The following is a 54850-nucleotide window of genomic DNA, read 5'->3' as shown; positions in this document are numbered from 1 at the left end:
CCGCGTCCTCCTCCAGAAGAAGAAGGCCGACCAGATCTGGAAGGCCCTGGAGAACGACAAGCCGATCCCGAAGAGCGCGACGAAGGGCACGGCGACGGGTGAGGCCAAGGGTGTCGTGAGCGGCCAGTAAGGGGCGCGGGGAACAAACGACGGCAGCCCCCGGTTTTGGGGGATGGCCCCAGTCCTGGCAGACTGGTACGTCGGCTCCGGTTCACGCTCCCGCACCCCGCGGCAGCGACCCGGCGCCCTCCCGAAACCTAGGAGACACCTTGAAGCGCGACATCCACCCCGCGTACGTCGAGACGCAGGTCAGCTGCACCTGCGGCGCGTCGTTCACCACCCGCAGCACCATCGAGTCCGGCACCATCCGCGCCGATGTCTGCTCCGAGTGCCACCCGTTCTACACGGGCAAGCAGAAGATCCTCGACACCGGTGGCCGCGTGGCCCGCTTCGAGGCCCGCTTCGGCAAGGCCGCCGGCTCCAAGAAGTAGCGAGCCCCATTTCGCCGGTCCGCGGACGCGCCCCCTCACCGGGCGCTCCGGGACCGGCGTTTTTGGTCGCCCGCCCCTTCACCCCCGCCAGTACACAGGAGCCCAAGATGTTCGAGGCCGTCGAGGAACTCGTCGCCGAGCACGCCGACCTGGAGAAGAAGCTCGCCGACCCGTCGGTCCACTCCGACCAGGCCAACGCGCGCAAGCTGAACAAGCGTTACGCCGAGCTCACCCCGATCGTCGCCACGTACCGCTCCTGGACGCAGACGGGCGACGACATCGAGACCGCGCGCGAGTTCGCCGCCGACGACCCCGACTTCGTGGCCGAGGTCAAGGAGCTGGAACAGCAGCGCGAGGAGCTGACCGAGAAGCTGCGCCTCCTCCTCGTCCCGCGCGACCCCAGTGACGACAAGGACGTCATCCTCGAGATCAAGGCGGGCGCCGGCGGTGACGAGTCGGCCCTGTTCGCCGGCGACCTGCTGCGCATGTACCTGCGGTACGCCGAGCGCGTCGGCTGGAAGACCGAGATCATCGACGCCACCGAGTCCGAGCTGGGCGGCTACAAGGACGTCCAGGTGGCCGTGAAGACCAAGGGCGGCCAGGGCGCGACGGAGCCCGGACAGGGTGTGTGGGCCCGCCTGAAGTACGAGGGCGGCGTGCACCGCGTGCAGCGTGTGCCGGCCACCGAGTCCCAGGGCCGCATCCACACCTCCGCCGCCGGTGTCCTCGTCACCCCCGAGGCCGAGGAGGTCGACGTCGAGATCAATCCGAACGACCTCCGCATCGACGTCTACCGCTCCTCCGGGCCGGGCGGACAGTCCGTCAACACCACCGACTCCGCCGTGCGCATCACGCACATCCCGACCGGAGTCGTCGCCTCCTGCCAGAACGAGAAGAGCCAGTTGCAGAACAAGGAGCAGGCACTGCGTATCCTGCGCTCGAGGCTGCTTGCCGCGGCGCAGGAGGAGGCGGAGAGGGAGGCCGCCGACGCCCGCCGCAGCCAGGTCCGTACCGTCGACCGCTCCGAGAAGATCCGCACGTACAACTTCCCGGAGAACCGCATCTCGGACCACCGCGTCGGCTTCAAGGCGTACAACCTGGACCAGGTCCTGGACGGCGACCTCGACGCGGTGATCCAGGCCTGCGTCGACGCGGACTCGGCGGCGAAGCTCGCGGCCGCGTAGGACACACAGGAGTACCGAGTACCGGAGGACTTGCGTGCAGCAGTCATTTGGGGGGCGACCCCCAAGCCCCCGCAGCGTGCTGCTCGCGGAGGTGGCCCAGGCCACCCAGCGGCTCGCCGACGCCGGCGTGCCCTCGCCGCGCACCGACGCGGAGGAACTCGCCGCGTTCGTGCACGGCGTCAAGCGCGGCGAGCTGCACTCCGTCAAGGACTCCGACTTCGACGCCCGCTACTGGGAGGCCATCGCCCGCCGCGAGGCCCGCGAGCCGCTCCAGCACATCACCGGGCGCTCCTACTTCCGGTACCTGGAACTCCAGGTCGGTCCCGGGGTGTTCGTGCCGCGACCCGAGACGGAGTCCGTGGTCGGCTGGGCCATAGACGCCGTACGGGCCATGGACGTCGTCGAGCCGTGCATCGTCGACCTGTGCACCGGCTCCGGCGCCATCGCGCTCGCCCTCGCCCAGGAGGTGCCGCGCTCGCGCGTGTACGCCGTGGAGCTGTCCGAGGACGCCCTCAGGTGGACCCGCAAGAACGTGGAGGGGTCCAGGGTCGAACTGCGCCAGGGAGACGCCCTGACGGCCTTCCCGGACCTCGACGGACAGGTCGACCTGGTCATCTCCAACCCGCCGTACATCCCGCTCACCGAGTGGGAGTACGTCGCACCCGAGGCGCGGGACTACGACCCCGACCTGGCCCTGTTCTCCGGCGAGGACGGCCTCGACCTCATCCGAGGCCTGGAACGCACCGCGCACCGGCTGCTGCGCCCCGGCGGTGTCGTGGTCGTGGAGCACGCCGACACCCAGGGCGGCCAGGTGCCGTGGATCTTCGCCGAGGACCGGGGCTGGACCGACGCCGCCGACCACCCGGACCTGAACAACCGCCCGCGTTTCGCCACGGCCCGCAAGGCGCTGCCGTGAGCGCACCCCGGTCTTCGCAGACTTCATCCCAGCAGCACGTGTACGAGGAGGCCAGCTAAAGATGGCACGGCGATACGACACCAACGACGCGACCGACCGTGTGACCGGTCTGCGTGAGGCAGCGTCCGCCGTCCGCCGTGGCGAGCTCGTGGTGCTGCCGACGGACACGGTGTACGGCATCGGCGCCGACGCGTTCTCCTCGGAGGCGGTCGCCGACCTGCTGGAGGCCAAGGGCCGGGGCCGCAACATGCCCACCCCGGTTCTCATCGGCTCCCCGAACACGCTGCACGGGCTCGTCACGGACTTCTCGGAGCTGGCCTGGGAGCTGGTCGACGCCTTCTGGCCGGGCGCGCTGACGCTCGTCGCCAAGCACCAGCCGTCCCTCCAGTGGGACCTGGGCGACACCCGTGGCACGGTCGCCGTGCGCATGCCGCTGCACCCGGTCGCCATCGAGCTGCTGACGGAGGTGGGCCCGATGGCCGTCTCCTCCGCCAACCTGACCGGCCACCCGGCGCCGGAGGACTGCGACGCCGCGCAGGAGATGCTCGGCGACTCCGTCTCCGTCTACCTCGACGGCGGCCCCACGCCCGGCAACGTCCCGTCGTCGATCGTCGACGTGACCCGTGAGGTGCCGCTGCTGCTGCGCGCCGGCGCGCTCTCCGCGGAAGAGCTGCGAAAGGTCGTACCCGACCTCGAGGTGGCGAATTGACGGCCCCTGGAGCGGGGCGTGGCATAGGCAACGGGGAAAGCGCGGCGGAGATCACGACGACCTTCGTGGGACTTCCGCGCGACAGCTTCCGCATCCTCCACGTCAGCACCGGCAACGTATGCCGCTCGCCCATCACCGAGCGGCTGACCCGCCACTTCGTGCGGGAGCGGCTCGGGATCCTGGGCGGCGGGCTGATCGTGGAGAGCGCGGGCACCTGGGGTCACGAGGGCGCGCCCATGGAGACCCACGCGGAGACCGTCCTCGCCGACTTCGGCGCGGACGCCTCCGGCTTCACCGGGCGCGAACTCCTCGACGAGCACGTGATCCGCGCCGACCTGGTGCTGACCGCCACCCGGGACCACCGGGCGCAGGTCATCTCCATGGGGCACTCGGCGGGCCTGCGGACCTTCACGCTCAAGGAGTTCACCCGCCTGGTGAAGGCCATCGACCCGGCGACCCTGCCGCCCCTGGAGGAGGGCGTGGTCATCCGCGCGCGTGCCCTGGTGCGTGCCGCGGCGGCTCTACGCGGGTGGCTGCTGGCACCGAACGCCGAGGCCGACGAGGTGTACGACCCGTACGGGGCGCCCCTGACGTTCTTCCGGTCCATCGGGGACGAGATACACCAGGCACTCGATCCGGTCGTCACGGCCCTCACGGGCGTCCCCGCAAAGACGTAACGGCCGAGCGCACCGGGGGCCCCGGGCCTACATTGGACGTACGTCACCGTCGACGCCGCCCGGAGCCCACCATGACGGTCACCCCTGCCATCGAGGCCGACCTCCTGCGCCGCCAGGACCCCGAACTCGCCGACATCCTGCTCGGCGAGCGGGAGCGGCAGGCGACCACGCTCCAGCTGATCGCCGCCGAGAACTTCAGCTCACCGGCCGTCCTGGCCGCCCTCGGCTCGCCGCTCGCCAACAAGTACGCCGAGGGCTACCCCGGAGCGCGGCACCACGGCGGCTGCGAGATCGCCGACGTCGCCGAACGCGTCGCCGTGGACCGGGCCAGGGCGCTGTTCGGCGCCGAGCACGCCAACGTCCAGTCCCACTCCGGTTCTTCGGCCGTCCTGGCCGCCTACGCCGCCCTGCTGCGGCCCGGCGACACCGTCCTCGCCCTCGGCCTGCCGTACGGCGGCCATCTCACGCACGGCTCACCGGCCAACTTCTCCGGCCGCTGGTTCGACTTCGTCGGATACGGCGTGGAGGCCGAGTCCGGGCTGATCGACCACGACCAGGTGCGCACCCTGGCGCGCACGCGCCGGCCCAAGGCGATCGTGTGCGGCTCGATCGCCTACCCCCGGCACATCGACTACGCCTTCTTCCGCGAGGTCGCCGACGAGGTGGGCGCGTACCTCGTCGCGGACGCCGCGCATCCCATCGGGCTCGTCGCCGGGGGAGCGGCGCCGAACCCGGTGCCGTACGCGGACATCGTCTGTGCGACGACTCACAAGGTGCTGCGGGGCCCGCGCGGCGGCATGATCCTGTGCCGCGCGGAGCTGGCCGAGCGGGTCGACCGGGCCGTGTTCCCTTTCACACAGGGCGGCGCGCAGATGCACACCATCGCCGCCAAGGCGGTCGCGTTCGGGGAGGCGGCAACACCGGCGTTCGCCGTGTACGCCCATCAGGTGGTCGCCAATGCGAGGGTTCTCGCGGCGCGGCTTGCGGCCGAGGGCCTGATCGTCACCACGGGCGGTACGGACACCCACCTGATCACCGCCGACCCGGCACCGCTCGGCGTCGACGGCCGCACGGCCCGGGGCCGTCTCGCCGCGGCCGGCCTGGTCATGGACTGCTGCGCGCTGCCGCACGGCGACGCCCGGGGACTCAGGCTGGGCACGGCCGCCGTCACCACGCAGGGCATGGGCGAGGCGGAGATGGCGCGGATCGCCAAGCTGCTCGCGGGGGTGCTCAGGGGCGTGACCGAGCCCGCGAGGGCCCGTGAAGATGTGCGGGAGCTGGCCGGTGGATTTCCGCCGTATCCCCGCTGAGTCGGGGTAAGCGCACCAGGGTGCACAGCTACTCGTGCAACCATCGTCGCTACCCGGAAGTCCCCACACATATGCGCGCATGGCTAGGGTGTGGGGCTGAGATGGCCAGCGAGACCTGTGGGGAAGCCTGTGCGTGAATACCTGCTGACGCTCTGCATCACGGCCGCGGTGACGTATCTGCTGACAGGGCCGGTACGGAAGTTCGCGATCGTGGCCGGAGCGATGCCGGAGATCCGGGCACGTGACGTGCACCGGGAACCCACTCCGCGACTCGGCGGGATCGCGATGTTCTTCGGCCTGTGCGCGGGCCTGCTGGTCGCCGACCACCTGACCAACCTCAGCCAGGTCTTCGAGACGTCGAACGAACCCCGGGCGCTGCTGTCCGGGGCGGCGGTGATCTGGCTGATCGGTGTGCTGGACGACAAGTTCGAGATCGACGCCCTGATCAAGCTGGGCGGCCAGATGATCGCCGCGGGCGTGATGGTCGTGCAGGGTCTGACGATCCTGTGGCTGCCGATCCCGGGCGTCGGTTCGGTCGCGCTGACCCAGTGGCAGAGCACCCTGCTGACGGTCGCGCTGGTCGTCATCACCATCAACGCGGTGAACTTCGTCGACGGCCTGGACGGTCTCGCGGCCGGCATGGTCTGCATCGCGGCCACCGCGTTCTTCCTGTACGCCTACCGGATCTGGTACTCGTACGGCATCGAGGCCGCCGCCCCCGCCACTCTCTTCTCGGCGATCCTGATGGGCATGTGCCTGGGCTTCCTGCCGCACAACATGCACCCGGCGCGGATCTTCATGGGCGACTCGGGCTCGATGCTGATCGGCCTGGTCCTGGCCGCCGGCGCGATCTCCGTCACGGGGCAGGTCGACCCGGACGCGCTCAACCTGTACGTCGGGTCGGAGAAGGAGGCCGTGCACCAGACGGTCCCCGTCTACATCCCGCTGCTGCTGCCGCTGACGATCATCGCGGTCCCGGCCGCCGACCTGATCCTGGCGATCGTGCGCCGCACCTGGCGCGGCCAGTCGCCGTTCGCCGCCGACCGCGGCCACCTGCACCACCGTCTGCTGGAGATCGGCCACTCGCACAGCCGGGCGGTGCTGATCATGTACTTCTGGTCGGCGCTGATCGCGTTCGGGGCGCTCGCCTACTCGGTCAACTCGGCGTCCATGTGGATCGTGCTCGGCATCGTGTTCCTCAGTGCCTTCGGCCTGGCCCTGCTCCTGCTGCCGCGCTTCACGCCGCGCGCCCCGCGCTGGATGGAGCGGTTCGTGCCGCCGCGCTACCGGCGCCGCGGGGTCCCGGCCGTGGCGCCCGAGGCCTCGACGCCGGCGCCCGCCGCGGAGCAGCCGGCTTCACTCGCGCAAGGGAACCGCGCCCCGGTCGTGTCCGGCGTCTCAGGAGTCAACGGGGCGACCGCCATCGGAGCCCGCTCGGGTCCGGCGGACCGGCGTAAGGCCGGGACAAGGTAAGAATCTGACTAGAGCATTGCCAAGTCGTGGGGTTGCGATGGGGGAGCGAAGTGCCCCAATACCAGACAAGTCGGCGCTGTTCTCGCACAGACGCGCAGCTTCACTCTCATGTGTGACAGCTCGCACACCTCCAGGTAAAGACTGCATCAAATAGTTTGTGATACGGTTCACGAGAACCCCCGGATAGAGCCGAAGGACCGCAGTGCGACGGTCCGTTGGCGTGAGGTCTCCACTCAGCCCGGGACTACGCTCGTCCATGACGACACCCCTGCCCCCTGCGAAAGCGGAGTTGCCGCCATGCCGTCCAATGACGCCCGGATTCTGGCCCAGGCCGCCGTGCCCACGGCTGCCGTCGGTGCTGTTGCCGCCGTCATCAGTGGTGTGGTTGCCGGCGGCAAGGGAGCGATCGGGGCGGTCGTCGCGACGCTCGTGGTGATCCTGTTCATGGGAGTCGGTCTCTACGTCCTGCAGCGCACTGCCAAATCGCTTCCGCACCTTTTCCAGGCGATGGGCCTGATGCTCTACATGGCTCAGATGCTGTTGCTGGTCGCCTTCCTGGCGGCGTTCAGGGACACGACCCTGTTCAGCCCGAAAGCCTTCGGGTTGACGCTGCTCGCAGGCACCCTGGCATGGATCGGTGCGCAGACGCGTGCCCACATGAAGGCCAAGATCCTTTACGTCGAACCCGATTCGGCGACGGGCGCGAAGCCCGAAAAATCGGGGCACTCGTCGTGAGCGGTAGGCCCGGGATAAAGAGGCATGAGATCTCCTGCTATCGTCCGGTGCCGACTGCGGCATCGCGGGCGCGGGCATCTGAGATGAGGCCTGCTCTGTCGCGAGGCGAGATGCCCCACAGTCGCCCCCACATCCGTAACACCAGTCCCGTGCCGAACCGCGGCCCTGCGCCGCGCCGACACCACGAGGTTGCCGTATCTATGCGCCACGCTGAAGGAGCCCGCGGTGAGTGCTGACCCGACGCAGGTGCTCGCCTTCGAGACCGACTGCCACATCTTCGAAGGGTGTGGTTTCCCGGCTCCCGGCCTGCATTCCTTTACTTTCAAGCCTCTCTTCACCGTCGGCGGTTTCGAGTTCACGAAGCCGATGTTGCTCGCCCTGATCGGCACGATCGCGATCGTGATGTTCTTCTGGGCCGCCTTCGCCAAGCCCAAGCTGGTGCCGGGAAAGCTGCAGATGATCGGCGAGGCGGGGTACGACTTCGTGCGGCGCGGCATCGTCTACGAGACGCTGGGCAAGCGTGACGGCGAGAAGTACGTCCCGCTCATGGTCTCGCTCTTCTTCTTCATCTGGATCATGAACCTGTGGTCCATCGTCCCGGTGGCACAGTTCCCGGTGACGTCGCTCATCGCCTTCCCCGCCGGCCTGGCCGCCATCGTCTACATCCTCTGGATGTACCTGACGTTCAAGAAGCACGGCTTCGTCGGTGGACTGAAGAACATCTCCGGGTACGACAAGTCGCTGGGTGCCGTTCTGCCCGTGATCGTCATCATCGACTTCTTCTCGAACGTGCTCATCCGGCCGTTCACTCACGCGGTGCGGCTCTTCGCCAACATGTTCGCCGGTCACCTGCTGTTGCTGACCTTCACCATCGGCACCTGGTACCTGCTGAACGGTATCGGCATCGTCTACGCCGGCGCCTCGTTCGTGATGACCATTCTGCTCACCGCGTTCGAGCTGTTCATCCAGGCTGTCCAGGCGTACGTGTTCGTGCTCCTCGCCTGCAGCTACATCCAGGGCGCTCTCGCCGAGCACCACTGAGCCACTCGCCCCTGCCCTAACCAACTGTCCGGTGGCCAACCCCCACCGGTATGTGCAAAGAGAAGGAAGAATCAGCATGGCTGCCACTGAGACCCTCGCGGCTGTTACCGGCAACCTCGGTTCGATCGGCTACGGCCTCGCTGCGATCGGCCCCGGTATCGGCGTCGGCATCATCTTCGGTAACGGCACCCAGGCCCTGGCCCGCCAGCCCGAGGCCGCCGGTCTGATCCGCGCCAACCAGATCATGGGCTTCGCCTTCTGCGAGGCTCTGGCGCTGATCGGTATCGTCATGGGCTTCCTCTTCCGTAGCTGAATCGCGTTCGTAACACCCCTGAGACGGAAGGCATTGATGTGTACGCCCTGGCACAGCTTGCGGCAGAGGAACAAAATCCTCTGATCCCAGTGATCCCTGAGCTCGTCATCGGCCTGATCGCCTTCGTCATCGTCTTCGGCTTCCTCGCCAAGAAGCTCATCCCGAACATCAACAAGGTTCTGGAAGAGCGCCGCGAGGCCATCGAGGGCGGTATCGAGAAGGCCGAGGCCACCCAGATCGAGGCTCAGAGCGTCCTTGAGCAGTACAAGGCACAGCTCGCCGAGGCCCGGCACGAGGCCGCGCGTCTGCGCCAGGAGGCGCAGGAGCAGGGTGCCGCGCTCATCGCCGAGATGCGGGCCGAGGGCCAGCGGCAGCGCGAGGAGATCGTCGCCGCCGGTCACGCCCAGATCGAGGCCGACCGCAAGGCCGCGTCGTCCGCGCTGCGCCAGGACGTCGGCAAGCTCGCCACCGACCTGGCCGGCAAGCTCGTCGGTGAGTCCCTCGAGGACCACGCCCGCCAGAGCCGCGTGATCGACCGGTTCCTCGACGACCTCGAGGAGAAGGCCGAGGCCGGCCGATGAACGGAGCGAGCCGCGAGGCCCTGGCAGCCGCACGAGAGCGTCTCGACGCGCTGACGGACTCCACGTCCGTGGACGCCGGCTCGCTCGCCGACGAGCTGGCCGCCGTCACCGCGCTGCTCGACCGCGAGGTGTCGCTGCGTCGGGTTCTCACCGACCCGGCGCAGGCCGGCGAGGCCAAGGCCGAACTGGCCCAGCGTCTGCTCGGCACCCAGGTCAGCGGTCCGGCCGCCGACCTGGTCGCCGGAATGGTGCGCTCCCGCTGGTCGCAGTCGCGCGACCTCGTGGACGCGCTGGAGACGCTGGCCAACACCGCCGACCTCACCGCCGCGCAGAAGGTGGGCAAGCTCGACGACGTCGAGGACGAGCTGTTCCGGTTCGGGCGGATCGTCTCCGGCAGCACCGAGCTGCGCGCCGCGCTGACCGACCGCAAGGCCACCACCTCGGCCAAGAGCGAGCTGCTTCGCGGCCTGCTCGGCGGCCGGGCACAGGCGGCCACCGAGCGTCTGGTGACGCGCCTTGTGACCGCGCCGCGGGGACGTAGCCTGGAGGCGGGACTGGAGTCCCTGTCCAAGCTCGCCGCCGAGCGCCGGGACCGCATGGTCGCCGTCGTCACCTCGGCGGTACCGCTGAGCGACGTGCAGAAGCAGCGCCTGGGCGCCGCCCTCGCGAAGCTCTACGGCCGCAAGATGCACCTCAACCTGGACGTGGACCCCGAGGTCCTCGGCGGGATCCGGGTGCAGGTCGGCGACGAGGTCATCAACGGCGCTCTGGTGGACCGCATCGAGGACGCCAGCCGCCGGCTCGCCGGCTGAGCAGCAACTCAATAGGCACAACGTACTTACGACGGCCCTGGTTGGGCCGTGCAGAAGAATCCTGGGGGTCGCCCCCAGACCCCCAAAGTGAAACTTCGGGCCCAACAAGGAGAGCAGGGAACCCAGATGGCGGAGCTCACGATCCGGCCGGAGGAGATCCGGGACGCGCTGGAGAACTTCGTCCAGGCGTACAAGCCGGACGCGGCCTCGCGCGAGGAGGTCGGTACGGTCACCTTCGCCGGCGACGGTATCGCGAAGGTCGAGGGTCTGCCCTCGGTCATGGCCAACGAGCTGCTGAAGTTCGAGGACGGCAGCCTCGGTCTCGCCCTCAACCTCGAGGAGCGCGAGATCGGCTGTGTCGTCCTCGGCGAGTTCAGCGGTATCGAGGAGGGTCAGCCGGTCTCCCGTACCGGCGAGGTCCTGTCCGTCGCGGTCGGCGAGGGCTACCTCGGCCGCGTGGTGGACCCCCTCGGCAACCCGATCGACGGCCTCGGCGAGATCGAGACCGACAGCCGTCGCGCCCTGGAGCTGCAGGCTCCGGGCGTCATGGTCCGTAAGTCGGTGCACGAGCCGATGGAGACGGGCTACAAGGCCGTCGACACCATGACCCCGATCGGCCGTGGCCAGCGTCAGCTGATCATCGGTGACCGCCAGACCGGCAAGACCGCCCTGGCCGTCGACACGATCATCAACCAGCGCGACAACTGGCGCACCGGCGACCCGGACAAGCAGGTCCGCTGCATCTACGTCGCCATCGGCCAGAAGGGCTCCACCATCGCCGGCGTGCGCGGCGCTCTGGAGGAGGCCGGCGCGCTGGAGTACACGACCATCGTCGCCGCCCCGGCGTCCGACCCGGCCGGCTTCAAGTACCTGGCGCCGTACACCGGTTCGGCCATCGGTCAGCACTGGATGTACCAGGGCAAGCACGTCCTGATCATCTTCGACGACCTGTCGAAGCAGGCCGACGCCTACCGCGCCGTGTCGCTGCTGCTGCGCCGCCCGCCGGGCCGTGAGGCCTACCCGGGTGACGTCTTCTACCTGCACTCCCGTCTGCTGGAGCGCTGCGCCAAGCTCTCCGACGAGATGGGTGCCGGCTCGATGACCGGTCTGCCGATCGTCGAGACCAAGGCCAACGACGTCTCGGCGTTCATCCCGACCAACGTCATCTCCATCACCGACGGCCAGTGCTTCCTGGAGTCGGACCTGTTCAACGCCGGTCAGCGCCCCGCGCTGAACGTCGGTATCTCCGTCTCCCGCGTCGGTGGTTCCGCCCAGCACAAGGCGATCCGCCAGGTGTCCGGCCGCCTCCGTGTGGACCTCGCCCAGTTCCGTGAGCTGGAGGCGTTCGCCGCCTTCGGTTCCGACCTGGACGCCGCGTCCAAGGCGCAGCTGGAGCGTGGTCAGCGCATGGTCGAGCTGCTGAAGCAGCCGCAGTACCAGCCGATGGCCACCGAGGACCAGGTCGTCTCCATCTGGGCCGGCACCACCGGCAAGATGGACGAGGTTCCGGTCGCCGACATCCGCCGCTTCGAGAAGGAGCTGCTGGAGTACCTGCACCGCAAGGAGCAGGGTCTGCTGACCTCCATCCGCGAGGGCGGGAAGATGTCGGACGACACTCTCCAGGCCATGGCCGACGCCATCGCGGAGTTCAAGAAGCAGTTCGAGACCTCCGACGGCAAGCTGCTCGGCGAGGACACCCCGGCTGCCGGTAAGTGACGACGGAAGGGACCTGACTCATGGGAGCCCAGCTCCGGGTCTACAAGCGTCGCATCCGATCCGTCTCCGCGACCAAGAAGATCACGAAGGCGATGGAGATGATCGCCGCCTCGCGCGTCGTCAAGGCGCAGCGCAAGGTGGCGGCGTCCACGCCGTACGCGACCGAGCTCACCCGGGCGGTCGCGGCGGTCGCCACCGGATCGAACACCAAGCACCCGCTGACGACGGAGGCGGAGAACCCGACCCGTGCCGCGGTCCTGCTCCTCACGAGCGACCGCGGTCTGGCCGGCGCCTTCAACTCCAACGCCATCAAGGCCGCCGAGAAGCTCACGGCGCAACTGGAGGCCGAGGGCAAGGAGGTCGTCAGCTACATCGTCGGCCGCCGTGGTGTCGCCCACTACAACTTCCGCGAGCGCAAGATCGCGGAGTCGTTCACGGGCTTCACCGACGACCCGTCGTACGCGGATGCCAAGAAGGTCGCGGCCCCGCTGATCGAGGCCATCGAGACGGAGACGGCGGAGGGCGGCGTGGACGAGCTCCACATCGTCTACACCGAGTTCGTGTCGATGATGACGCAGACGGCGATCGAGGCCCGGCTGCTGCCGCTCAGCCTCGACGAGGTCGCCAAGGAGGCCAAGCCCAAGGGCGAGATCCTCCCGCTGTTCGACTTCGAGCCCTCGGCGGAGGACGTCCTGGACGCCCTGCTGCCGCGCTATGTGGAGAGCCGGATCTACAACGCGCTGCTCCAGTCGGCCGCCTCCAAGCACGCCGCCACGCGGCGCGCGATGAAGTCGGCCACCGACAACGCCGGAGAGCTCATCGAGACGCTCACCCGGCTTGCCAACCAGGCCCGCCAGGCCGAAATCACCCAGGAAATCAGCGAGATCGTCGGTGGCGCCAGTGCCCTGGCCGACGCGACCGCGGGGAGTGACCGATAAATGACCACCACTGTTGAGACCGCGACGGCTACGGGCCGCGTCGCCCGGGTCATCGGCCCGGTCGTCGACGTGGAGTTCCCCGTCGACGCGATGCCCGAGATCTACAACGCCCTTCACGTCGAGGTCGCCGACCCGGCGCAGGCGGGCGTGAAGAAGACGCTGACCCTGGAGGTCGCCCAGCACCTGGGTGACGGCCTGGTCCGCGCGATCTCCATGCAGCCCACCGACGGCCTGGTCCGCCAGGCCACGGTGACCGACACCGGCGCGGGCATCTCCGTTCCGGTCGGCGACTTCACCAAGGGCAAGGTGTTCAACACCCTCGGTGAGGTGCTGAACACGGACGAGACCTACGAGGGCGAGCGCTGGCCCATCCACCGCAAGGCCCCCGCGTTCGACCAGCTCGAGTCCAAGACCGAGATGTTCGAGACGGGTCTGAAGGTCGTCGACCTTCTCACCCCGTACGTCAAGGGCGGCAAGATCGGTCTGTTCGGTGGTGCCGGTGTCGGCAAGACCGTGCTGATCCAGGAAATGATCATGCGTGTCGCCAACCTCCACGAGGGCGTCTCCGTCTTCGCGGGCGTCGGCGAGCGCACCCGTGAGGGCAACGACCTCATCGCGGAGATGGAAGAGTCCGGCGTTCTGGACAAGACCGCCCTGGTCTTCGGTCAGATGGACGAGCCCCCGGGCACCCGTCTGCGCGTGGCCCTGGCCGGCCTGACGATGGCGGAGTACTTCCGTGACGTCCAGAAGCAGGACGTGCTGTTCTTCATCGACAACATCTTCCGCTTCACCCAGGCCGGTTCCGAGGTGTCGACCCTGCTCGGCCGTATGCCCTCCGCGGTGGGCTACCAGCCGAACCTGGCCGACGAGATGGGCACCCTCCAGGAGCGCATCACCTCGACCCGTGGTCACTCGATCACCTCGATGCAGGCGATCTACGTCCCCGCGGACGACCTGACCGACCCGGCCCCGGCCACCACCTTCGCCCACCTCGACGCGACGACGGTTCTCTCCCGTCCGATCTCCGAGAAGGGCATCTACCCGGCCGTGGACCCGCTGGACTCCACGTCCCGGATCCTCGACCCGCGGTACATCTCGGCGGACCACTACAACGCCGCGATGCGCGTGAAGAACATCCTGCAGAAGTACAAGGACCTGCAGGACATCATCGCGATCCTCGGTATCGACGAGCTCGGCGAGGAGGACAAGCTCGTCGTCCACCGTGCCCGTCGCGTGGAGCGCTTCCTGTCCCAGAACACCCACGCCGCCAAGCAGTTCACCGGCGTGGACGGTTCGGACGTGCCGCTGGACGAGTCGATCGCCGCGTTCAACGCGATCTGCGACGGCGAGTACGACCACTTCCCGGAGCAGGCGTTCTTCATGTGCGGTGGTCTCGAGGACCTGAAGAACAACGCGAAGGAGCTGGGCGTCTCCTGACCCGGGCAGCGCTCGAGTCATGAGGGGGCGGGGTTCGTCCCGCCCCCTCATTCACGCCTACTAGACTTGTAACCAACACCCGGCACTCCCGCCGGGTGGTGACCCGAGGAGCCACCCTTGGCTGCTGAGCTGCACGTCGCGCTGGTCGCGGCCGACCGTGAGGTCTGGTCCGGCCAGGCCACCCTGGTCGTCGCGCGTACCACGTCCGGCGACATCGGCGTCATGCCCGGTCACCAGCCGCTGCTCGGTGTGCTGGAGTCGGGCCCGGTGACCATCCGTACGAGTGATGGCGGGACGATCGTCGCCGCGGTCCACGGCGGTTTCATCTCGTTCGCGGACGACAAGCTCTCGCTGCTGGCCGAAGTCGCGGAGCTGTCGGACGAGATCGATGTCAAGCGCGCGGAGCAGGAGCTGGAGCGTGCGAAGGCGGAGGACGACGCGGAGGCCCAGCGCCGAGCGGACGTCCGTCTGCGTGCGGCCACGGCGGCGCGCTGACTTCGCCCGCCATGTGATGACGTCACTCAGCCGCGGCTGGGTACCGGAGAGATCCGGACCCAGCCGCGGCTGAGGTGGATGTGGGTGTTTTTTACGTTCCGTTACCTAGGAGACGAGGAGGTCGGTGTCGATGGTCCTCGCTCTGACTGTGTGCGGAATTGTCGTGGCTCTCGTGGTGGTGGGACTGTTCGTCTTCGGTCTGCGCCGCCGGCTCATCCAGCGCTCGGGCGGCACCTTCGACGCCAGCCTGCGCTGGGACGCCCCGGAGCCGGGCGACGCCAACGGCAAGGGCTGGGCGTACGGAGTGGCCCGGTACAACGGCGACCGCGTCGAGTGGTTCCGTGTCTTCTCGTACTCGCCGCGCCCGCGCCGGATCCTGGAGCGTTCCGCGATCGAGGTGGCCGGCCGCCGGGTCCCGGAGGGCGAGGAGGAGCTGGCGCTGCTGTCCGACCATGTGATCCTCGCGTGTCTGCACCGGGGTACCCGGCTGGAGCTGGCCATGAGCGAGGACGCGCTGACCGGTTTCCTCGCGTGGCTTGAGGCGGCCCCGCCCGGTCAGCGCGTCAATGTCGCCTGAGCCTTATGGCCCTTCGAACCTCTCTCTGATACGGCCTACTTCAGGCCGCTGTCGATGGCGGTCACCAGCTCTCCGTTGCCGGTGTCGCCGCTGAACTCCCAGAAGAACGCTCCGCCCAGACCCTGGTTCCTGGCCCACGCCATCTTCGAGCCGATGGTGGCGGGAGTGTCGTACGACCACCAGTTGCTGCCGCAGTGGGCGTACGCGGTGCCCGCGACGGTGCCGGTGGCCGGGCAGGAGTTCTTCAGGACCTTGTAGTCCTCGATGCCCGCCTCGTACGTACCGGGAGCCGCGCCGGTCGCCGATCCGCCCGGGGCGGACTGGGTGACACCGGTCCAGCCGCGGCCGTAGAAGCCGATGCCGAGCAGGAGCTTGGCGGACGGGACGCCCTTCGCCTTGAGCTTCGCGATGGCGTCGGCCGAGTTGAAGCCCGCCTGCGGGATGCCGGGGTACGAGGTGAGCGGCGAGTGCGGGGCGGTCGGGCCGTCCTTGTCGAAGGCGCCGAAGTAGTCGTACGTCATCACGTTGTACCAGTCGAGGTACTGCGCGGCGCCGCCGTAGTCGGCCGCGTCGATCTTGCCGCCGGAGGAGCCGTCGGCGGTGATGGCCGCGGTGACCAGGTAGTTCGGGCCGAACTCGGCCCGCAGCGCCCGGGAGAGGTTCTTGAAGGCCGCCGGGCCGGAGGTGTCGCAGGTCAGGCCGCAGGCGTTGGGGTACTCCCAGTCGATGTCGATGCCGTCGAAGACGTCGGCCCAGCGCGGGTCCTCGACGACGGCCTTGCAGGACTTGGCGAACGCGGCCGCGTTCTGCGCCGCCTGGCCGAAGCCGCCGGAGTAGGTCCAGCCGCCGAAGGAGTACAGCACCTTGATGTGCGGATACTTGGCCTTCAGCTGGCGCAGCTGGTTGAAGTTGCCGCGCAGGGGCTGGTCCCAGGTGTCGGCGGTGCCGCTGACGGACTGGTCGGCGGTGTAGGCCTTGTCGTAGGCGGCGTAGGTGTCGTCGACGGTGCACTGACCGTTCTTGACGTTGCCGAACGCGTAGTTGATGTGGGTGATCTTCGACGCCGAGCCGGACGTCACCAGGTTCTTGACGTGGTAGTTGCGGCCGTATACGCCCCACTCGGTGAAGTAGCCGAGCTTGACCTTGTCGCCGGTGGGCGGCTCGGTGGTGCCACCCGTGGTGCGAACCCGTACCGCGCCGCTGACCGGGCCGGTCTGGTCGGCGGTGTCGCGGGCCTGGACCGAGTAGGAGTAGTCGGTGCCCTTCGTCAGGCCGGTGTCGGTGTACGACGTGGTCGTCACGGTGGTGACCTTGGTGCCGTCACGCAGGACGTCGTAGTTCTTGACGCCCTTGTCGTCGGTGGCGGCTGACCAGGTCAGTTTCACCGAGGTGTCGGTGATGCCGGACGCGGTGGGGGTGCCGGGGGCGCTCGGCGCGCTGTCGCCGGGCTCGGTGGTGCCGCCGTCGCAGCTGCCACCGTTGAGCTCGCAGTTCGCGGGGGCGCCGGAGCCGGTGCCGTTGAAGCCGAAGGAGACGGAGGCGCCGGGAGCGAGGGTGCCGTTCCAGGACTTGTTCTTCGCGGTCCAGTGGGTGCCGGAGGAGGTGACGTCGGCGTCCCAGGCGGAGACGACGGACATGCCGGAGGGGAAGTCCCACTCGACGGTCCAGGAGCTGAGGGGCGTGGTGCCGGTGTTCTTCACCGTCCACTTGCCCTCGAAGCCGGAGCCCCAGTCCTGGGTCTTGGCGTAGGTGGCGGTGGCGGACGTGGCGGCCTGGGCCGGGCTCGCCAGGCCGACGAGGCCGGCCAGGGGGAGCAACAGGGTCGCGAACCCTGCCGCGGCTCTGTGTCTGAAGCGCATGCTGCGCCTCCTCGATGGAGTTGTGGGGGCGTGACTGAGCCTCACGCCTACTCATGGTGCGGTGAGAATAGAAAGGTCTGGACCACCGGTCAATGGGTCTGGACCACCGCGAACTGTAGGGATCTGCGGCCGGGTCAGATCCCCAACTCCTGCGCCAGAACCGCCGCTTGCACCCGGCTGCGCAGCTCCAGCTTCCCCAGCAGGCGGCTGACATGGGTCTTCACGGTCGCCTCGGCCATGCCGAGCCGCTCGGCGATGCCCGCGTTGGACAGGCCCTCGCCGAGGCAGGACAGCACCTCGCGCTCGCGCCGGGTCAACTGGTCGAGGACGGCAGGGTCGGCCGCGGGCTCCCGCGCCGGCTTCGCCGCGAACTCCGCGATCAGCCGCCGCGTGACCGCCGGGGCGATCAGGCCCTCCCCGCGTGCGACCGTCCGTACGGCCTCCAGCAGGTCCTTCGCCTCGGTGTTCTTGAGGAGGAAGCCGGAGGCGCCCGCCCGCAGCGCCCCGAAGACGTACTCGTCGAGATCGAAGGTGGTCAGCACCAGCACGTCGGCGAGCCGTTCCGCCACGACCTGCCGGGTCGCCGACACCCCGTCCAGACGCGGCATCTGCACGTCCATCAGCACCAGGTCCGGCCGCAGCTCACGGGCCAGCGCCACCGCCCGCTCGCCGTCCGCCGCCTCGCCGACCACCTCGATGTCGGGCGCGCTGCGCAGGATGAGGACCAGTCCTGCGCGGACGGCGGACTGGTCCTCGGCGACCAGGACGCGGATCATGCGGTGTCTCCTTCGACGGTGTCGTTGACGGGGAGTGCGGCGCGTACGGCCCAGACCTTGCCGTCGGGCGAGTCCTCGGGGCCGGCTTCGAAGGTGCCGCCCAGCAGGGCGGTGCGTTCGCGCATACCGATGAGCCCGGCGCCGGAGCCGGGGGCGCTCGGCTGGTCCCGGTCGCCGTACGGGCTGGTCACCGAGACGGTCAGGGTGCCGTCCGCCTGGGCCAGGGTCACGGCGACCCCGCCGGGGCCGGCGTGCTTGAGGGCGTTGGTGAGGGACTCCTGCACGATGCGGTAGGCGGCGAGTTCGACGGGGGCCGGGACCGTTCCGTGGGCGGCGTCGAGGACGACGTCGAGGCCGTTGGTGCGCGCGTTCTCGACCAGGGCACCGAGCCCGTCGAGCGTGGGAGCGGCGACCGGCTCGGTGTCACCGCTGGAGTCCCGGAGGATCCCGATGAGCCGCCGCATCTCCGAGAGCCCCTCCACGCTGTTCTCGCGGATGACGACCAGGGCGTCCTGAGAGGTCTTCGGGTCGTCGAGGGAGAGGGCGGCCGTGGAGTGGATGGCGATCGCGGACAGGTGGTTGGCGACCATGTCGTGCAGTTCGCGGGCCATCCGGGCGCGTTCGGCCGTGACCGCCTGGGAGCGGTCCATCTCGGCGAGCAGCGCGGTCTGCTCGGCACGCAGCCGGGCGGACTCGGCGGCGTCGCGGTGGTTGCGGACGATCAGGCCGGTGGCGGCGGGACCGAAGGACACGAGTCCGGTGACCACGCCGATCAGCAGCGCCTCGGGCTCGCGCCAGACCGCGAACGGCACCACCGCCCCGGCCACCGAGAGCAGTCCGGTGATCCGTGGGATGCGGTGGGCCGATGCGGGCGGGCCGTACAGGACAGCCGCGTACATGAGGTCGGTGTACATCAGGATCGAGACCAGGTTGCCCTGTGTGACGACGTCCATGATGATCGCGGCCGTCCCGATCACCAGAGCCGTGCGCGGGGCGGCCCGGCGCAGCAACTCGCAGCCGGCCATGACGAAGAGCGGTAACAGGACCGGCCAGCGCCCCGGCAGGAGCACGTACACCTCGGTGTGCGGACGGGTGGCCAGGCCGACGCCCCACAGCAGCAGCCCGCCGAGCAGGCCGCACAGCGCGATGTGGATGTCGAAACGGCGGGGGCGGGGGAGTCGTACGGCCATGACACCATCCAACACGGCCGTCACGCCGCGCGCCTGATCCCCGCGAAGGGTCCCTGGCTGCATCTTTCGATGTACCGCGGATTCGTCAGTCGCGACGACGATTACCGCCGCCCCGCACGGGAGCCTGAAGAGGTGACCGAGAGGAGCGAACCGTGATCGTCGCATTGATCGCCGCCTGCGAGATCGGCTTCTGGGTGCTGCTGGCCGCCGGACTGGGCGCCCGCTACCTGCTGAAGATGCCGCGCACCGGCCTGGTGCTGCTGCTGTGCGAGCCGCTGCTGGAGGTCGTCCTGCTGGTCGCCACCGCGCTGGACCTGAAGAACGGTGCCGAGCCGAACTGGACGCACGGGCTGGCCGCGCTGTACATCGGCTACACCGTCGGGCACGGCCATCGCACCGTGAAGTGGCTCGACGGCCACGCGGCCCACCGGCTCGGCGGCGCCCCGCCCCCGCAGAAGCCCCCGCGCTACGGCATGGCCCGCGCGCGCCACGAGGGCAGGATCTGGCTGGGCACGCTGACGGGCGCCGTCGTCGCGACCGTGCTGCTCCAGCTCGCCATCTGGTACGTCGACGACCCGAGCCGTGTCACGTCTCTGGAGAGCTGGCGCTATGTGGCTTGGCGCACGGCGGGCATCCACGGCCTGATCGCCCTGAGCTACTGGATCTGGCCGCGGAAGGCTCCCGCGGGGGAGTCCGAGGCACCGCTGGAGAAGGAGAGGGTGCACCGATGAGCAAGGCCCGCGGAAACCTGGTGGAAGGGATCGTCACCTTCGTGATCGGCCTCGGGTTGTGGCTGTTCGCAGGCGACGTGGAGGTCCCCGTCGTCACCCTCACGAAGGTCGGCGTCGTGATGATGTGCGTCGGCGGCGTGCTGGCCGGCGCCGGGCTGTGGCAGCAGGCCCGCGGTAAGAGCTAGCGCTCCCCGCCCGGTACCCACAGCACATCCCCGACCTCCTTGTTCGCCGTCCTCGCGAGGATGAACAGGAGGTCGGAGAGCCGGTTGAGGTAGGTGGCCGTCAGCGGGTTCATGACCTCTCCGTGGGCCTCCAGGGCCGCCCAGGTCGAGCGCTCCGCCCGGCGGACCACCGTGCAGGCCTGGTGGAGCAGGGCCGCGCCCGGAGTGCCGCCGGGGAGGATGAAGGAGCGGAGCTTCTCCAGGCCCTCCAGGAAGCGGTCGCAGTCCGCCTCCAGCTTGTCGACGTAGGACTGCTCGACCCGCAGGGGCGGGAACTCCGGGTTCTCCACCACCGGCGTCGACAGGTCCGCGCCCACGTCGAACAGGTCGTTCTGCACGCGGGTGAGGACCTTGACGACCTCCTCGTCCAGGCCGCCCAGCGCGATCGCCGTGCCGATCACCGCGTTCGCCTCGTTGGCGTCGGCGTACGCGGCGATCCGCAGGTCGGTCTTGGCTACCCGGCTCATGTCACCGAGGGCGGTCGTGCCCTGGTCGCCGGTCCTGGTGTAGATGCGCGTCAGATTGACCATGTGTCCAGCGTAGTTACCGGCGATCTTGCGTGAAAGCCCCTGCGTTCACGCCGGGGATGCAACGCATCTCACGACTGCTCTGACGTGCACCTTGGAGCGGACGTATTTGCTGCTCGATGTACTGGCGGACGATTGCCGGCGGTGCTCCGCCGCCGGATGCGGACAGCTGCGGCCGGTACTTCCTCAGCTTCGTCGTGGACACCGAGCCGGACACCCTCCCCGAGGTGGAGGCAGAGTCCGGTGTCGACCTCGGCCTGTCCGCTTTCGCTGTTCTGTCCGACGGGACGAAGATCGACAGCCCGCGTTTCCTGCGCCGGGCGGAGAAGAAACTCAAGCGCCTTCAGCGGGAGCTGTCTCGCAAGGTCAAGGGTTCGAAGAACCGGGCCAAGGCCCGCCTCAAGGTCGCACGCCAGCACGCCAAGGTGGCGGACAGGCGCCGGGACTTCCACCACAAGGCTTCCACGCACATCATTCGCGACAACCAAGCGGTGTTCGTGGAAGACCTCGCGGTGTCCGGCCTCGGGCGCACTCGGCTCGCCAAGTCGGTGCACGACGCGGGCTGGTCCTCGTTCGTCGGCATGCTGGAGTACAAGGCGGCTCTGCACGGTCGTACCTTCGCCAAGGTGGACCGGGCCTTTCCATCCTCTCAGGTCTGTTCTGCCTGCGGATTCAGGGACGGTCCCAAACCGCTGCACGTCCGGCAATGGACGTGTAGTGAGTGCGGCACCGTGCACGACCGCGACCACAACGCAGCTCGCAACGTCCTCTTCGAAGGACGCCGTATCGTCGCCGCCGGACGGGCGGAGACGCTGAACGCCTGTGGAGCGCCGGTAAGACGGGCGCATGTGCCCGCACAGCGCGGTGAAGCAGGAAGCCCCCGGAAGGGTCAGCCGACCCAGGCCGGAATCCATGGCCTTTAGGCCAGGGAGTACGTCAAGCTCCGGCCGTTCGGAACACGCGTGTGCCCACTGTCACGGACAGGGCCGTGAGGCCGACGGCCACCAGGACGCCGTACAGCATGTGTGCCGTGGCGTAGGAGCCGACGTAGGCGTCCCGGACGGCGTCGACCAGATAGCGGAACGGCATGAGGTGCGACAGCACGTCCAGCCAGGCCGGGCCGAGGGTCATCGGGAGCATCAGCCCGGACAGCAGCATCGACGGCATGGTCAGCGCGTTGATCGCCGGGCCGAAGCTCTGCGGAGTGCTCAGCTTCATGGCCAGCGCGTACGACAGTGACGCCAGCGAGAGCGAGAGCAGGGCGACGAAGGCGAACCCGATCAGGACGCCGGGCAGCGGGGCCCGCAGGCCCATCGCCACCGCCGCCAGCACCAGCAGCACGGCCTGGAAGACGAACACCGTGGCCTCCCGCAGCACCCGGCCGAGCAGCAGGGCCAGTCGGCTGACGGGGGTGACGCGCATGCGCTCGACCACCCCCTGGCCTTTCTCGAGGATGATCGCGAAGCCCGCGAACGACGCCCCGAAGAGGCCGAGTTGCAGCAGCAGGCCCGGGACGAGCACCTGCCAGGAGCTGCCCCGCTCGCCGAGCGGCAGATCCGTCAGCAGGGGGCCGAAGAAGAGCAGGTACAGCAGCGGCATCAGCACGCCGAAGAGCAGCGCGAAGCGGGAGCGCAGGGACTGACGGAGATAACGCCCGTAGACGAGCGCGGTGTCGTGCAACAGCATCGGGAATCCTCTGTGTCCTAGACGGCGACGGGAGCCTGGTCGGCCGGCGCGGCGCTGCGGCCGGTGATGGCGAGGAAGGTGTCCTGGAGCGAGGCGTCGAGCGAGCCGCCGTACCGGAGCTTCAGCGCGCTCGGGGTGCCCTCGGCGACGACCGTCCCGTGATCGACGACGACCAGCCGGTCGGAGAGGGCGTCGGCCTCGTCGAGGTAGTGCGTGGTCAGGAAGACGGTCGTGCCGTGCTCGTCGCGCAGCCGGCGCACCAGATCCCACAGGTCGGCCCGGCTGCCGGGGTCGAGACCGGTCGTCGGCTCGTCGAGGAACAGCACCTTCGGGCGGTGGGTGAGCGCCATCGCGATGTCCAGGCGGCGTCGCTGCCCGCCGGAGAGCGCCGCGCACTTGCGGTCGAGGAACTCGGTGAGGCCCAGGTCGCGGGCCAGTTCCCCGGCGCGCTCGGCGGCCCGCGTCTTCGTCAGCCGGTACAGACGTCCCTGGGTGACCAGCTCCTCCCGCACGCTGATCTGCGGGTCGACCCCGCCGGACTGCGCCACGTAACCGCAGGCCCGCCGCACCCCGGCCGGGTCCGTCGCCAGGTCGCAGCCCGCGACGGTGGCGGCGCCGCCGGTCGGTTCCAGCAGGGTCGTCAGCATCCGCAGGGTGGTCGTCTTGCCGGCCCCGTTCGGACCGAGGAAGCCGAGGATCTCGCCCTCGCGGACGGTCAGGTCGATGCCGCGCACGGCGTCCACGGGGCCGCGCTTGGTCCGGAAGGTACGGGCCAGTCCGGCCGTACTGATGATTGCCATGCCCACAGAAAAACAGAGACTCTTAAATTTTGCAATGACCCCAAGTTTTGAGGGTCACCAGGGAAGCTAGGATTCGGACATGGCAGAGGGGCTCAGGGAGCGGAAGAAGCGCGAGACCAGGCAGCGCATCTCGGACATCGCCACCGGGCTGTTCCTGGAGCACGGGTTCGTGACCGTGACGATCGCGGACGTGGCGGAGGCGGCCGACGTCTCCGTGAACACCGTCTACAACTACTTCCCGGCCAAGGAGGACCTCTTCTTCGACCGCTCCCAGGGCGTCGTCGACCGGCTCTCCCGCTGGGTGCGCGGCCGGGACGCGGGGGAGTCGGCCGCCCGGGCGGTGCTGCGAGAGCTGCGCGCCGAGATCGAGGCCGTCTCGCCCCGGATGGGCCTCGTAGAGGGCTACGACCGTTTCATGCGCTGCATCGAGGAGGCGCCGCCGCTGCGCTCCCGGCTGTGGAGCATCCAGCAGGAGGTCCAGAACAACCTGGAGGCGACCCTCCGCGAGGAGACGGATGCCGGTGACGCCGACCCGCTGCCCAGGCTGATCGCCGGTCAGATCTGCTGGGTCCACGGCACAGTCTTCGTCGCGATCGGCCGCGAGATGACCAAGGGGCGCAACCCGGACGAAGTGTCACGGGAGATGCTCGTCCTCCTCGACGACATCGAGGAGCTGTTGAGCGAGAAGGTGCTCAACTACGCCGTCCGAGGCGCGGGATGACCCCTGCCGGTGTGATGTCCGTCATGTGAGACGTGACGCGCATTACTTACTGGTCACACAGGCCCTCACGGGCGCTAGTGTCCGCCCGAGAGGCAGACATAAACAGCGCGTCAGGGGAGTCGCACAGTGGCACGGAAGCTCGCCGTCATCGGAGCCGGCCTCATGGGATCCGGCATCGCCCAGGTCTCCGCACAGGCGGGCTGGGACGTGGTCCTGCGCGACGTCACCGACGAGGCGCTGAAGCGGGGCACCGACGGCATCAAGGCCTCGTACGACAAGTTCGTCGCCAAGGGCAAGCTGGAGGCGCACGACGCCGACGCCGCCCTCGCCCGGATCACCGCGACCACCGACCTGGACGCCGCGGCCGACGCGGACGTCGTCGTCGAGGCCGTCTTCGAGAAGCTCGAGGTCAAGCACGAGATCTTCCGCGCGCTCGACAAGATCGTGAAGGACGAGGCCATCCTCGCCTCCAACACCTCCGCCATCCCGATCACCAAGATCGCGGCGGCGACGGAGCGCCCCGAGCGGGTCGTCGGCACGCACTTCTTCTCGCCGGTGCCGATGATGCAGCTGTGCGAACTGGTCCGCGGCTACAAGACGAGTGACGAAACCCTCGCCACAGCCCGCGAGTTCGCGGAGTCGGTCGGCAAGACCTGCATCGTCGTCAACCGCGACGTCGCCGGCTTCGTGACGACCCGCCTCATCTGCGCCCTGGTCGTCGAGGCCGCGAAGCTGCAGGAGTCGGGCGTGGCGACCGCCGAGGACATCGACCTGGCCTGCAAGCTGGGCTTCGGTCACGCCATGGGCCCGCTGGCGACGGCGGACCTGACGGGCGTCGACATCCTGCTGCACGCCACGAGCAACATCTACACCGAATCCCAGGACGAGAAGTTCGCGGCTCCCGAGTCGATGCGCCGGATGGTTGACGCCGGTGACATCGGACGCAAGAGCGGGCAGGGCTTCTACAAGCACTGAAACCGCACATGCCCCGGGAGCATCACACCCCCGGGTGAATTCGGTATCGGTTCGCTTACAAGAAGCAACCTCTGCCCCCCTCACGCAGTCAGAGGTTGCATCACCGGCATCAGAACGCGGAGCACGAGACGCACGCACGGGGAGCGCATATGCACATCAGGGGCGACCACGCCGAGCTGGTCGTCGGGGGCCGCCTCGACGTCCGGAGCGCGGCGGACGCCCGTACGGTCCTGCACTCGGCCGTCGACACCGGTGTCGGCGACCTGGTGCTCGACCTGTCCGAACTGGACTCCTGGGACGCCACCGGACTCGGTGTGATCATGGGAGCTCACCGGCGGGCCGGCCGCTGCGGCCGGCGCCTGGTCCTGCGCGGCGTGCCGCCGCAGATGCAGCGCCTGCTGGTGGCCACCCGCCTGCATCGGATCCTGGCGATCGAGGGGGGCATCGGGGTGGAGACATTGCCTCGCGTGTGACGACTGTGCGGGTGTGAACCGGGAGACCGGGGAGACCCGGACGGACGTTGTCGAATCGTGCGACGCGCACAATCCTCACGAGACCGTGACGTCTTGGACGGCGCGGTACCCCGGACTGTCGTAGATACTGTGCGAAGGTTTAGGGTTCGGCTGCCCGCTGCCTTGACACCCTTCTAGCGGGCCCGGACCAGAAGCGACAGCGCGGTGTGCAGCAAGGCCGGGAGGGGCTTTTCAGAGCACACACACGCTTTTGGGGGGCTTTGACCTATGGACCCGAACAACCGGGGACCCGAGGAGTACGGCCACGACGGCGACAGTCAGTCGCCGCGCCAGCGCCCGCCCAGGGAATCCCTCACACCCGACTTCAGCCAGCACGCGCCCGCGCTCGCCCGCACCGTGCAGTTGGTCTCCGGCGATTTCCTGCTGACCGTCAACCCTGTCGACGGCAGCGAGATAGAGGCCTGCCCGCCGGCCGAACGGCCCGCCCGGCCCGTGAAGCTCAGCACCGCGGAGCGCGCCGAGGCCGGGCGCGCGGCCCGGCCCCCCGTCCCGCCCGGCCCCGCGCAGCCCAGCCTGCCGCTGCTGGCCCGCCAGGACGAACGCGAGCGACTGGTGCGCCTGCTCGCCCGCGGCCGCTCGGTCCGCCTCACCGGTCCCGCCGGCTGCGGCCGCACCCGCCTCCTCGACCTCGTCTCCGAGGACTGCTCCGACCTCGCCCCCGACGGCGTGGTCCGCCTGGACGGCTTCGGCCGCACCTCCGGCGATCTGCTGTACGACCTCTTCCACGCGGTCTACAACGCCCCCCTGCACCGCCCGGACCGGGAAGAACTGCTCACCTACGTCCGTGAGATCGGCGCGGTCGTCGTTCTCGACGACCTCGAGTTCGGCGGCGCCGGGCTCGACGAGCTGCTGGAGGCGACCCCCGAGTGCGCCTTCCTGCTCGGTGCCACCCCGGACGTGCCGACGCCCTCCGCCGCCGCCGTCGAGGAGGTCTTCCTCGGCGGCCTGGAGCGCGCTGCCGGGCTCGACCTGCTGGAACACGCCGTCGGCCGGCCCCTCACCGAGGAGGAGTCCAACTGGGCGGGCGACCTCTGGTTCGAGTCCGAGGGCCTGCCGCTGCGCTTCGTCCAGGCCGGAGCCCTGCTGCGGCAGCGAGACCGGCTGCGCGCCGGGACGAGTGCCGTCGACGAGTTCGGCGTCTTCGAGGACGCGCCCCCGGCCGACGCCTACGAGGCCGCCGACGGCGACGACGTACCGCTGCCCTCGCTCGGCGAGGCCGCCGCCCCCGCGCCGCTGCTCGCCTCCCGGCTGAGCGCCTCCGCGCGCGCCACCCTGCGGTTCGCCGTCGCCCTCGGCGGCGAGGTGCCGCACCAGGCACATCTGCCCGCCCTGGTCGGCGACACCCACGCGGACGCCGCGCTCGGCGAACTGGCCGCCTGCGGCCTGGTCTCCCCGGTCGGCTCCCGCTACCGGCTCGCCGCCGGTGTCCTGACCCAGCTGGAGGCCGCCGGATACGCCGACGAGGCCGAGGCCGGCGCCCGCAGCGCCGCCCAGCATTACTCCTGGTGGGCCGGGCACCCCTCGGTCACCCCGGAGCGCGTGTGCGCCGAGGCCGACGCGCTCCTCGCCGCCCTGGCCGTGCTCGGGCCGCTCACCAGCCCGCCCGCGGAGGGCGAGGAGAGCCCGGCCGTGCACCTGGCGCGCACCGCCGCACCCGCGTTCGCCGCCGGACTGCACTGGAGCGCGTGGGAACGCGTCCTGCGTACCGGCGCCGAGGCCGCCCGGCTCGCCGGGGACGTCGCCGAAGAGGCCTACTTCCACCACGAGCTCGGCATCCTCGCCCTGTGCGGTGGACAGCTCGACCGGGCCCGCGCCGAACTGGAGGCCTCCATCGGCCTGCGCGGCGCCCTCTCCGACAAGCGCGGCACCGTCGCCGGCCGCCGTGCCCTCGCCCTGGTCGCCGACCGCTCGGGCACCCCGATCGGCCTCGGGCCGACCGCGGGTGAGGAGGTCCCCGACGCCCGGTACGAGGAGTCGGCATCCCCGGCCGGTGGTGTTCCGGCGGCCTTCCCGCCCCTCCAGCAGCCGCTCTCGCCGGCCGTGGTCACCCACCACAGCTCGCCCGGGCCCTCCCACAAGGTCCGGGGTGGCCTCAAGGGCCCGGCCCGGCGCAACCTCGTGGCCGCGGGCGCCGGTGCCCTGCTCGTCGCCGTGCTCGGCACGGTGGTGACCCTCGGCGCCACGTCCGACAACGAGAAGAACCCGCCGTCCGAACAGGTCGGCGTCAACCCCTCGGCCAGCCAGGGCGTCGACGACGGCAGCCTGGGCGCCGACCGGCCGGCGAACGACGGCGACGGCGACACGGGCGCGGCGACGAGCCGCCCGACCGGCCCCGGCCCGGACGGCACGCCGGGCACCTCGGACGATCCGACGCCGACGGGCGGTCCCAGCGGTTCCCCGGACCCCAGCGACCCCGGGGCGACGTCGAGGCCGCCCACGACCTCGAAGCCGCCGGCCACGTCCAAGCCGCCCACGACGTCCAAGCCGCCCACGACGTCGAAGCCGCCCACGACCTCGAAGCCGCCGACCTCGCAACCGCCCACGTCCGAGCCGCCGACCTCGCAGCCGCCGACGTCCGACCCGCCGGCGTCGTCGCCGTCCACCTCCGACTCGGCCAGCGGCCCGGCGCCGAGCGCCACCGCGAGCGCGCCGCAGAGCAGTGAAGGGACGCCGAGCAGCTCGGAGTCGGTGATCTGACACATCCGGCACTCGTACACACAGCGGGGCCGGGTCCGTTCGCCGGACCCGGCCCTCGTCGTAGTCGTCGTAGGTGTGTCAGAACAGCCGCAGCTTGTCGTCCTCGATGCCCCGCAGCGCGTCGTAGTCGAGGACCTGGCAGCCGATGCCGCGATCCGTCGCGAGGACGCGGGCCTGGGGCTTGATCTCCTGCGCGGCGAAGACGCCGCGGACCGGGGCGAGATGGGGATCGCGGTTCAGCAGCTCCAGATAGCGCGTCAGCTGCTCCACGCCGTCGATCTCACCGCGCCGCTTGATCTCCACCGCGACGGTCTTGCCGTCGGCGTCCCGGCACAGGATGTCGACGGGCCCGATGGCCGTCGGGTACTCGCGGCGGATGAGGGTGTAGCCGTCGCCGAGTGTCTCGATGCGGTCGGCGAGCAACTCCTGGAGGTGTGCTTCCACGCCGTCCTTGATCAGGCCGGGATCGACGCCGAGTTCGTGCGAGGAGTCGTGGAGGACTTCCTCCATCGTGATGATGAGCTTCTCGCCCGCCTTGTTGATGACGGTCCATACGCCCTCATCCTCGCCGGTGCCCTCCTTCAGCGTGCAGGGCGGCGACATCCAGTTCAGGGGCTTGTAGGCCCGGTCGTCGGCGTGGATCGAGACGCTGCCGTCCGCCTTCACCAGGATCAGGCGCGGGGCCGAGGGAAGGTGGGCGGTGAGCCGCCCGGCGTAGTCCACGGAGCAGCGGGCAATGACGAGACGCATGGTCGGCAACGCTACTCGACAGGCACCTGTCGACGCGATTCGCCCTGGAAAACACGTGTTCGGTATTGGCCGATTGTGTGCAGGGTGTGGTCATTGTGAGTGCCTCGTCTGCGCATTCTCCTGGTGCCGTCACCGTCGGTTGCTTACGGTATGAACGGGAGGTCGCGATGTGTGTACGCAGCGTGTCCGGTATCGCGAACTCCCTTATCTGTCCGGCAACCCCTGCCCGCCGGGCGGGGGTGCGAGAGGAGAACTCATGTCGCTCGACGTCTCACCGGCCCTACTCGAACAGGCCGAGCGAGGCGAGGTCGACGAAGCGGAATTCGTCGACTGCGTCCGGACCTCCCTGCCCTATGCGTGGGAGATGATCAGCTCCCTGGTGGCCCAGCTGAAGGTGGACGGCGGTGCGTTCGCCGACAACCAGACGCCTCCGCCGGACGAGCAGGCACGCGGTCAGTTGCTGCGTGCACTTGCGAGTGACGCGATACGCGGCGCGCTGCAACGGCACTTCGGTGTGCGGCTGGCCTTCCAGAACTGCCACCGGGTGGCGGTGTTCCCGCTTGACTCCTCGGTGGACGAGAAGCTGGGCCGCTTCACGTCGGTCCGCAGCCAGGTGCTCAACCAGTCACCCGAGTTCCGGGACTGCTGACGCGGCGCCACCTGCTTGCCGCTCCGTACGCGGGAGGTGCAGCTTTGTACCGGAGCGGCAAGCCCCAGGAACCCGCCGCGCTTTCAGGCGAGTTGGGGGAGCACCTCGGCCCCCAGTCGCCGTACGTTCTCCTCCGTCGCCGCCAGGTCCCCGGAGCCCTCGACGAGCAGGGCGAAGCGGGAGATGCCGGTCCGCTCGCTGGTCGCCGCCAGCCGGTCGGCGCACAGCCGCGGTGTGCCCACCGGGTGCAGCCCGCAGAGCAGTTCGGTGTACGCCAGCGGGTCGCGCATCCGGCGCGTGCGCCCGTCGACCGTGACATGCGCCTCCAGGCCCTGCTTCAGCCAGCCCGGCATCGCCTTGATCAGCGTCTCCGCCGCGTCGACCCGCCGGTCCGCGATCTGGCAGACGCCCGCCGACACATGGGACGCGCCCAGGATCTCCTCGGCCGGCCGGCCGCAGGCACGCGCGTGCTGCCGCCAGAGAGCGACCATCTCGGCCTTCTCCTCGTCCCCGACATGCATCCCGAGCAGCATCGACAGACCGCGCTCGGCCGCCAGCCGCACACTCGCCGGTGACGTGCAGGCGACGACGAGCTCGGGTCCCTCGATCTCGGTCAGGGCCTCCGACGGCCGGGGAACGACCGGGACTTCGCGGAAGCGGAAGCGCTCCCCGGCGGCCGCCACCGACGCGTCGCGCAGCCAGCGCACCAGGACGTCCAGGGACTCGGGGAACCCCTTCTCGTAGGCCTCCAGGCCCGCGCCGAACACCTCCAGGTCGACCCACGGGCCGCCGCGCCCGACGCCGAGCGTGAAACGGCCGCCGCTCGTGTGGTGCAGCAGCGCGGCCTGTTCGCCGAGGGTCACGGGGTGGGTGGTGGGCAGGACGCTGACCGCCGTACCGACCCGGATGCGGCGGGTGCGGCCGAGCAGTAAGGCGGCCAGGGTGACGGCCGACGGGCACGTGCCGTACGGCACGAAGTGGTGCTCGGCCAGCCAGACCGTGTCGAGCCCGGCCTCCTCGGCGACCTCGGCCGAGCGGACCGCGCGGTGCAGCGCCTCTCCCTCGCCCTGACCGGGGAACTGGGCCGCCAACACGAAACTTCCAACGCGCATTGCTTTCCTGCTTCCTTGGCTCCGACACGGAGCTCCCCAAAGGGCATAACCGTCCGACACGTGCCGAGGACACGGCCGGTCGGGGTATTTTGCGGATTGTCTGCAGAATGAGGCGTTCCGCGCGGGGTCCGGGGAGAGGCCCCGGCGGGGGCGCGCCTGGCCCGGCGAGGGGCTTGTGGCGATTGGATGGCGTACGTGTACCCCCGTCCGCGCCGCGTAGGCTGGACGCGCCACGTGTCCTGTATAGCCCCGAGAGGTGTCCCGTGTCCCCGCGTCGCAACCGACCCAAGGGCGCCGCTTCGTCCGGCCGGAGCGCCGAGGACGACCGCCCCGGCCGCTACGGCGGCTGGCAGTCCTCGGAGAACTGGCAGGGCGAGAACTGGAGCGTGCGGCACGTGGCCGGCGCGAGCGCGCAGGGCAAGTCGTACCGTTGCCCCGGCTGCGACCAGATGATCCCGGACGGGGTGCCGCACGTGGTGGCCTGGTCCGAGCACACGGGCGTCGATGACCGCCGGCACTGGCACAAGGCCTGCTGGAACGCGCGGGACCGCCGCACCCCAGGGGTGCGGCGGTCCCGTAACGCGCCGAGGTTCTAGGCCTGTTCACGGCCTGTGACTACACGTCCCGCTTCTCCAGCAGCGCGAAGGCGGCGGCGAAGGCGACGGCCGTCGCGCCGAGGATGATCCACAGCGGGTCCCAGCCGGACGGGCCGGACTGGCTGAGGGAGACGGAGTAGAAGACGCTGAGCTGGTTCGGGATCGAGTACTCGAGCAGGACGTCGCGGACGGCCGACAGCGATTCCGAGAACATGAACAGCGCGATCACCAGCGGGGCGAGCACGGCGCCGATCATGATGGTGATGGCGCCCGCCGAGTGCCGGATGACCGAGCCGACGGCGAGCGAGAGCAGGCCCAGCAGCGCGATGTAGGCCGACATGCCGACCGTGGCCTTCAGCCACTCCCCGCCGGAGGGGGACTTGACGCCGTCGCCCTCCAGCATCGCCACGTGCAGGAAGGCGACGAGGGACGCGGACACCAGCGTCACCACGAACGCGACCAGGAAGAACACGATGCCCTTGGCCGCGAGCACCCGGCCCCGGCTCGGGCACGCGACCATCGTGGTGCGGACCATGCCCGTGCCGTACTCCGAGGCCGTGGTCAGCACGCCCAGCGTGATGATGCACATGCTGCCGAGCAGCAGCCCGAAGAAGCCCAGGCCGAGCGGGCTGTCGCCGGACAGGGCCGGGTCGGAGTTCGCCACCACGACGCCGGTCAGCGTGCCGATGCCGATGACGAGCAGGACGAACACGCCGAGCGTCCACATCGTGGAGCGCACCGACCTGATCTTCGTCCACTCGGAGGCGATGGCATGCCCGAGGTGCGTCCGCACGACCGGGATCGGCGAGGTGTAGCCGGGGTACGAAGAACCGGGCGCCGCCTCCCAGGTGGGTGCGGCCGGCGGCATCTGGGGCTGGGGGCTGCTCATCGGGGGTCCTCGGGCTTGGTCAGGTCGGAGGTCGGGGCGGAGGCCGGTGCGGCGGGCGCCTGGGGGGCCGGCCGGGCAGCCGACTGCGCGGGCGCGGCGCTCGCCTGCGCCGCAGGCGCTGCCGGGGCCTGAGGCGCCTGACCCGCCGGCTGGGCGTACGGGTTGGGCGTTCCCGCGCCGGAGGCGCCAGGGACGCCAGGGGAGACCCGAGCGGTCCCGGGCGTTCCCGGGCCACCAGGTGCGCCGTACGGGCCCGCCGGTGCCTGGCCCGGCGCGCCCTGCGGCGGCATCGTGAACGGCTGCCCGACCTGCTGGGGCGGCGGCGGGGCGTACCAGCCGGGCTGGCCCTGGCCGGGGACCGGCATCGGGGGCTGTGCCCCGGGCGGCAGCGGCTGCTGCAGGCCTTCCTTCTGGTCGATGGTCGAGCGGTAGTCGACGGCGCCCTGCGTCATCCGCATGTACGCCTCCTCCAGCGAGGCCTGGTGCGGCGACAGTTCCCACAGCCGGACGTCGTTGTCGTGCGCGATGTCGCTGATGCGGGGGAGCGGCAGCCCGGTCACGCGCAGCGCGCCGTCCTGCTCGGGCAGCACGTGCCCGCCCGACTCGGTGAGCGCGGCCGAAAGCTTCTCGCGCTGCTGCGGCTCGGTGTCGGGCGTCCGGACGCGCGCGAAGTCCGCGGAGTTCGCGGAGATGAAGTCCGTGACACTCATGTCGGCGAGCAGCTGCCCGCGCCCGATGACGATGAGGTGGTCGGCGGTCAGCGCCATCTCGCTCATCAGGTGGGAGGAGACGAAGACCGTGCGGCCCTCCGCCGCGAGTGCCTTCATCAGGTTGCGCACCCAGAGGATGCCCTCGGGGTCGAGGCCGTTGACCGGCTCGTCGAACAGCAGAACCTGCGGGTCGCCGAGCAGCGCGGCGGCGATGCCGAGCCGCTGCCCCATGCCGAGGGAGAAGCCCTTGGACCGCTTCCTGGCCACGTCCTGGAGGCCGACGACCCCGAGCACCTCGTCCACCCGCTTGGCCGGGATGCCGGACAGCTGGGCCAGGCACAGCAGGTGGTTGCGGGCGGCCCGGCCGCCGTGCACGGCCTTGGCGTCCAGCAGGGCACCGACCTGGCGGGGGGCGTTGGGCAGCTTGCGGTACGGGTAGCCGCTGATCGTCACGTGCCCGGCCGTCGGGTTGTCCAGGCCGAGGATCATCCGCATCGTCGTCGACTTGCCCGAGCCGTTCGGCCCGAGGAAGCCGGTGACGGCCCCCGGCCGTACCTGGAAGGAAAGGTTGTACACAGCGGTCTTGTCGCCGTAGCGCTTCGTCAGGCCGACTGCTTCGATCATGCTCCGCACCCATCGCAAGGTTCAGGACAGCGGGGCACACGCCCCCGTAAGGGTTAGGAGGATATCGAGGCGCTGACGGTTCCGCTCAAATGAAAGTAAAAGGTAGAGCGCGGCGCGCCCCGGCAGCCGCTCCTAGGCGTCCCGTTTCTTCAGCAGCACGTACCCGCCGACCAGTGCCGCGAGCACCCACAGCCCCATGATCCCGAGTCCGCCCCACGGCCCGTACGGGGTGTCGTCGTCGATGGGCGTGACCACCTGCATGATCTTGCTGCCGGCCTGGTCGGGCAGAAACCGGCCGACCTTCTTCGTCGCGTCGACATTGCCCAGGATGTTGGAGATCAGGAAGAAGAACGGCATCAGGACGCCCAGCGACAGCATCGGCGAGCGCAGCATCGCGGCGACGCCCATGGAGAACATCGCGATCAGCGCCATGTAGAGGCCGCCGCCGAACACCGCCCGCAGCACCCCCGGGTCGCCGATCTCCGCCCGGTGCCCACCCAGCATCGCCTGCCCAAGGAAGAAGGCGGCGAAGCTGGTGACGAGCCCGACCAGGAGGGCGAGCGCACTGGCGACCGCGATCTTGCTGAACAGGAAGGAGCCGCGCTGCGGCACGGCGGCCAGCGAGGTGCGGATCATGCCGGTGCTGTATTCGTTCGACACCACCAGCACACCGAACACGATCATCGCGAGCTGCCCGAGGCTCATCCCCGCGAAGCTGATGAACGTCGGGTCGAACTCCGCCCGTTCCTGCGCGCCCATGGAGTCGAACTCGCTCTTGGACAGGGCCGAGATCAGCATGCCGAGGGCGACCGTCACGACCACCACCAGCGAGAGAGTCCACACCGTGGACGCCACCGACCGAATCTTCGTCCACTCCGACCGTACGACCTGCGTCGTCGCCATGCTCAGCCCCTCTTCCCGCCGTCGCCCCATTGCTGCCCCGAGGGCTGGGGGCTCGTCTCGCTGTGTGCGTGGTACTCCACCGACTCCGCGGTCAGCCGCATGAACGCCTCCTCGAGCGACGCCTGTTGCGGGCTCAGCTCGTGCAGCGTGATCCCGTGCTGCGCCGCCAGCTCGCCGACGTGCTCGGCCTTGCCGCCGTCCACCTCCAGCACCCCGTCACCGCTCTCGACGGCCACGGTTCCGGCCTGGTGCAGCACATCGAGCAGCCGTTCCCGCTGCGGGCTGCGGACCCGGACGTACGACCGTGAGTTGCGCGCGATGAAGTCGGCCATGGAGGTGTCCGCGAGCAGCCGCCCCTGCCCGATGACGACGAGGTGATCGGCCGTCAGGGCCATCTCGCTCATCAGATGGGAGGAGACGAACACGGTCCGGCCCTGCGCCGCCAGGGACTTCATCAGGGTGCGGATCCAGTGGATGCCCTCGGGGTCGAGGCCGTTGACCGGCTCGTCGAACATCAGGATCCGGGGATCGCCGAGCAGCGCGGCCGCGATGCCGAGCCGCTGCCCCATGCCCATCGAGAAGCCCTTGGTCTTCTTCTTCGCGACCGCCGTCAGCCCGACGGTCTCCAGCACCTCCCGCACCCGGCCGCGCGGAATGCCGTTGCTCTGTGCGAGGCACAGCAGATGGTTGTAGGCGGTACGCCCGCCGTGCCAGGCCTTGGCCTCCAGCAGGGCGCCGATGTACGTCAGCGGGTCCTTGAGCTGCTGGTAGTGCTTGCCGTCGATACGGACGTCGCCGGCGGTCGGGTGGTCGAGACCCAGGATCATCCGCATGGTCGTGGACTTGCCCGCGCCGTTGGGCCCGAGGAAGCCGGTGACGATGCCCGGTCTGACGGTGAAGGACAGGTTGTTGACCGCCACCTTCTCGCCGTAACGCTTGGTCAGCCCCTCGAGCTCAATCATGCCCGCCACGCTAGAGCGGGACAAAGCCCTCTGCCACCCGAGCGGCAGAGGGCTTTGCGGAGATTCAGACTCCGTACGCCGGGTCGTTACCGGGACTGCTGGGCCGGAACCCCGCGGGAGATCGGCTCGTCCTCGGCCGGCGTGCCGGCGGCGGCCACCGCGGCGCCCGTGAGCGTGGCGAGCATCTCGCGGACGTTCGTCAGCTGGGCGTTGATGCTGTCGCGGCGGTTGGTGAGGGCCGCGAGCTCGCGCTCGGATTCCGAACGGATGCGGTCGGCCTTGGCGTTGGCGTCGGCCACGATGTCCTCGGCCTGGCGCTGGGCCGTCTCCACCGTCTGGCGGGCGCGGCGCTCGGCGTCCGTGCGCAGCTTCTCCGCCTCCAGGCGGAGCTGCTCGGCGCGGTGCTCGATCTCGGCGAGACGCTTCTCGGCCTTGGCCTGACGGGAGGCCAGGTCACGCTCGGACTGCTCGCGGCGCTTGGCCAGGTTCGTCTCGAAGTCGGCGGCGGCCTGCGCGGCCTTGGCGCGGGTCTCCTCGAAGAGGGCGTCCGCCTCCTCGCGCTTGGACTGCGCGTCCTTCTGCGCCTCGGAACGCAGCTGGGCGGCGTCACTCTTGGCCTTCTCGACGATCCGCAGGCCCTCGTCCTCGGCCTTCGCCTTGCGCTCCGCCGAGTACGACTCGGCGTCGTTGCGCACCTGCTGGGCCGCCGACTCGGCGAGTTCGCGGTGCTGCTCGGCCGCGCGCCGGGCCTCCTCGCGCAGGTCCTTCGCCTCTTCCTCGGCGAGGCGGAGGATCTTCTCCACGCGCGCGCCGAGACCCGCGTACGACGGCTCGGCGTCGCTGATCTGGGCCTGGGCGTTCTGCGTCTCGAGGTGGAGCTCTTCGATGCGCTTTTCCAGAGCGGTGATGCGGGCGAGAGCGCTGTCACGGTCGGAGACGAGCTTGGAGATACGTTCGTCCACCTGAGCGCGGTCGTATCCACGCCGCACAAGCTCGAAGCCGTAGGGGGAAGTGTCGCTCATGGGGTTCCTGTCGAATGAGACCGGTGAGGTGATAGGTGGAATCCTAGGGGCCGAAACGGTGTGTCATCGAGCGGATGCGCGTTTGGTCTGCAAAATGAGACCCCTTTTGAGTGGCTAACCCCGGGACTGCTTGCCAAAGACTTGGTCAAAGGCTCCAGCACACACCGGTTTCGCCCCGGTTCGCTAGCTATCCGAGGACTTGCCACCCGAACGGGGTGCGCCGACTGTTGCGCCTGCCTTGACTCCGTTGTCCTTGGCCGGGGACGGGGCCTCGAAGGATTCCAACGCCTCCAGGACGTCCTGGACACGGGAGATCTCGGCATTGATGTCCTCGCGGCGGCGGACCAGGACCTCCAGCTCGCGCTTGCCCTCGTCGACCGTGCGCTTGGCCTCGCGGACGGCCTCGGCCTTGAGCTCCTCGGCCTCCCGGACCAGCGTGGCCTTCTTCTGCTCGGCCTCCTTGAGCAGGCCCTCGGCCTTCTTCACCGCGGCGATACGGACCTTGCCCGCCTCGGAGTTGGCCTCCGAGACGATCTCCTTGGCCTTCGCCTGCGCCTTCGCGAGCTGCTCCTCCGCGGCCTTGACGAGCGCGTCGCAGCGGTCGCCCGCCGACTTCATCGTCTCGGCCGACTCCCGGCGGGCCCGCTCGTGCAGCTCCTCGATCTCCGCCGTGATGCGGTCGCGCAGCTCCTCGGCACGCTCCCTGATCTGCGTGGCGTCCCGGCGCGCGCCGACCAGCAGCTCGTCGGCGTCCGTACGGGCCTTCTCCACCAGCGCGTTGCCCTCGACCGTCGCATCGGAAACGAGCCGGTCGGCCTCCTTGCGGGCCGCGCCCACCATCGTGTCGGCCTGAGACTCGGCCTCCGCGGTGGTCTTGTGCGCCTGCTGCTGAGCCTCGGTGAGCAGCTTGTCGGCCTCCGCCGTGGTCTCCGAGATGAGCTTGTCGACCTGCTCGGCCGCCTCGGAGCGTCGCTTGTTGGCGTCCTTGCGGGCCTCGTCCAGCGTGCGGTCGGCCTCCTCGCGCGCGGAGCTGACGAGCCGTTCCACCTCCGCCTCGGCGTCGGCCTTGACGCGCTGGGCCTCGCTGCGGACCCGCTCGGCGTGCTGCTGCGCCGAGCCGACCGTCTCGGCGGCCTCGGCCCGCAGCCGCTCCGCCTCGGCGGTGGCCTCCCCGACCAGCTGGTCGGCCTGGGCGACCGACTCGGCCCGCACCCGCTCGGCCTCCGTGGCCGCCTCGGAACGGAGGCGCTCGGCCTCGGAGACGGCTTCCGTGCGGACCCGTTCGGCCTCGGCGACCGTGTCCATCCGCAGCCGGTCGGTCTCCTGGACCGTCTCGGTCGTGAGCCGCTCCGCCTCGTTGCGCGCCTCGGTGATGAGGGTGTCCGCCTGTGTCGCCGCGTCGGAGCGGATGCGGTTGGCGTCCTCGCGGGCGTCCGCCCGGGTACGCGAGGCGCTCTGCTCGGCCTCCGCGATGGCGTCCGACGCCTCCGTGCGCACGCGCTGGGCGTGCTCGGCGACGTCCGCGCGGATCCGCTCCGCCTCCGTGATCGCCTCGGACATCGTCCGCTCGGCGAGCGCCTTGGCGGCCTCGGTCTCCTCGTGCGCCTCGCGCCGCAGCCGGCCGGCGTCCTCGCTCGCCCGCTCCCGCTCGGAGTAGGCGTCGGAACGGACCCGGTCCGCTTCCTCCTGCGCCTCCCGCCGCGTACGGTCCGCCGCGTGCTCGGCGGCGCTGCGCAGCCCGGCGATCTCCTCCTGCGCCTGCTCGTGCAGCCCCGCGACGGAGTCCCGGACCTGCTGCGCGTGCTGCTCGGCGGCCGACACCATCTCCGTGGCGCGCCGGTCGGCCTCCTCGACCAGCCGTACGGCCTCGGTCTGCGCCTCCTCCACGCGCTTGCGCGCGGAGGCCAGCAGCTCCTCACTCTGCTCGCGGGCCCGCTCGCGCTCCTGGTCGGCCTCCTGCCGGGCGGAGCCGAGGACTTCCTCGGCCTCGCGGCGGCGCCGGTTGGCCTCCTCCTGGGCGGCGGCCAGCGTCTCGGACGCCTCCGTGGCCAGCCGCTCGGCGGCGGCCTGCGCCTCCGCGCGCACCCGGTCGGCGCTCTCCTGCGCCTCCGACTTCAGCCGCTCGGCCTCGTTCGCGGCCTCAGACCGCAGCCGTACGGCGACGGCCTCGCCCTCGGCACGCGCGGCCGACGCGTCGGACACGGCCTCGTCGCGCAGCCGTTCGGCTTCGGCCTCGGCCTGCTGCTGGAGCGTACGGATCCGCTCCGCGGCCTCGGCACGCAGCCGCTCGTTCTCCTCGGCGGCCTCGCGGCGGATCCGCGCGGCCTCCTCACGGGCGTCCGACAGCGCCTGCTCGGCGGCTGTCAGCCGCTCCTCGGCCTCCGTCTGGAGCCGCGTCAGCTCCTCGGCGGCCTCCGCGCGGCGTGCCTCTATGGCCCGCTCGGTCTCCTCGTGCAGCTCGCGCGCCGCGCGCTCGGCGTCCTCCTTGAGCGCCTCGGCCTGCTCGACGACCTCCTCGCGGTGCCGCTCGGCCTCCTGCCGGGTGCGCTGAAGGGTCTCCTCGGCCTGCCGGCGCAGGGTCGTCGCCCGCTCGATGGCCTCCGTGCGGACCTTCTCGCTGTCCGTCTGGGCCGTCGTACGCAGCTCGTCCGCGTCCGCCTTCGCCTTGGCGAGCAGCTCCTCGGCGGACCCCGCCGCCTCCTCGATCTGCGCCACGGCCTCCTTGCGGGCCTCGGCGCGGATCTTCTCGCCCTCCTCGACCGCGTCGGCCCGGAGCTGCTCGGCCTCGCCGCGCAGCCGGCGGGCCTCCTCCTGGAGCTCGACCGTCTTGGCGCGGTACTCCTTGGTGTCGTCCTTCGCCGCGCCCTTGAGCTCCTCGGCGATGTCGTGCGCCTCGGCGCGCAGCCGGTCCGCCTCGGCCTCGGCCTCCCTGCGGATCCGCTCGGCCTCCTCGGCCGCGGCCTTGGTGGTCTTCTTGGCGTCCTCCGACGCCTTGGTGAGCACGTCCTCGGCGGTCTTGGCCGCCTTGGACAGCTGGGTCGCGGTCTCCTCGGCGGTGAGCGTGCGGGCCTTCTCGGAGGCCTCGGCGACGATCTTCTCGGCCTCGGCGCGGGCGTCCGCGACGAGCTGCTCGGCCTCGGACTTGGTGTTCTCGGCCTCCTTCGTGGCCTCCTCGACCAGCCGGGCGACCTGCTCCTTGGCGGTGCGCGTGCGCGTCTCGTTCGCGGACTCCGCGCTCGCCAGGGCCTTGGCGGCGGCCTCCTTGGCCTCGGTGACCAGCTTCTCCGACTCGGCCTGCGCCTTGCGCAGCGCCTCCTCGGCCTCGGCCATCCGCTGCTCGGCGGCCTTGCTCAGCTCCTGGGCCTCGCGGCGCGCGGACTCCGACTCCGAGGCGGTGGACGTCCGAAGCTGCTCGGCGTGGTCGGTGGCCTCCTGGGCCTGGGTCGAGGCGGCGTTGAGCAGCCGCTCGGCGTCCGTGCGGGCACGCCGCAGGATCTGCTCGGCCTCGGCCCGGGCCTCCTCGGCGGCGCTCGTCAGCCGCTGCCGGGCCTCGGTCGTCAGCCGCTCGGCCTCCGCACGGGCGGTGGTCAGGGACTGCTCGGCCTCGGCGCGGGACTCGTCCAGCAGCCGACGGGCCTGCTGCTCGGTGCGGGCCCGCAGCTGCTCCGCCCACGCCACGTTCTCGTTGACGTGCGACTCGACGGTCTGGCGGCGCTCGGCCAGCTCCTGGTCGAGCTGCTGGCGCCGGGTCACCGCCTCCTGGTGCAGCTCCGCCTGGAGCCGGGCCGCCTGTTCGGCGTGCTCCTGGAGGATCCGCTGGGTCTGGGCCCGGGCCTCGCTCAGCTCGCGGTCGGCGTCCGCGCGGATCTGGTCGGCCTGCATCTGCGCGTTGCGCAGCAACTGCTCCGCCTGCCAGCCGATATCGCCCCCATCGAAGGAGGGCCGGGACATGATGGTGCGCCGCGCCTCGTGCAACTTGGCGCGCAGCACCTCGACCTGGTAGCCGAGGTCCTCGGCGTGCTGGATCGCCTTTTCCCGCTCGGTCTTCAGCCGCTTCATCTCGGCTTCGAACCGAGAGAGGTGGTCGACGTCAGCCGCCGGCTCTCGCTCCTGGCTCTCGTAGCCCCGCACTGCGCGGTCCCATCCGTCCCCTGGTCGCAACTCTCTCCAAACGAGCTCCGTCCATCCACCGAACGGGGCCCCCGGGGAATGGTGTCAGATCATCGGCGGAGCATGGGCTGCTGCCCCGACGCTCGTCCCCCGAAACCCGGACCCCGGAATGCGATCGCCGCGGATTGAGCGGCGACCGCACCCAACCCTACCGGCCCTTATGTACGAGGGTCAGTGCTCAGGTGACTCAACGGGCGCCGAAGTGACCAGTTCTGTGAGTACGCCGTGGCAGTCCTTGGGGTGCAGGAAGGTGATCCGTGACCCCATGGAACCGCGTCGCGGCTCTTCGTAGAGCACACGTACGCCCTTGTCCTTGATGTCCGCGGCCTCGGCGTCCACGTCCGCCGTGCCGAAAGCGATGTGGTGGACGCCCTCCCCGTTCTTCGCCAGCCACTTCGCGACGGTGGAGTCCTCGCGGGTCGGCTCCAGGAGCTGGAGGTACGAGGCGCCGCCGTCGGACGTATCGTTGATCTTGAGCATGGCCTCGCGCACGCCCTGTTCCTCGTTTACCTCGGAGTGGAACACCTCGAAACCGTAGGTGGCACGGTAGAACTCGACGGTCTTGTCGAGGTCGAAACAGGCGATCCCGATGTGGTCGATTCGCGTCAGCATGGATTCAGTGCAGCGCTCCGGAGGTGGTTACGCAACGTGCGCGCGATCACACCGACAGCCCGATGACGGGGTGGCGTACCGGTCAGTACATTCGAAGTAAACCCTCGTTCACTCCTCGGCTGTGCAGCCGGTAAGGGGATCGCAGCTCATGTCTTCTGGAACGTCTGGAACGTCCGGGGCCAACGGCTCCACGTCTGTGATCGTCGCGGGCGCCCGTACCCCGATGGGGCGGTTGCTCGGTTCGCTGAAGTCCTTCTCCGGAGCCGACCTCGGCGGCTTCGCGATCAAGGCCGCCCTCGACCGTGCGGGGATCGGTGGCGACCAGGTGCAGTACGTGATCATGGGGCAGGTGCTCCAGGCCGGGGCGGGGCAGATCCCGGCGCGCCAGGCCGCCGTCAAGGCGGGTATCCCCATGAACGTGCCGGCGCTGACCATCAACAAGGTGTGTCTGTCGGGCCTCGACGCCATCGCGCTCGCCGACCAGCTGATCCGCGCGGGTGAGTTCGACGTGGTCGTCGCCGGCGGCCAGGAGTCCATGACCAACGCCCCGCACCTGCTGCCGAAGTCCCGCGAGGGCTTCAAGTACGGCGCCGTCGAGATGCTCGACTCCATGGCCCACGACGGGCTGACCGACTCCTTCGACGGCGTCGCCATGGGCGAGTCGACGGAGAAGCACAACACGCGCCTCGGCATCGGCCGCGCCGAGCAGGACGAGATCGCCGCGCTGTCGCACCAGCGGGCCGCCGCCGCGCAGAAGAACGGCCTGTTCGAGGCCGAGATCACGCCGGTGGAGATCCCGCAGCGCAAGGGCGACCCGGTGCTGTTCAGCAAGGACGAGGGGATCCGGGGCGACACCACCGCGGAGTCCCTCGGGAAGCTGCGTCCCGCCTTCGCCAAGGACGGCACGATCACGGCCGGTTCGGCGTCGCAGATCTCCGACGGTGCCGCCGCCGTCGTGGTGATGAGCAAGGCCAAGGCGCAGGAGCTCGGCCTGGAGTGGATCGCCGAGATCGGGGCGCACGGGAACGTGGCCGGGCCGGACAACTCGCTCCAGTCCCAGCCCTCCAACGCGATCCAGCACGCGCTCAAGAAGGAGGGTCTGGAGGTCTCGGACCTAGACCTCATCGAGATCAACGAGGCGTTCGCGGCGGTTGCCGTGCAGTCGATGAAGGACCTCGGGATGTCCCCCGAAAAGGTGAATGTCAATGGCGGTGCCATCGCCCTGGGTCACCCGATCGGGATGTCCGGTGCGCGGCTCGTCCTGCACCTCGCGCTGGAGCTGAAGCGGCGCGGCGGTGGCGTGGGCGCGGCCGCGCTGTGCGGTGGCGGTGGTCAGGGTGACGCGCTGATCGTGCGGGTACCGAAGGCCTGAGCGCCCGTTTTTGGACCTCCCTCATCTGAACGGAGCTGTGATGCAGGACGTCTCCACGCTGGTCGCCCAGGCCAGGGAGGGCCGGCCGCGGGCCGTGGCCCGGTTGATCTCCCTGGTGGAGGGGGCGTCCCCGCAGCTCAGGGAGGTCATGGCGGCGCTCGCGCCGTTGGCGGGCAACGCGTATGTGGTCGGGCTGACCGGATCGCCCGGGGTCGGCAAGTCCACGTCGACGTCGGCGCTGGTGACCGCGTACCGCAAGCAGGGCAAGCGGGTCGGCGTGCTGGCCGTCGACCCGTCGTCCCCGTTCTCCGGGGGTGCGCTGCTCGGGGACCGGGTGCGGATGTCCGATCACGCGTCGGACCCGGGCGTGTACATCCGTTCCATGGCGACGCGCGGGCATCTTGGCGGGCTCGCGTGGGCCGCGCCGCAGGCCATCCGGGTGCTGGACGCGGCGGGGTGTGACGTGATCCTCGTCGAGACCGTGGGTGTGGGGCAGTCCGAGGTGGAGATCGCCTCGCAGGCGGACACGTCCGTCGTGCTGCTCGCGCCGGGGATGGGCGACGGGATCCAGGCGGCCAAGGCCGGGATCCTGGAGATCGGTGACGTGTACGTCGTGAACAAGGCCGACCGGGACGGGGCGGATGCGACGGCTCGCGAGCTGAACCACATGCTGGGGCTGGGGGAGGCCCGGGGCCCCGGGGACTGGCGCCCGCCCATCGTGAAGACGGTCGCCGCGCGCGGGGAGGGCATGGACGAGGTCGTCGAGGCCCTGGAGAAGCATCGGGCCTGGATGGAGGAGCGGGGGGTGCTCGCGGAGCGGCGCATGGCCCGTGCGGCGCGGGAGGTCGAGACGATCGCGGTGACGGCCCTGCGGGAGCGGATCGGGGACCTGCACGGGGATCGGCGCCTCGGGGCGCTCGCGGAGCGGATCGTTGCGGGGGAGCTGGATCCGTATCGGGCGGCTGATGAACTGGTGGCCGGGTTGACGAGTCCCTCCGGCGGCTGAGCCGGGTTGCCTCCGGCGGTTGGGCGGGGTGCCTGCGGCGGCCTGTGCGGCTTCGGTGGGAGTTTGTGTCGCGCCTTCGCGGTGGTGGTGGGTCGGGGCCGTGTCGGGGGGGTGTCCGTCCTCGGAACGGCGCGATGGGGTCGGACGCCGACTGGCTGTCCGTTGACGCGCCAACCGCTGCGGGCGGACACTCCCCGACACGTCCCCTTCTCGCCGTGCGCGGGTGCGGGCCCGCTCAGCTGCCGCAGGCCGCCGCTGCGGGCCGCCGTTCCCGCTTGGCTGAGGGCCGGGTTTCGGACCCGCCCGGCCCGGGCGGTAACGCCGAGCAGCTCGACGCCCCGGCGTCAGCAGCGACGCCGGGGCGGCAGGAAAGAGGCTGGACTTGATCAGTCCTGGTCGTCGGAGTCGTCGTCCTGGTCGCGGTCCGCCGTGACCTTGCCCGTGCCCAGGTCGATCTTCCAGTCCTGCTCGGCGCCGCCGGACTTGTGCGTCTCGGCCTCCCAGGACTTGTTCTTGCCGTCCTCGTCCAGGTCCACGGACGTCACCGTGCCCTTGCCGGCGGCAGCCTTCGCGGCCTGCTCGGCCGTCACGGAAGAGCCCTTCAGGGCCGCCCGCACCTGCGCCGTGTCGTCCTCGTCGTCGGCGTTCGAGCCGAGGACCTTGCCGTTGGACGGGTCGATACGGACGCTGTGCCAGCTGTTGTCGCCGGAGAGGACGTCGACCTTCCAGATCACCTCGGCGCTGTCGTCCTCGTCGTCCAGCTCGGCGGACACGGCCGTGCCAGGCGTGTGCTTCAGCGCGGAAGCGATGGCCTCGGACGCCGTCACATCGGCGGAAGCCGCCCGCGCGGCGTCGTCGTCGCGGTCGTCCTGCGCGTCCGCGCCGTCCTGGTCGTCGCGGCCGTCGTCCTCCGACAGCCGGGTGTTCGCCGCCTGCCGCGCCGAGCCCTGATCGTCTCCCGTGGTCGCGAGAGCCGTGGCCGTACCGCCTCCGATCAGAGCGGCAGCGGTCACAGCGGCGATCACGATGTTGCGCTTCATGCGGATTCCTCCCGAGTCGTTTCGTTTTCGACGTGTTCCAATCTGGCTGACCGACGCTGAGAGGAAGCTGAAGACCCCTGAAGGGATCTTCAGGTTGGCTTTGCCACTCTTTACCCATGCGCCTGTTGATCGTGGAGGACGAGAAGCGGCTGGCCCTGTCGCTCGCCAGGGGCCTGACGGCCGAGGGGTACGCCGTGGATGTCGTCCACGACGGACGGGAGGGGCTGCACCAGGCCTCGGAGGGCACGTACGACCTGGTGATCCTCGACATCATGCTGCCCGGGCTCAACGGCTACCGGGTCTGCGCTGCCCTGCGCGCCGCCGGGCACGAGGTGCCGATCCTGATGCTCACCGCCAAGGACGGCGAGTACGACGAGGCGGAGGGGCTCGACACCGGTGCGGACGACTATCTGACCAAGCCCTTCTCGTACGTCGTGCTCGTCGCCCGGATCAAGGCGCTGCTGCGGCGGCGCGGGGTGGGTGCCGGGTCCTCGCCCGTGCATGTGCACGGGGATCTGAAGGTGGACACCGCGGCCCGGCGGGTGTTCCTGGGGGAGGACGAGGTCGCCCTGACCGCCAAGGAGTTCTCCGTGCTGGAGCATCTCGTGCTGCGGGCCGGGGAGGTCGTGTCCAAGTCCGAGATCCTCGAGCATGTGTGGGACTTCGCGTACGAGGGTGATCCCAACATCGTCGAGGTGTACGTCAGCACACTGCGGCGGAAGCTGCGGGCGGGGCTGATCCGGACCGTGCGCGGCGCCGGGTACCGGCTGGAGACGTCGCCATGAGGAGGCTGTTCGGGTCGGTCCGGGCGCGGGCCACGCTCGGATCCACGCTCGTGGTCGCGGTGGCGCTCGTCGCCGCCGGGGCCGCCGTCCTGCTGTCCCTGCGGTCCAACCTGATGGGCGAGGCCGGCACCCGCGCGGAGCGCTCCGCGCGGACGGTCGCCTCCCAACTCGCCGCCGGGGCGCCGTACGACAAACTGTCCGGGCTGGACGGCGACGACGGGCCGGTCCAGGTACTCGCCGAGAAGAAGCGGGTGGTCGCGGTCAGCGAGGATCTGGAGAAGATCAGCGGTACTGACTCCGACCGGGTGAAACCGCAGCCGTCGGCGGCGCCTCGCGGGGACGATGACGACGACTCCGACGACCACGAAGCGGACCTCGAACCCGGGGAGATCGCCGGGGAGAGCACCTTCCGGAACGGGTCCGCGACGATCGACGGCGAAACGGCGGACTACCGTTTCGCCGCCGTCGAGGTCGAGACCCACGACCGGGGGCGTCTGAAGGTCTACGCCGGTGCCCCGCTGGCCGCCGAGCACGGGGCCGTGCAGACCGCGACGACGGTGATGCTGATCGGGTTCCCGCTGCTGCTCGGCGTCGTCGCGGGGGTGACCTGGCTGGTCACCCGGCGGGCGCTGCGGCCGGTGGAGGGCATCCGGAGCGAGATGGCCGCGATCACCGCCTCCGAGGACCTCGCGCGCCGTGTCCCGGAGCCGGAGACGCACGACGAGGTCGCCCGGCTCGCCCGGACGACGAACGAGACGCTCGCGGCCCTGGAGACCTCCGTGGAGCGGCAGCGGCGATTCGTCGCCGACGCGTCCCACGAGCTGCGGAGCCCCATCGCCTCGCTGCGGACCCAGTTGGAGGTGGCCGCCGCGCATCCCGAGCTGCTGGACCTCGACGGGGCCGTGGAGGACACCGTGCGGCTCCAGCGGCTCGCCGCCGACCTGCTGCTGCTCGCCCGGCTGGACGCGGGGGAACGGCCCAACGACGCGAAGGTCGACCTCGCCGGGCTGGCCCGGGAGGAGGCCGAGGGGCGGACGGGCGTGACGGTGGACGCGGAGCCGGTGAACGTGGCCGGATCGCGCGGGCAGTTGGGGCGAGTGCTGGCCAATCTGCTCGACAACGCCCAGCGGCATGCCCGCTCGGCCGTCACCGTGAGCGTGCGACGGGAGGGTGACCTGGCCGTGGTCGGGGTGTCGGACGACGGGGACGGCGTGCCCGAGACCGACCGGGAGCGGATCTTCGAGCGGTTCGTACGGCTGGACGCCGCCCGCAGCCGCGACGACGGCGGTGCCGGACTGGGACTCGCCATCGCCCGGGACGTCGCCGTACGGCACGGCGGCACGCTCACGGCCGGTCAGGGGCCCGCAGGCGGAGCCCTGTTCGAACTCCGCCTGCCGCTCGCCTAGCCGGGGCCGAGCCCCGGTGCGCCGTCCGGGTTACGGGCGTCCACGCTGGCCGCGCAAGTGCTCCGCGATGGGCTTGAGGGCCTTGTCGAGCTCCGTCAGGGCCTCGGGGGACAGCAGGTCGATGAAGTGCCTCCGCACGGACGCCACATGGTGGGGCGCGACCTTCTGCATCGTCGCCGTGCCGTGCTCGGTGAGGACCGCGTAGAGCCCCCGGCGGTCGGACTCGCAGTTCTCCCGCCGGACCAGGTTCGCGTTCTCCATGCGCGTGATCTGGTGGGAGAGGCGGCTCTTGGACTGGAGCGTGGCGGACGCGAGGTCGCTCATCCGCATCCGCTGGTCCTCCGACTCCGAGAGATTCACCAGGATCTCGTAGTCGTTCATTGTCAGGCCGAACGGCTGCAGGTCCTTCTCGAGCTGGTACGTCAACAGCCTGTTGACCTCCAGGTGGGTGCGCCAGGCGCACTGCTCCGCATCGGTCAGCCAGCGGGTGGCCGTCTCGGTCTCCATAAATGAAGTCTACCTAAAAGGTTGAAAGGTGAACTAGTGAGGGTTTTCGTGTGACGGAGCGCACCCGCCGAACATCTGGTGCGCAGGCGTTCGATGTCACACTCCGCAGACTACCGCTCACAGCCCGAAGCGACGCTGGAGGTCCCCCAGCTGTCCGGGAAGGCGCGGTACGCCGGACTGTCCTGCGTGGGGGCTGTGCGCCCCGCCGCCGGGCACGCCGGCCTGGTGCGGAACGGCCCCCGTGGCCTGCTCGGCCATGAGGGTCTCGGACGACTGGAGCAGGACCGTGCCGACGCCGACGAACTCGAACTGGTGCTCCTCCCCGGAGGCCCCGCCGAGGCCCGTCAGTGCACGTAGGCCGCCCATTACGCCGGTCATGTACCCGTGGTCGTAGTGGTGGCAGGGCGAGGGGCAGTCGGCCCATCCGACCAGGGCCTGGGGGTCGACCCGGATCGGGGGTTCCATGAACACCACGGGGCCGTTCGACGCGGCCACGAACTTTCCGGTTCCGATGAGGGTCAGAAAACCCGGCACGATTGATTGCTTCAGCGACAGAGTTGGCTGAAAAGCGAGGAGGTTGCCCGAGCGAATGGTCAGGTTGCCGTTCTCGAGGTCGTACGAGTTCACGTCGAAGGCCCGGTCGGCGAGGAGCATCTTGCCCGAGCCCTCCGCCACGACCCAGTCGCTCGCGTGCAGTGGCGAATGGAAGGACGTACGGACAAGACGGTCCAGCCGGCCGTGTCCGACGCCGTTGAAGTCGATCGAGCCGTAGTAGGCGATCATCTTCCCCTTCTGGAGGAACCACTGGCTCCCCTTGAGTTCCACGCAGAAGGTGTAGGGATTGACGTTGTCGTCGGGCGGCAGCGTCGCCGGGTCGAAGACCGCGGGGCCGGCGCCCGGGGTTCCGTACGTGCTCACAGCTTCTCCTCCGACGCCTGGACGTACACCGCACCGCTGCCGCTGAGCTCCAGCTGGAACGCCTCGCCCGAGCCGCGACCCACCATGTCCCGCCAGCCCAGGGCCGTGGACAGCTTGTTGCGGACGTCGCCGTGGTGGGCGACGTAGGCCTGCGGGTCCACGTGCACCGGCCGCTGGGGCGTGATCGGGATCTCGATCACGCCGCCATGGGCCATGACCGCGACGGCCCCGTGCCCCTTGAGTGTGGTCGTGAACAACCCCTGGCCGCTGACCTGTCCGCGCACCATGCCCATGACGCCGCCCTGCGAGCCCAGGAACATCGTGCCCTGCTGGAGCGTGCCCTCGAAGGCCAGGAGGCGGTCCGACTCGACGTACAGCGTGTCGCCGGCGAGCCGGATGACCTGGACGTGGTGCCCACCGTGCCCGAACAGGACCGTGCCGCTGCCCTCGACGGCCATCAGGGGGGTGTCCTCGTCGGCGACCCGGCGGCCGATCATCGACATGATCCCGCCCTGACCGCCGGCCATGCTGGGGGTGAAGGACACCTCGCCCTTGTACGCGAGCATCGCGCCGCGCTGACTGAACAGCTTCTGCCCCGGCGCGACCGTCGCCTCGACCATCTTCGCGTTGATCTCACGGAAGGCCATCACACGTCTCCCGCGATCGTGTTCCGCTCGCTCGGCTGCACGTACACCAGACCGTCCCCCTCGAACCGCATCTGGAAGGCCTCGCCACCGCCCTCCCCGAGCAACGTGCGGAACGTCACACCGGACTGGAAGGACTGCCGGAGATTCCCCTGGTGCGCCACATACGCCCCGGGGTCGACCGTCAGCGGGTACTGCGGGCTGACGCGCAGCACCACCGCAGGGCCGTCCGACATGATCGCCGCCTGGCCGTGGCCCTCGACGGTCGTCGTGAACAGCCCGTTGCCCTGCGAGGCGCCGCGCAGGCCCGTGAACTCCGTCCCCGTGCGCAGCCCGCCGTCGGTCGCGAGCAGGTTGCTCGACTCCACGTAGAGCTTGTCGCCCTGGACGCTGACCAGGTTGATCTCGGAGGCACGGTCCGCGAACCAGCAGGTTCCCCGCCCCTTCACCTCCATCAACGTCATCTGCTCGCCGGTCAGCCGCCGGGTCACCATGCCTCGTATGCCCTCGCCGCCGCCGCTGAGCTTCTTGAAGGCCATCTCGCCGTCGTACGCGACCATCGAGCCGTTCTTCGCCTTCACGGCGTCTCCGGTCATGTCGACGGCGAGCACCCTGCTGCTCTGAAGTCGGAACATCGCCACGTACGTGAAGGTAGCCGCAGGCCGGGCGCCACGGACAGGGCCCGTGGGTGGAGAACGACCCTGACCGCACCCCTAGGGACCGGGGGAGGCGGACCCAGGGCCGGAGGGCCCGCGGCGGTTTGCCACAATGGGCGGGACGCTTGTGCGCGCGTTCACAAACCGTCAGACCGTTCAGATCGTCCAGACCGCCGTGTCTCTCCCACCGAAGGTGACCCGTGGACCTCAAGACCGCCACCGCCATCCGCCGCCTCCGCCTGGTCTCGGCTCCCGAGGCGATCTCCTTCCTCCTCCTGCTGGTCTGCTCGGTGCTGAAGCGGACCACGGACTTCAACGCCGTCCCGGTGATGGGCATGGTGCACGGTGTCCTCTTCATCCTGTACGTGATCTTCTGGGCCGACGCGTGGAACCGGACGAAGTGGTCGGTGAAGACCGCCGCGCTGTACTTCGTGCTGTCGGTGCTGCCGACCGGTGGGTTCTTCGCGGAGCGGAAGCTGCGGCGTGAGGCCGAGGACGCGGTCATCGCGTCCCGGGCGCGCCAGGAAGGGGCTGTGAAGGCATGATCGTCGCCTTTTCCGTGACGCCGTTGGGAGTCGGGGAGGACGTGGGGGAGTACGTCGCCGATGCGGTGCGTGTCGTACGTGAGTCGGGGCTGCCGAATCGGACGGATGCGATGTTCACGTCCGTGGAGGGGGAGTGGGACGAGGTCATGGACGTCGTCCGGCGGGCGGTCGCCGCGGTCGAGCGGCGGGCGCCGCGCGTGTCCCTGGTCCTCAAGGCGGACATCCGCCCCGGAGTGACGGACGGGCTCACCTCCAAGGTGGAGACGGTGGAGCGGCACCTCGCCGAGTAGGCCGCACGGACCACACAGCCCCGGCTCTTGACGAGCCGGGGCTTTCCTGTGCGACGGCCGGCGCTCGGATCCGCGCCGACCCGGACGGCCACGAACGGCTCATTCCTTCCACACCATCCGTCCGCATCCGGCCGCAGCTGAGCAAAAGCGCCCTGCTCACCGGGCAGTTCCCTCTGATGACCCGCGTGGCTCGCGGAGTCCGACGCACCGATCCACGATGAGGACTCAGGGCCGACCGTCATCCGCATGCGGACGCGGCGGCCGTCGTCTGCCCCGCGAAGGAAGGGCCTGCCGGATGAACACTTCGACGTATACATCCCAGTCGGCGTTCGACGGCTCCAGGCTGCGCGTCATCCTGCTCGTCGATCTGCACGAAGGCGCCCAGCAACGGTTCCTCGACGCGTACGAGCACATGCGCAGCCGGGTGGCGTCGATTCCCGGTCACCTCGGTGACCAGCTGTGCCAGTCCGTGGAGAACCCCTCCCAGTGGCTCATCACGAGCGAATGGGCGACCGCCCCGCCCTATCTCGCCTGGGTGAACAGCGAGGAGCACCTCGAGACGGTCAGGCCCATGCAGGACTGCGTCCGTGACATCCGGTCGACGCGTTACACCATCCTCCGCGAGACCGGGGGTGCCCACTCGCCCACCGCCCAGGACACCGGCACAGCCCAGGGCCCGGTGAGGGTCGGCGACGGAGTGACGCGCCATGCGCTGACGTTCACCGTCAAGCCCGGTTCCGAGTCGAAGGTCGCGGAGATCCTCGCCGGATACGCGCCACCCCAGGCCCGCGTCGACGACTCCACCCGGCTGCGCCGCACGACGCTGTTCATGCACGGCAACAGAGTCGTCCGCACCGTCGAGGTGGAGGGCGACCTGCAGACGGCGCTGCGCCACGTCTCGCGTCAGCCGGAGGTGCGGGCGGTCGAGGAAGCCCTCAATCCGCACCTGGAACTGAGCAGGGACCTGACCGACCCCGCGTCCGCACGGGCCTTCTTCATCCGAGCGGCCATGCCGGCCGTGCACCATGTGGCGCGTGGCGGACCCGAGCCGGCCGGACTGCTGCGTCACGCGCTGTACTACCCGGCCCGGGAAGGCTGTGGGATGGCGCTGGCGCGGCTGCTCTCCCAGCAGGACGAGACCGCCGCGGACGACCCTGCGAGCCCCGTGCACCGCAGCACCGTCTTCCACCGGGACGACCTGGTCGTCCGTCTCATCGACACGCGGGACCCCGAGAGCGATCCCGTCAGGGCGCTCGGCATCCACGGCACCAGGAAGGCCGCCGTGCTGGCCCGCCTGCTCGACGGTGCCGCACTCGGCGTGGAAGGACCGCTCTCGAGCGAACGGGACGCCACCCGCCTCCTGGCGCACACCGAGATGACGCTGATCACCGATCGCAAGGCCGCCGAGTCCTGACAGCCCATGGACGACACCGCCCATGAACACCCACCCCACCGACCGACCTGGAGACGGACCAATGGACAAGACGCGCCCGCGCATCGTGGACATCAGCGAGACCGAGCCCAACCGCAGGCGGGGCGGCGACCTGCGCACCCTGCTCACGCCCCTCACGGTGGGTTCCACGAGCGGGTTCATGGGCCTGGCCATCATGCAGCCGGGAGAACGCATCAGCGAGCACTACCACCCTTACTCCGAGGAGTTCGTGTACGTCGTCCAGGGCCAGCTGGAAGTCGACCTGGACGACGAGACGCGCCCCGTCCGCGCCGACCAGGGCCTGATGATCCCCATCGGCATGCGGCACCGCTTCCGCAACGTCGGTGACGTGGAAGCCCGGATGGTCTTCCATCTGGGTCCGCTGGCGCCGAAACCGAGCCTCGGCCACGTCGACACGGAGACCACCGAGGGGAACGGGAGCGCCGAACCGTACCCGGCCGTGCAGGGGGACGGCGCGCAGCCCGAACGACGAGGGGTCCCCTCGTGACCCGGCGGGTGGCGGTCACCGGTATCGGCGTCGTCGCTCCCGGCGGGATCGGCGTACCGGCGTTCTGGGACCTTCTCTCAGGCGGCCGTACCGCGACGCGCGGCATCACCCTGTTCGATCCCGAGGGGCTGCGTTCCCGTATCGCGGCCGAGTGCGACTTCGACCCGCTCGCGCACGGGCTCGATCCCGGGCTGGCCGAACGCGCCGACCGGTACATCCAGTTCGCCGTCGTCGCCGCGGCTGAGGCGGTGGCCGACTGCGGCATCGAGTTCGGCGCAGAGGACCCCTGGCGGGTGGCCGTCTCGCTCGGCAGCGCCGTGGGCGGCACGACCCGCCTGGAGCACGACTACGTCCTGGTCAGCGAACGAGGGCAACGCTGGGACGTCGACCACCGCGCCGCCGGCCCGCAGCTGCACCGGGCGTTCTCGCCCAGCACACTGGCCTCCGACGTCGCCGAGTACTTCGGTGCCCAAGGGCCGGTGCAGACGGTCTCGACCGGCTGCACATCCGGACTCGACGCGGTGGGCTACGGCTTTCACACGATCGAGGAAGGCCGCGCCGACATCTGTATCGCCGGAGCGTCGGACTCCCCGATCTCCCCGATCACCATGGCCTGCTTCGACGCCATCAGGGCGACGTCGCCGAACAACGACGACCCGGCGCACGCGTCCCGGCCCTTCGACGCGCACCGCGACGGATTCGTCATGGGTGAGGGCTCCGCGGTGCTGGTCCTGGAGGAGCTCGAACACGCCCGTGCCCGTGGCGCGCACGTCTACTGCGAGATCGGCGGCTACGCCACGTTCGGCAACGCCTACCACATGACCGGACTGACCAGCGAGGGCCTGGAGATGGCCAGGGCCATCGACACCGCGCTCGGCCAGGCCCGACTGGACCCCTCACGCATCGACTACGTCAACGCGCACGGCTCGGGCACCCGCCAGAACGACCGTCACGAGACGGCCGCGGTCAAGCGGTCCCTGGGCGCCCACGCCTACGAAACGCCCATGAGTTCGATCAAGTCCATGGTGGGCCACTCGCTCGGTGCGATCGGCGCGATCGAGGTCGTCGCCTGCGTGCTGGCCCTGGCCCACCAGGTGGTCCCGCCGACGGCGAACTACGAGACCCCGGACCCCGAGTGCGACCTGGACTACGTACCGCGCACCGCACGCCCGCACAAGCTCGGCAACGTGCTCTCCGTGGGCAGCGGCTTCGGCGGGTTCCAGTCCGCGGTGCTCCTGACGGGGCCGGGCGGGAGGAAACGATGAGCGCTCAGCTGACACGGCGCACGGCCATCACCGGGATCGGTGTGGTCGCGCCCAACGGACTGCATACGGAGACCTACTGGAAGTCCGTCAAGGAGGGCCTGTTCGTACTCGACCGGATCACCCGGGAGGGTTGCGGGCACCTTCCGCTCCGCGTCGCCGGCGAGGTGCGGGGGTTCGATCCCGCGGCACTCATCGAGGAGACCTTCCTCGTCCAGACCGACCGGTTCAGCCACTTCGCGATGGCCGCCGCCAGTGCGGCCCTGAAGGAGGCGGGTCTGAGTGACGTCGCCGCCGACTCCCCGTACTCCGTCGGTGTGGTCACCGCTGCCGGATCCGGTGGCGGTGAGTTCGGCCAGCGGGAGCTGCAGAGGCTGTGGGGTCAGGGGTCCCGTTTCGTCGGCCCCTACCAGTCCATCGCCTGGTTCTACGCGGCCAGCACGGGACAGATATCCATTCGCAGCGGCTTCAAGGGGCCCTGCGGCGTGGTCGCGAGCGACGAGGCCGGCGGCCTGGACGCCGTCGCGCACGCCGCCCGGACCGTGGGGCGGGGAACCGACGTGGTCGTGGTCGGGGGGGCCGAGGCGCCGCTCGCTCCGTACTCGATGGTCTGCCAGCTCGGATACCCGGAACTCAGCACGGTCGAGGACCCGGCGCGGGCCTATCGTCCCTTCACCTCCGCGGCCTGCGGCTTCGTGCCGGCCGAGGGCGGTGCCGTGCTGGTCGTCGAGGACGTGGACCGCGCACGCCGCCGCGACGCGGCCGTCCGCGCCGTCGTGGCGGGACATGCGGCCACGTTCACCGGCGCCTCGCGCTGGGACCGTTCACGCGAGGGACTGTCCCACGCGATCCGCGGCGCCCTCGACGAGGCCGGCTGCGCACCGGAGGAGATCGACGTGGTCTTCGCCGACGCGATGGGTACCCCGGAGGCGGACCGTGCCGAGGCCCTCGCCCTCGCCGACGCCCTCGGCCCGCACGGCACCCGCGTGCCCGTCACGGCCCCCAAGACCGGCATCGGCCGGTCCTACTGCGGGGCACCTCTGCTGGATGTCGCGGCAGCGGTGATGGCCATGGAACAAGGGCAGATCCCGCCCACGCCCAACGTCTTCGACATCTGTCACGACATCGACCTGGTGACCTCGACGGCGCGCCCGGCCGAGCTCCGCACGGCTCTGGTCCTCAGCCGTGGACTCATGGGCTCCAACGCGGCGCTGGTACTGCGCCGCGACCCGGGACCCGCCGCCCGGTGACGCAGCGGTGACTGTCCGCGTCCGCGGCGGGATGCGCCGGACGAGCCCACAGCACCGCACGACAAGGAGAACACGCATGAACAGTGAAGTGACCCTCGAAGAGCTG

At 70.2% G+C, this 54850-nt stretch carries 57 protein-coding genes and 1 pseudogene (2 of these 58 running past the window's edge); 38 read left to right on the top strand and 20 right to left on the bottom strand.

Annotated features, from left to right (window positions below; translation table 11 throughout):
- From ACZ6TU_RS24020 to ACZ6TU_RS23935, 18 genes are all read left to right on the top strand, one after another.
- On the top strand, positions 1 to 130 hold the 3' portion of the coding sequence (locus ACZ6TU_RS24020; protein WP_467681317.1) for an LCP family protein. 1007 nt of this gene lie to the left of the window's left edge; the window shows 130 of its 1137 coding nt (coding positions 1008–1137); its start codon lies beyond the left edge, outside the window; its stop codon occupies positions 128 to 130.
- Positions 131 to 269: 139 nt separating this feature from the next.
- Complete coding sequence (gene rpmE, locus ACZ6TU_RS24015; protein ID WP_333933958.1) at positions 270 to 491, top strand: 50S ribosomal protein L31; 222 nt, start codon at positions 270 to 272, stop codon at positions 489 to 491.
- A gap of 107 nt (positions 492 to 598) precedes the next feature.
- Positions 599 to 1675 (top strand): peptide chain release factor 1, encoded by a 1077-nt coding sequence (gene prfA / locus ACZ6TU_RS24010; RefSeq protein ID WP_467681315.1) that lies wholly within the window; start codon positions 599 to 601, stop codon positions 1673 to 1675.
- Positions 1676 to 1751: 76 nt separating this feature from the next.
- Positions 1752 to 2591: a peptide chain release factor N(5)-glutamine methyltransferase gene (gene prmC, locus ACZ6TU_RS24005; protein WP_467681313.1), complete on the top strand. Its 840-nt coding sequence runs from the start codon at positions 1752 to 1754 to the stop codon at positions 2589 to 2591.
- Positions 2592 to 2652: 61 nt separating this feature from the next.
- Positions 2653 to 3300 carry an L-threonylcarbamoyladenylate synthase gene (locus ACZ6TU_RS24000; protein ID WP_020272587.1) on the top strand — a complete coding sequence of 216 codons (648 nt, stop codon included), beginning with the start codon at positions 2653 to 2655 and terminating at the stop codon, positions 3298 to 3300.
- Entirely contained in the window at positions 3297 to 3977 is a 681-nt protein-coding gene (locus ACZ6TU_RS23995) for an arsenate reductase/protein-tyrosine-phosphatase family protein (RefSeq protein ID WP_467681311.1), read from the top strand. Before ACZ6TU_RS24000 ends, ACZ6TU_RS23995 begins: the two co-directional genes overlap by 4 nt.
- A gap of 71 nt (positions 3978 to 4048) precedes the next feature.
- A complete protein-coding gene (locus ACZ6TU_RS23990) occupies positions 4049 to 5287 on the top strand; it encodes a serine hydroxymethyltransferase (protein ID WP_469550867.1) in 1239 nt (412 codons plus the stop codon).
- Positions 5288 to 5416: 129 nt separating this feature from the next.
- A complete protein-coding gene (locus ACZ6TU_RS23985) occupies positions 5417 to 6760 on the top strand; it encodes an MraY family glycosyltransferase (RefSeq protein ID WP_467681307.1) in 1344 nt (447 codons plus the stop codon).
- A 297-nt stretch (positions 6761 to 7057) separates the two neighbouring features.
- Entirely contained in the window at positions 7058 to 7495 is a 438-nt protein-coding gene (locus tag ACZ6TU_RS23980; protein WP_467681305.1) for a hypothetical protein, read from the top strand.
- Between the two features lie 225 nt (positions 7496 to 7720).
- A complete protein-coding gene (gene atpB / locus ACZ6TU_RS23975) occupies positions 7721 to 8536 on the top strand; it encodes a F0F1 ATP synthase subunit A (protein ID WP_467681303.1) in 816 nt (271 codons plus the stop codon).
- Between the two features lie 76 nt (positions 8537 to 8612).
- Positions 8613 to 8849, top strand: a complete 237-nt coding sequence (atpE, locus tag ACZ6TU_RS23970; protein WP_467681301.1) for an ATP synthase F0 subunit C — start codon at positions 8613 to 8615, stop codon at positions 8847 to 8849.
- A gap of 38 nt (positions 8850 to 8887) precedes the next feature.
- Positions 8888 to 9430, top strand: coding sequence for a F0F1 ATP synthase subunit B (locus ACZ6TU_RS23965; protein WP_467681299.1), 543 nt, complete (start codon positions 8888 to 8890; stop codon positions 9428 to 9430).
- Positions 9427 to 10242 (top strand): F0F1 ATP synthase subunit delta, encoded by an 816-nt coding sequence (locus ACZ6TU_RS23960; RefSeq protein ID WP_467681297.1) that lies wholly within the window; start codon positions 9427 to 9429, stop codon positions 10240 to 10242. The genes ACZ6TU_RS23965 and ACZ6TU_RS23960 overlap by 4 nt, the downstream gene beginning before the upstream one ends.
- 126 nt (positions 10243 to 10368) lie before the next feature.
- Positions 10369 to 11958 (top strand): F0F1 ATP synthase subunit alpha, encoded by a 1590-nt coding sequence (gene atpA / locus ACZ6TU_RS23955; RefSeq protein ID WP_467681295.1) that lies wholly within the window; start codon positions 10369 to 10371, stop codon positions 11956 to 11958.
- Positions 11959 to 11978: 20 nt separating this feature from the next.
- Positions 11979 to 12896: a F0F1 ATP synthase subunit gamma gene (locus ACZ6TU_RS23950; protein ID WP_467681293.1), complete on the top strand. Its 918-nt coding sequence runs from the start codon at positions 11979 to 11981 to the stop codon at positions 12894 to 12896.
- Positions 12897 to 14333 carry a F0F1 ATP synthase subunit beta gene (gene atpD / locus ACZ6TU_RS23945; RefSeq protein WP_467681291.1) on the top strand — a complete coding sequence of 479 codons (1437 nt, stop codon included), beginning with the start codon at positions 12897 to 12899 and terminating at the stop codon, positions 14331 to 14333. It abuts the gene before it with no gap.
- 117 nt (positions 14334 to 14450) lie between these two features.
- Entirely contained in the window at positions 14451 to 14828 is a 378-nt protein-coding gene (locus tag ACZ6TU_RS23940; protein ID WP_467681289.1) for a F0F1 ATP synthase subunit epsilon, read from the top strand.
- 130 nt (positions 14829 to 14958) lie between these two features.
- Positions 14959 to 15405 (top strand): DUF2550 domain-containing protein, encoded by a 447-nt coding sequence (locus ACZ6TU_RS23935; RefSeq protein ID WP_467681287.1) that lies wholly within the window; start codon positions 14959 to 14961, stop codon positions 15403 to 15405.
- 35 nt (positions 15406 to 15440) lie between these two features.
- Here the strand turns inward: ACZ6TU_RS23935 and ACZ6TU_RS23930 are convergent, their stop codons facing one another.
- The 3 genes from ACZ6TU_RS23930 to ACZ6TU_RS23920 all read right to left on the bottom strand — a co-directional run bounded on the left by ACZ6TU_RS23930 (position 15441) and on the right by ACZ6TU_RS23920 (position 19230).
- A complete protein-coding gene (locus tag ACZ6TU_RS23930) occupies positions 15441 to 17264 on the bottom strand; it encodes a glycosyl hydrolase family 18 protein (protein WP_467681285.1) in 1824 nt (607 codons plus the stop codon).
- Positions 17265 to 17398: 134 nt separating this feature from the next.
- A complete protein-coding gene (locus ACZ6TU_RS23925; protein WP_467681283.1) occupies positions 17399 to 18040 on the bottom strand; it encodes a response regulator in 642 nt (213 codons plus the stop codon).
- Complete coding sequence (locus ACZ6TU_RS23920) at positions 18037 to 19230, bottom strand: sensor histidine kinase (RefSeq protein ID WP_469550857.1); 1194 nt, start codon at positions 19228 to 19230, stop codon at positions 18037 to 18039. Before ACZ6TU_RS23920 ends, ACZ6TU_RS23925 begins: the two co-directional genes overlap by 4 nt.
- 152 nt (positions 19231 to 19382) lie before the next feature.
- Here ACZ6TU_RS23920 and ACZ6TU_RS23915 point away from each other — a divergent pair, with 152 nt between their 5' ends.
- A complete protein-coding gene (locus tag ACZ6TU_RS23915; RefSeq protein ID WP_467681279.1) occupies positions 19383 to 19961 on the top strand; it encodes a hypothetical protein in 579 nt (192 codons plus the stop codon).
- Positions 19958 to 20146 (top strand): DUF5708 family protein, encoded by a 189-nt coding sequence (locus ACZ6TU_RS23910; RefSeq protein ID WP_467681277.1) that lies wholly within the window; start codon positions 19958 to 19960, stop codon positions 20144 to 20146. Before ACZ6TU_RS23915 ends, ACZ6TU_RS23910 begins: the two co-directional genes overlap by 4 nt.
- Here ACZ6TU_RS23910 and ACZ6TU_RS23905 read toward each other — a convergent pair.
- On the bottom strand, positions 20143 to 20715 hold the full coding sequence (locus tag ACZ6TU_RS23905; protein ID WP_354741921.1) for a cob(I)yrinic acid a,c-diamide adenosyltransferase: 573 nt from the start codon (positions 20713 to 20715) through the stop codon (positions 20143 to 20145). The two genes, ACZ6TU_RS23910 and ACZ6TU_RS23905, sit on opposite strands and share 4 nt — an antisense overlap.
- Positions 20716 to 20876: 161 nt before the next feature.
- On the opposite strand from ACZ6TU_RS23905, the pseudogene ACZ6TU_RS23900 reads away from it, so the two are divergent.
- Positions 20877 to 21635: pseudogene (locus tag ACZ6TU_RS23900) on the top strand (RNA-guided endonuclease TnpB family protein); the annotation flags it as partial.
- A 13-nt stretch (positions 21636 to 21648) separates the two neighbouring features.
- Here ACZ6TU_RS23900 and ACZ6TU_RS23895 read toward each other — a convergent pair.
- The gene (locus ACZ6TU_RS23895; protein ID WP_467681275.1) at positions 21649 to 22398 is read right to left on the bottom strand and encodes an ABC transporter permease; all 750 of its coding nucleotides are present in this window, start codon (positions 22396 to 22398) and stop codon (positions 21649 to 21651) included.
- 17 nt (positions 22399 to 22415) lie between these two features.
- A complete protein-coding gene (locus tag ACZ6TU_RS23890) occupies positions 22416 to 23198 on the bottom strand; it encodes an ABC transporter ATP-binding protein (protein WP_469550852.1) in 783 nt (260 codons plus the stop codon).
- 79 nt (positions 23199 to 23277) lie between these two features.
- Here ACZ6TU_RS23890 and ACZ6TU_RS23885 point away from each other — a divergent pair, with 79 nt between their 5' ends.
- From ACZ6TU_RS23885 to ACZ6TU_RS23870, 4 genes are all read left to right on the top strand, one after another.
- On the top strand, positions 23278 to 23919 hold the full coding sequence (locus ACZ6TU_RS23885; RefSeq protein ID WP_467681271.1) for a TetR/AcrR family transcriptional regulator: 642 nt from the start codon (positions 23278 to 23280) through the stop codon (positions 23917 to 23919).
- A 126-nt stretch (positions 23920 to 24045) separates the two neighbouring features.
- The gene (locus ACZ6TU_RS23880; protein ID WP_467681269.1) at positions 24046 to 24894 is read left to right on the top strand and encodes a 3-hydroxyacyl-CoA dehydrogenase family protein; all 849 of its coding nucleotides are present in this window, start codon (positions 24046 to 24048) and stop codon (positions 24892 to 24894) included.
- Positions 24895 to 25043: 149 nt separating this feature from the next.
- Positions 25044 to 25367 carry an STAS domain-containing protein gene (locus ACZ6TU_RS23875; protein WP_467681267.1) on the top strand — a complete coding sequence of 108 codons (324 nt, stop codon included), beginning with the start codon at positions 25044 to 25046 and terminating at the stop codon, positions 25365 to 25367.
- Positions 25368 to 25634: 267 nt separating this feature from the next.
- The gene (locus tag ACZ6TU_RS23870; RefSeq protein WP_467681265.1) at positions 25635 to 28124 is read left to right on the top strand and encodes an ATP-binding protein; all 2490 of its coding nucleotides are present in this window, start codon (positions 25635 to 25637) and stop codon (positions 28122 to 28124) included.
- A 78-nt stretch (positions 28125 to 28202) separates the two neighbouring features.
- On the opposite strand, the gene nucS is transcribed toward ACZ6TU_RS23870, so the two are convergent.
- Positions 28203 to 28874 carry an endonuclease NucS gene (gene nucS / locus ACZ6TU_RS23865; RefSeq protein ID WP_356920081.1) on the bottom strand — a complete coding sequence of 224 codons (672 nt, stop codon included), beginning with the start codon at positions 28872 to 28874 and terminating at the stop codon, positions 28203 to 28205.
- A 256-nt stretch (positions 28875 to 29130) separates the two neighbouring features.
- Here nucS and ACZ6TU_RS23860 point away from each other — a divergent pair, with 256 nt between their 5' ends.
- A complete protein-coding gene (locus ACZ6TU_RS23860; RefSeq protein WP_030246492.1) occupies positions 29131 to 29523 on the top strand; it encodes an SCO5389 family protein in 393 nt (130 codons plus the stop codon).
- An 83-nt stretch (positions 29524 to 29606) separates the two neighbouring features.
- Here the strand turns inward: ACZ6TU_RS23860 and ACZ6TU_RS23855 are convergent, their stop codons facing one another.
- The gene (locus ACZ6TU_RS23855) at positions 29607 to 30635 is read right to left on the bottom strand and encodes an LLM class flavin-dependent oxidoreductase (RefSeq protein ID WP_184988170.1); all 1029 of its coding nucleotides are present in this window, start codon (positions 30633 to 30635) and stop codon (positions 29607 to 29609) included.
- Between the two features lie 263 nt (positions 30636 to 30898).
- Between ACZ6TU_RS23855 and ACZ6TU_RS23850 the strand changes: the two genes are divergently transcribed.
- On the top strand, positions 30899 to 31231 hold the full coding sequence (locus ACZ6TU_RS23850; protein ID WP_010040110.1) for a hypothetical protein: 333 nt from the start codon (positions 30899 to 30901) through the stop codon (positions 31229 to 31231).
- A gap of 19 nt (positions 31232 to 31250) precedes the next feature.
- On the opposite strand, the gene ACZ6TU_RS23845 is transcribed toward ACZ6TU_RS23850, so the two are convergent.
- The 7 genes from ACZ6TU_RS23845 to mce all read right to left on the bottom strand — a co-directional run bounded on the left by ACZ6TU_RS23845 (position 31251) and on the right by mce (position 41123).
- Complete coding sequence (locus tag ACZ6TU_RS23845) at positions 31251 to 32120, bottom strand: ABC transporter permease (RefSeq protein WP_469550843.1); 870 nt, start codon at positions 32118 to 32120, stop codon at positions 31251 to 31253.
- Positions 32117 to 33454 carry an ABC transporter ATP-binding protein gene (locus ACZ6TU_RS23840; protein WP_469550839.1) on the bottom strand — a complete coding sequence of 446 codons (1338 nt, stop codon included), beginning with the start codon at positions 33452 to 33454 and terminating at the stop codon, positions 32117 to 32119. The genes ACZ6TU_RS23845 and ACZ6TU_RS23840 overlap by 4 nt, the downstream gene beginning before the upstream one ends.
- A 132-nt stretch (positions 33455 to 33586) precedes the next feature.
- Positions 33587 to 34357, bottom strand: a complete 771-nt coding sequence (locus ACZ6TU_RS23835) for an ABC transporter permease (protein WP_467681256.1) — start codon at positions 34355 to 34357, stop codon at positions 33587 to 33589.
- A 2-nt stretch (positions 34358 to 34359) separates the two neighbouring features.
- Positions 34360 to 35319: an ABC transporter ATP-binding protein gene (locus tag ACZ6TU_RS23830; protein WP_469550836.1), complete on the bottom strand. Its 960-nt coding sequence runs from the start codon at positions 35317 to 35319 to the stop codon at positions 34360 to 34362.
- Positions 35320 to 35405: 86 nt separating this feature from the next.
- Positions 35406 to 36341, bottom strand: coding sequence for a coiled-coil domain-containing protein (locus ACZ6TU_RS23825; RefSeq protein WP_059417189.1), 936 nt, complete (start codon positions 36339 to 36341; stop codon positions 35406 to 35408).
- A 183-nt stretch (positions 36342 to 36524) separates the two neighbouring features.
- Complete coding sequence (gene scy / locus ACZ6TU_RS23820) at positions 36525 to 40472, bottom strand: polarized growth protein Scy (protein ID WP_467681252.1); 3948 nt, start codon at positions 40470 to 40472, stop codon at positions 36525 to 36527.
- A gap of 210 nt (positions 40473 to 40682) precedes the next feature.
- The gene (gene mce, locus ACZ6TU_RS23815; RefSeq protein ID WP_020276113.1) at positions 40683 to 41123 is read right to left on the bottom strand and encodes a methylmalonyl-CoA epimerase; all 441 of its coding nucleotides are present in this window, start codon (positions 41121 to 41123) and stop codon (positions 40683 to 40685) included.
- Positions 41124 to 41271: 148 nt separating this feature from the next.
- Between mce and ACZ6TU_RS23810 the strand changes: the two genes are divergently transcribed.
- Positions 41272 to 42495, top strand: coding sequence for an acetyl-CoA C-acetyltransferase (locus ACZ6TU_RS23810; RefSeq protein ID WP_469550832.1), 1224 nt, complete (start codon positions 41272 to 41274; stop codon positions 42493 to 42495).
- Between the two features lie 40 nt (positions 42496 to 42535).
- Complete coding sequence (meaB, locus tag ACZ6TU_RS23805; RefSeq protein ID WP_467681248.1) at positions 42536 to 43501, top strand: methylmalonyl Co-A mutase-associated GTPase MeaB; 966 nt, start codon at positions 42536 to 42538, stop codon at positions 43499 to 43501.
- 386 nt (positions 43502 to 43887) lie between these two features.
- On the opposite strand, the gene ACZ6TU_RS23800 is transcribed toward meaB, so the two are convergent.
- Positions 43888 to 44541 carry a PepSY domain-containing protein gene (locus ACZ6TU_RS23800; protein WP_467681246.1) on the bottom strand — a complete coding sequence of 218 codons (654 nt, stop codon included), beginning with the start codon at positions 44539 to 44541 and terminating at the stop codon, positions 43888 to 43890.
- 116 nt (positions 44542 to 44657) lie between these two features.
- Here ACZ6TU_RS23800 and ACZ6TU_RS23795 point away from each other — a divergent pair, with 116 nt between their 5' ends.
- Both ACZ6TU_RS23795 and ACZ6TU_RS23790 read left to right on the top strand, forming a co-directional pair.
- Positions 44658 to 45326: a response regulator transcription factor gene (locus tag ACZ6TU_RS23795; protein WP_467681244.1), complete on the top strand. Its 669-nt coding sequence runs from the start codon at positions 44658 to 44660 to the stop codon at positions 45324 to 45326.
- Positions 45323 to 46732 (top strand): sensor histidine kinase, encoded by a 1410-nt coding sequence (locus ACZ6TU_RS23790; protein ID WP_467681242.1) that lies wholly within the window; start codon positions 45323 to 45325, stop codon positions 46730 to 46732. Before ACZ6TU_RS23795 ends, ACZ6TU_RS23790 begins: the two co-directional genes overlap by 4 nt.
- A gap of 30 nt (positions 46733 to 46762) precedes the next feature.
- On the opposite strand, the gene ACZ6TU_RS23785 is transcribed toward ACZ6TU_RS23790, so the two are convergent.
- The 4 genes from ACZ6TU_RS23785 to ACZ6TU_RS23770 all read right to left on the bottom strand — a co-directional run bounded on the left by ACZ6TU_RS23785 (position 46763) and on the right by ACZ6TU_RS23770 (position 49436).
- Entirely contained in the window at positions 46763 to 47239 is a 477-nt protein-coding gene (locus ACZ6TU_RS23785; protein WP_467681240.1) for a MarR family winged helix-turn-helix transcriptional regulator, read from the bottom strand.
- Positions 47240 to 47356: 117 nt separating this feature from the next.
- A complete protein-coding gene (locus ACZ6TU_RS23780) occupies positions 47357 to 48157 on the bottom strand; it encodes an AIM24 family protein (protein WP_467681238.1) in 801 nt (266 codons plus the stop codon).
- Entirely contained in the window at positions 48154 to 48804 is a 651-nt protein-coding gene (locus ACZ6TU_RS23775) for an AIM24 family protein (RefSeq protein WP_467681236.1), read from the bottom strand. Before ACZ6TU_RS23775 ends, ACZ6TU_RS23780 begins: the two co-directional genes overlap by 4 nt.
- Positions 48804 to 49436 (bottom strand): AIM24 family protein, encoded by a 633-nt coding sequence (locus ACZ6TU_RS23770; RefSeq protein WP_467681351.1) that lies wholly within the window; start codon positions 49434 to 49436, stop codon positions 48804 to 48806. The genes ACZ6TU_RS23775 and ACZ6TU_RS23770 overlap by 1 nt, the downstream gene beginning before the upstream one ends.
- Before the next feature lie 221 nt (positions 49437 to 49657).
- On the opposite strand from ACZ6TU_RS23770, the gene ACZ6TU_RS23765 reads away from it, so the two are divergent.
- The 7 genes from ACZ6TU_RS23765 to ACZ6TU_RS23735 form a co-directional block, all read left to right on the top strand.
- A complete protein-coding gene (locus ACZ6TU_RS23765; RefSeq protein WP_020276103.1) occupies positions 49658 to 50002 on the top strand; it encodes a DUF3817 domain-containing protein in 345 nt (114 codons plus the stop codon).
- Positions 49999 to 50292 carry an MTH1187 family thiamine-binding protein gene (locus tag ACZ6TU_RS23760; RefSeq protein ID WP_030854324.1) on the top strand — a complete coding sequence of 98 codons (294 nt, stop codon included), beginning with the start codon at positions 49999 to 50001 and terminating at the stop codon, positions 50290 to 50292. The genes ACZ6TU_RS23765 and ACZ6TU_RS23760 overlap by 4 nt, the downstream gene beginning before the upstream one ends.
- Before the next feature lie 295 nt (positions 50293 to 50587).
- Positions 50588 to 51706 carry a SchA/CurD-like domain-containing protein gene (locus tag ACZ6TU_RS23755; protein ID WP_467681234.1) on the top strand — a complete coding sequence of 373 codons (1119 nt, stop codon included), beginning with the start codon at positions 50588 to 50590 and terminating at the stop codon, positions 51704 to 51706.
- 61 nt (positions 51707 to 51767) lie between these two features.
- Positions 51768 to 52232, top strand: coding sequence for a cupin domain-containing protein (locus tag ACZ6TU_RS23750; protein WP_467681232.1), 465 nt, complete (start codon positions 51768 to 51770; stop codon positions 52230 to 52232).
- Entirely contained in the window at positions 52229 to 53497 is a 1269-nt protein-coding gene (locus ACZ6TU_RS23745) for a beta-ketoacyl-[acyl-carrier-protein] synthase family protein (RefSeq protein ID WP_467681230.1), read from the top strand. The genes ACZ6TU_RS23750 and ACZ6TU_RS23745 overlap by 4 nt, the downstream gene beginning before the upstream one ends.
- Entirely contained in the window at positions 53494 to 54744 is a 1251-nt protein-coding gene (locus tag ACZ6TU_RS23740) for a ketosynthase chain-length factor (RefSeq protein WP_467681228.1), read from the top strand. The genes ACZ6TU_RS23745 and ACZ6TU_RS23740 overlap by 4 nt, the downstream gene beginning before the upstream one ends.
- Positions 54745 to 54820: 76 nt before the next feature.
- On the top strand, positions 54821 to 54850 hold the beginning of the coding sequence (locus ACZ6TU_RS23735; RefSeq protein ID WP_467681226.1) for an acyl carrier protein. Its footprint extends 228 nt past the window's final position; the window shows 30 of its 258 coding nt (coding positions 1–30); its start codon is at positions 54821 to 54823; the stop codon falls past the right edge of the window.

The organism is Streptomyces sp. NPDC052064 (assembly GCF_055585925.1).
This window is presented reverse-complemented; position numbering and strand designations above follow the sequence as displayed.

Coding starts and splice junctions, on each gene's coding strand:
- ACZ6TU_RS23875 (WP_467681267.1), top strand. CDS start 25,044: ATGCACATCAGGGGCGACCACGCCGAGCTGGTCGTCGGGGGCCGCCTC.
- ACZ6TU_RS23810 (WP_469550832.1), top strand. CDS start 41,272: ATGTCTTCTGGAACGTCTGGAACGTCCGGGGCCAACGGCTCCACGTCT.
- ACZ6TU_RS23840 (WP_469550839.1), bottom strand. CDS start 33,454: ATGATCGAAGCAGTCGGCCTGACGAAGCGCTACGGCGACAAGACCGCT.
- ACZ6TU_RS23790 (WP_467681242.1), top strand. CDS start 45,323: ATGAGGAGGCTGTTCGGGTCGGTCCGGGCGCGGGCCACGCTCGGATCC.
- ACZ6TU_RS23930 (WP_467681285.1), bottom strand. CDS start 17,264: ATGCGCTTCAGACACAGAGCCGCGGCAGGGTTCGCGACCCTGTTGCTC.
- prfA (WP_467681315.1), top strand. CDS start 599: ATGTTCGAGGCCGTCGAGGAACTCGTCGCCGAGCACGCCGACCTGGAG.
- ACZ6TU_RS23960 (WP_467681297.1), top strand. CDS start 9,427: ATGAACGGAGCGAGCCGCGAGGCCCTGGCAGCCGCACGAGAGCGTCTC.
- ACZ6TU_RS23860 (WP_030246492.1), top strand. CDS start 29,131: ATGTCGCTCGACGTCTCACCGGCCCTACTCGAACAGGCCGAGCGAGGC.
- ACZ6TU_RS23740 (WP_467681228.1), top strand. CDS start 53,494: ATGAGCGCTCAGCTGACACGGCGCACGGCCATCACCGGGATCGGTGTG.
- mce (WP_020276113.1), bottom strand. CDS start 41,123: ATGCTGACGCGAATCGACCACATCGGGATCGCCTGTTTCGACCTCGAC.
- meaB (WP_467681248.1), top strand. CDS start 42,536: ATGCAGGACGTCTCCACGCTGGTCGCCCAGGCCAGGGAGGGCCGGCCG.
- ACZ6TU_RS23895 (WP_467681275.1), bottom strand. CDS start 22,398: ATGCTGTTGCACGACACCGCGCTCGTCTACGGGCGTTATCTCCGTCAG.
- atpE (WP_467681301.1), top strand. CDS start 8,613: ATGGCTGCCACTGAGACCCTCGCGGCTGTTACCGGCAACCTCGGTTCG.
- ACZ6TU_RS23785 (WP_467681240.1), bottom strand. CDS start 47,239: ATGGAGACCGAGACGGCCACCCGCTGGCTGACCGATGCGGAGCAGTGC.
- ACZ6TU_RS23935 (WP_467681287.1), top strand. CDS start 14,959: ATGGTCCTCGCTCTGACTGTGTGCGGAATTGTCGTGGCTCTCGTGGTG.
- ACZ6TU_RS23750 (WP_467681232.1), top strand. CDS start 51,768: ATGGACAAGACGCGCCCGCGCATCGTGGACATCAGCGAGACCGAGCCC.
- ACZ6TU_RS23885 (WP_467681271.1), top strand. CDS start 23,278: ATGGCAGAGGGGCTCAGGGAGCGGAAGAAGCGCGAGACCAGGCAGCGC.
- atpA (WP_467681295.1), top strand. CDS start 10,369: ATGGCGGAGCTCACGATCCGGCCGGAGGAGATCCGGGACGCGCTGGAG.
- ACZ6TU_RS23950 (WP_467681293.1), top strand. CDS start 11,979: ATGGGAGCCCAGCTCCGGGTCTACAAGCGTCGCATCCGATCCGTCTCC.
- ACZ6TU_RS23870 (WP_467681265.1), top strand. CDS start 25,635: ATGGACCCGAACAACCGGGGACCCGAGGAGTACGGCCACGACGGCGAC.
- ACZ6TU_RS23830 (WP_469550836.1), bottom strand. CDS start 35,319: ATGATTGAGCTCGAGGGGCTGACCAAGCGTTACGGCGAGAAGGTGGCG.
- ACZ6TU_RS23890 (WP_469550852.1), bottom strand. CDS start 23,198: ATGGCAATCATCAGTACGGCCGGACTGGCCCGTACCTTCCGGACCAAG.
- ACZ6TU_RS23855 (WP_184988170.1), bottom strand. CDS start 30,635: ATGCGCGTTGGAAGTTTCGTGTTGGCGGCCCAGTTCCCCGGTCAGGGC.
- ACZ6TU_RS23925 (WP_467681283.1), bottom strand. CDS start 18,040: ATGATCCGCGTCCTGGTCGCCGAGGACCAGTCCGCCGTCCGCGCAGGA.
- ACZ6TU_RS23760 (WP_030854324.1), top strand. CDS start 49,999: ATGATCGTCGCCTTTTCCGTGACGCCGTTGGGAGTCGGGGAGGACGTG.
- ACZ6TU_RS23755 (WP_467681234.1), top strand. CDS start 50,588: ATGAACACTTCGACGTATACATCCCAGTCGGCGTTCGACGGCTCCAGG.
- nucS (WP_356920081.1), bottom strand. CDS start 28,874: ATGCGTCTCGTCATTGCCCGCTGCTCCGTGGACTACGCCGGGCGGCTC.
- ACZ6TU_RS23990 (WP_469550867.1), top strand. CDS start 4,049: ATGACGGTCACCCCTGCCATCGAGGCCGACCTCCTGCGCCGCCAGGAC.
- ACZ6TU_RS24000 (WP_020272587.1), top strand. CDS start 2,653: ATGGCACGGCGATACGACACCAACGACGCGACCGACCGTGTGACCGGT.
- ACZ6TU_RS23910 (WP_467681277.1), top strand. CDS start 19,958: ATGAGCAAGGCCCGCGGAAACCTGGTGGAAGGGATCGTCACCTTCGTG.
- ACZ6TU_RS23920 (WP_469550857.1), bottom strand. CDS start 19,230: ATGGCCGTACGACTCCCCCGCCCCCGCCGTTTCGACATCCACATCGCG.
- ACZ6TU_RS23800 (WP_467681246.1), bottom strand. CDS start 44,541: ATGAAGCGCAACATCGTGATCGCCGCTGTGACCGCTGCCGCTCTGATC.
- ACZ6TU_RS23905 (WP_354741921.1), bottom strand. CDS start 20,715: ATGGTCAATCTGACGCGCATCTACACCAGGACCGGCGACCAGGGCACG.
- ACZ6TU_RS23845 (WP_469550843.1), bottom strand. CDS start 32,120: ATGAGCAGCCCCCAGCCCCAGATGCCGCCGGCCGCACCCACCTGGGAG.
- ACZ6TU_RS23980 (WP_467681305.1), top strand. CDS start 7,058: ATGCCGTCCAATGACGCCCGGATTCTGGCCCAGGCCGCCGTGCCCACG.
- atpD (WP_467681291.1), top strand. CDS start 12,897: ATGACCACCACTGTTGAGACCGCGACGGCTACGGGCCGCGTCGCCCGG.
- ACZ6TU_RS23775 (WP_467681236.1), bottom strand. CDS start 48,804: ATGGCCTTCCGTGAGATCAACGCGAAGATGGTCGAGGCGACGGTCGCG.
- ACZ6TU_RS23770 (WP_467681351.1), bottom strand. CDS start 49,436: ATGTTCCGACTTCAGAGCAGCAGGGTGCTCGCCGTCGACATGACCGGA.
- ACZ6TU_RS23835 (WP_467681256.1), bottom strand. CDS start 34,357: ATGGCGACGACGCAGGTCGTACGGTCGGAGTGGACGAAGATTCGGTCG.
- ACZ6TU_RS23795 (WP_467681244.1), top strand. CDS start 44,658: ATGCGCCTGTTGATCGTGGAGGACGAGAAGCGGCTGGCCCTGTCGCTC.
- ACZ6TU_RS23825 (WP_059417189.1), bottom strand. CDS start 36,341: ATGAGCGACACTTCCCCCTACGGCTTCGAGCTTGTGCGGCGTGGATAC.